We start from the raw sequence: 56,159 nt of genomic DNA, 5'->3' as shown, positions 1-56,159 counted from the left end.
ACACGATGACTGCTACAGCCATCAGTGCATTTCCGGTAAAAGGATCTGCCGGAAAGTGCGTGATCTTCAACCAGGCACCTACCAGAGCCAGTACCAATGAGATAATGCCGGCAGGCAGCAGGACTCTGCGGGGAATGAGTAAAGGTTTGGGGTTCATTTTGAAGCGTTTTTACCAAAGATACATTAAAAAATCCTGCTGAAAAGCAGGAAATTTTGTTATTGTTTGGTGAAAATGAGGTTTTCTACGGTAGGGAGAAACACTTTATCATTATCATATGGAGGTGGGCAAGATTCTGAATTTATTGTTGCAGGCTGCACCCGATAATTCCATTGAAACTGATTCGTATTTATTTTTTTGAAATACACTGTCCCTAAGCCTACCGAGCATCTGCCGCCATTTTGCATTAAAATAACTTCATTGTTTGCGGGCTTGGTAAATAAACTTAAAAATTCATAATCTTTATTGAGAGTAAAGTTATTATTCAGGGTTGAGTGAACAATTAAACCGCCAGCTATCACTTGATAACGAACCCTTAACATATCTCTATAAAAAACTTTGTCAATATCTTGAAACTGCTTTTGTAATTCTTTAGTAATAATTAAAGTAATAGTATTATTGTTTGCATAATTCGCCGTCCACGTTCCGACAAATTGATCTAATTCATTATTGATATCTTTAAAATAAGTACCTGTAGAAGATGTATACCATCCTGTATTAAGAGGGACAATCTGTTGAGATCTACACGATATTATTCCAGTAAAAATAAATATAAATGGAATGATTTTTATTAAAATGTTTTTCATAAGATTATTTTTATGGGCATGGAACCGCTGTTGTTACTCCATCCGGATTTTGTTTAATTGGTGATACACTCTCATTTTGGTCAACTTCCTGCAAAGTAATAATATTATTGGAAAGCCCCATTCTGTTTATGGTATCGTAAAATAAGCTTAAAAATACTTATATATGAGCATAGGAGCGAAAGTAAGACGATTTAGAGAAGGAAAAAAATGGCCACAGGAAGATCTGGCCATACGTCTGGACACTACTCAAACTACAATTTCTAATATAGAATCTGACAAAAACATTCCGAACTCGGTACTGTTAAATAAAATTGCAAAGGAACTGGATGTAGATATCAATCAGTACTTGATGATAAATTTTCCAATTACAATCAGATAGACCAAAATGATGGAGTTGTAAATTTTGGCAATGGTACAATCAACATGCATTCTCCAGAGTTAATTCAAAACATCATGAATAATCAGCAAGCCATTACAAATCTCATAGAGTCTCAAAATAAACTAATTGCTACACTACTTCAAAAAAACGAATAACTTGAGATTACGCAAAAACAAAGTCCGCAGGTTTTCCCAACCTGCGGACTTTAATTTTGTCTGTTCTGTTATTACTTCGCATCTGCACTTTGTGGCTGTGCCTGCACGGTATCCTTCGGTGCCAGCAGATCGTTCTGCAAGGTAGCCTGAGGCTGAACTTCAGGAGCTGTAAGTCCGGAAAGCTGATCCAGAAGGAGCACCAGTTCGGGCTCTCCCAGGTTATAAAAATTAGGTCCGGCCACTTTACCTTCCTTGTCCAGTACCAGGAAACTCGGGCTCAGTTTGAAACCATAGATTCCGTATTTTTTGGCAAAATCAGAATTCAGACCGCCTTCTGCATGTACATTGGTTCCCGGAAGTCCCTTCAGTAACGCAGCGCTGGTTTTTTTAAACTGATCCTGCGTGTCGTCAAAATTCACATACGTGAAGTTAAATTCATTTTTATAGAAATCAATCACCTGCTTCAGAACCGGAACCGTAGATTCTGAAATATACGGTGTCCATGATGCATAGAACATCACCAGAGTGGGTTTCCCTTTAGACTCACTGATTTTGTATGGTTTACCATCCTGCGTTACCAGTGCGGCGTCCGGAGTCAGCTCACCTCTTTTCAGACCTGCAAGTACAAACTGTATGTGCTTCAGGTCTTTTTTCACCTGAGCATCCTTTATAACAGTTTCAATCAGTTTATCCAGTTTCACAAGGGTTTCTGGTGTAGCAGAAGGGTTGATGTCTGACTGAGCCATTACAAATGCAAGCAGATAATCCTTGGTTACCTGTGACAAATCATTACGTTGTTTCAGATAGCTGCTGAAGACTTCCGAAGTAATTTGATCGCTGTCTTTACGTTCCTCTGCCATCGCATATTTATTGAATGCTTCGCTCATTTTGCCCAGCAGGTAGTTGCGGTACATGGGATGTTCTTTTACCATTTTATCCTTGTCCTCCTGAAGGCTCTCTTCATAATCGGTCATGGCTTTTGTGAACGCAAAAGACGGATTGCCACCCATTTGCTTCTGGAACATCTGGTACTGCGGAATAACGGAAAGAATCCCGGTGCGTACATCGTTTTTCTTCCAGCCCACTACTTCCTGGTCTGCTTTGGTTTTTTCTGCCACCGCATCAATATTCTTTTCAAGATCGGCCTGAATTTTCTTCAGCTCAGTGATAAATCCGGCCTCATCCTTTTCCAGATAAGACTGCATATCTACCTTCTGGGTATATTCCTGCATAAACTTCTGGGTTTGCTGCAGGAAATCGTTATTGGCCTTGGCGTCACCGGTTATGGTGTATTCCATGGGGAAAGTGGCAGCATTTCCTGAGATATTGAAATTCTGACCCCCTTTCAGATACAACAGATTCTGACGGCCTGCATAGGAGATGACGTACATCCCGTTCCGGGGTGCCTCAAAAGAGCCTTTGAAATTTCCGTCTTTATCTACTCCTATATTGATCACAGGGAGTGTAGCCACACCGGCAGCTTCGGTAAATTCAATTCGTTCCAGCGGAGACCCGTCTTTTACGGTACCGGTAACTTCCACTTTCTTGGAACAGGACATTGCCACAAGAGCAATCAGCATGCATAAAAAATAATTCTTCATTGTTTATTTTAATATAATGGGCAAAAATAGGATTTTAAAATAAACCAAGCAGAATTTTTGAACTTATATCTATAAAAGATTAATAATATTAAACTAATTAGTACTAAATATGAAGTGTTGTGTGCTTCATTGGACTATGAGTGACATCACGGAGCATTTACGAACTACTTCTCTATAACCCTGATGTCGTGTACTCCCACGATAACATTTAATATCTCCAACTTTTTCTTTTCTTTTCTGTCTCACCACATCATAACCCAGAGAAATGTATCCCAGATAAATATTTTGGAAATTTTCATCAATAAATAAATTTTTGTGACTTAATTCGACTTCCATATATTTTTCACCTTCTATATAATTCACTTCCATTTCAGGAATTAATTTTCTGGGATTTTGGCTATCTACAGACTCACAAGTATATAAAAGTGGCAGAATGGTAGTATTTTGCCTGGCTATCTTAAATTTATATGCTGGATGTTTGCCACCGACAAAGCTATATCTCAATTTTACATTTTTTTCCTTCGTCTAAAATTGTCTTCGGAATCTCAATGACAGAAATAATATCAGGCATTGTATAAAGCTTAGCAGTAGCTCCTTTGTGTGGAATTCCTAATTCTATACTATTCTTATTTGAAGAAATAACGACTTCTTCAATAAGTTTTCCTGAAGTAAAATAAAGAACAGAATCTTTTATTTTCAGTTCATCGTTATACAATCGATAAGTGAATTGCTTATCTAAATCAACAATAATAATATTCTTTGCCCCTAGAAAATCTTCATTAAAAATATTAACAAAACCATTATTGGACAAAAATAAGCTGCTCTTTCCTTGTTTGTCAATTTCAATTTGATAATTTTTTAGATAATCAGAATCTATTTTTAATTGAAATTGCTGAGCAAAAAGAAAGTTACTACAAAACAATAAGCCTACATAAATGAACTTTAGTAGGCTTAGTCTCTTGAGTATTGTTCCTTTTATTGAGAACATGGTTGTACGGAAGTAAATTCTTGTATTATTACCGAAAAGCTGAACATAGCTATCGTGCAACATACTCCCAGACAAAGAAAATTCTTATCCTCTGTCCAGATTGGCAGACATAAACTCGCGGTTCATGCGGGCAATCACTTCCAGGGAAATTCCCTTAGGACATTCTACCTCACATGCACCGGTATTGGAGCAGTTTCCAAAGCCTTCCTCATCCATGGCCTGAACCATATTCAGCACCCTTCTCTTGGCTTCTACTCTACCCTGCGGCAGCAATGCATACTGAGAAACTTTCGCTCCTACAAACAGCATGGCAGATCCGTTCTTACAGGTGGCCACACAAGCGCCACAACCAATACATGCTGCAGCATCCATGGCTTTGTCTGCGTCTTCTTTCGGAACCGGAATAGCATTGGCATCCAAAGTATTTCCGGAAGTATTCACAGAAACAAATCCGCCGGCAGCCATCACTCTGTCAAATGCAGAACGGTCTACCACCAGGTCTTTGATGACCGGGAAAGCAGCACTTCTCCAGGGTTCTATGTGAATGGTTTCGCCATCTTTAAACATTCTCATGTGCAGTTGGCAGGTCGTAATCCCGGTATCCGGACCGTGTGCCCGGCCGTTGATGTACAGGGAGCACATCCCACAAATACCCTCGCGGCAGTCGTGATCAAAAGCTACAGGTTCTTTGCCTTCGTTAATCAGATTTTCATTGAGCATGTCCAGCATCTCCAGGAACGAAGAATCTGTAGAAACATCTGAAATCTTGTACGTTTCGAACTGCCCTTTTGATTTATTATTTTTCTGTCTCCAAATTTTCAGAGTCAGGTTTAATCCTTTTTTAGCACTCATTTCATTAATATTTTTTGGAGATTATTTATAACTTCTTTGTTTCACTTCGATGTTTTCGTATGCCAACTCTTCTTTGTACATAACCTCCTTGTTAATATCAAGACCCTGATATTCCCAACAAGCGGCATACTTAAAGTTTTCATCATCACGCTGTGCCTCGCCGTCTGGTGTGGCATGATCCCACCTAAAGTGACCTCCGCAGGATTCTTCACGCTTCAGCGCATCCATAGCCATCAGCTGACCCAGCTCCAGGAAATCTGCCACACGGAATGCTTTTTCCAGCTCCAGGTTCATTTCATTGGCATCTCCCGGCACTTTCACATCCTGCCAGAATTCTTTTCTCACCTCTTCTATTTCTTTAATGGCTTCTGCCAGACCTTCAGGTGTTCTGCCCATCCCGACTTTGTTCCACATGATGTGGCCCAGCTTTTTATGGAAATAATCTACAGAATGTTTTCCATTATTGTTCATAAAGAAACTGATTTTGTCTTTCAGGTCTTTTTCTGCAGCTTCAAACTCGGCAGAATCTGTAGGGATGGCTCCGGTTCTGATATCTGCAGACAAATAATCTGCGATGGTATAAGGCAGTACAAAGTAACCGTCTGCCAAGCCCTGCATCAATGCAGAGGCTCCCAGCCTGTTGGCTCCGTGGTCAGAGAAATTGGCCTCTCCGATTACGAAACATCCCGGGATGGTGGACTGCAGGTTGTAATCTACCCACACACCGCCCATGGTATAGTGTACAGCGGGATAAATCTTCATAGGCGTCACATACGGATCATCTGCGGTAATTTTTTCATACATCACAAAAAGGTTTCCGTATTTTTCTTCTACCCAGGCTTTCCCCAGGTCATAAATCTGCTGCTGTGAAGGATTGTGAATATTCTTTTCTAATGCGGCTTCCTTACCTTTCTTCATGATTTCTGTAGAGAAATCCAGGAATACCCCTTCTTTGGTATCGTTATTCTCTATTCCGTAACCGGCATCACATCTTTCCTTGGCTGCCCGCGATGCTACGTCACGAGGTACCAGGTTTCCGAAAGCAGGATATCTTCTTTCCAGATAGTAATCTCTGTCTTCTTCTTTAATATTTTCAGGCTTCAGTTTCCCCTCACGGATGGCTACGGAATCTTCTATATTTTTCGGCACCCAGATTCTTCCGGAGTTTCTTAAAGACTCAGACATCAGCGTCAGTTTAGACTGCTGCGTGCCGTGCACCGGAATACAGGTCGGGTGAATCTGAACAAAACAAGGATTGGCAAAGTAAGCGCCTTTCTTGTGAATTTTCCATGCGGCAGATGCGTTGGATCCCATGGCGTTGGTAGACAGGAAATACACATTTCCATAACCTCCGGATGCAATGACCACTGCGTGTGCAGAATGTCTTTCTATCTCGCCGGTTACCAGGTTTCTGGCGATGATTCCTCTGGCTTTGCCATCTACAATCACCAGATCCATCATTTCATGACGGTTGTACATTTTGATGCGGCCTTTACCAATCTGGCGGCTCATGGCAGAATATGCCCCAAGCAATAACTGCTGACCGGTTTGCCCTTTGGCATAAAAAGTTCTTTTCACCTGCACCCCACCGAATGAACGGTTGTCCAGCTGGCCTCCATATTCGCGTCCGAAAGGAACACCTTGCGCCACACACTGGTCTATAATATTGGCAGAAACCTCAGCAAGACGGTACACATTGGCCTCTCTGGCACGGTAGTCACCTCCTTTGATGGTATCGTAAAATAATCTGTAGGTAGAGTCACCGTCTCCCTGATAGTTCTTCGCAGCATTAATCCCGCCCTGAGCGGCAATAGAGTGTGCTCTTCTGGGAGAATCCTGATAGCAGAATGCTTTCACATTATACCCCTGCTCTGCCAGTGTAGCAGCAGCAGAACCGCCAGCCAATCCGGTACCCACCACAATAATATCAATCTTATCACGGTTGTTTGGCGCTACCAGGTTCATATGATCTTTATGATTTTTCCATTTGTCCTGTAGCGGACCTGCCGGAATTTTTGAATCTAATTTGCTCATTGTCGTAAGATATTATTGAGTTATATAATGAAACACCGCGATAAAAATAAAACCTGCCGGAATCAGGATGGAATACCAGTTACCAAAGGCTTTGATTACGGGAGTATACTGAGGATGTCTGGCTCCTACAGACTGGAAAGAGGACTGGAAGCCATGTGCCAGGTGCATTCCCAGCAGCACGAAAGCTACCACATAAAAAATAACCCGCCATAAATCCGCAAATTTTGCGTGAAGTTCGCCCCAGAAACGGGTCAGATCATTGGGATCTCCCTCTCCCGGTGCATACTTATAGGTCATTTCGTGCACCCAGAAATCGTACATATGCAGACCCAGAAATGCCAAAATCACCAATCCGGAAATAATCATATTTCTGGAGAACCAGGATGAATTTGCAGAACCTTTATTCACCGCATATTTTACAGGCCTTGCCCTGTTGTTTTTAGCTTCCAGAATGAAACCCATAATGAAGTGAAAAAACACCGCAAAAATAAGAATAGGCTGCATCAGAAACTGAACTGCGGGATTGTAACCCATGAAATAAGATGCACTGTTGAATGCGTCTTTACTGAAAACCGACAAGAGGTTTACAGATAGGTGCATCAACAAGAAAATCAGCAAAAACATTGCAGACAATGCCATTGCATACTTTCTACCAATAGTAGAACTCGTTAAACCTGCCATAATGATTGTTTAATTTTGAATTTTTACAAAGTTAAATAAATGTTAAACTATAACACAGTGAGAAATATCAGAAAAGTTCAGTTTGTAATGTTTCTAAATAAGAAAACTACTGTAAATCATCAATTTAAAAAAAAACCCGGCAAGCACCCGGGATTAAATTACACACAGATTCCAAACATGTATCTGATTATTCCCTGCATTTTTTCTTGATTATTGTAATGACCGGAAACTTACTAATGGTCACCATCCAGTTTCAGGAAAAGCTCCTGAAGCTGCTCATTTGCAATGGCGCTTGGTGCATCAATCATGACATCGCGTCCTGAATTATTCTTCGGGAACGCGATATAATCCCGAATTACCTCATTGCCATCCAGAATTGCCACCAGCCTGTCAAACCCAAATGCCAGTCCGGCATGTGGCGGTGCACCGTATTTAAAGGCATTCATCAGAAATCCGAACTGTGCTTCTGCTTCTTCTTTGGTGAAGCCCAGCAAATCAAACATGCGGGACTGCAACTCTTTATCAAATATCCGAACCGATCCGCCACCAATTTCGTTGCCATTCAGAACCAGGTCATAGGCATTGGCGCGCGCTTTGCCGGGATCTGTTTGCAGAAGATGAATATCTTCCGGTTTTGGTGAGGTAAACGGATGGTGCATGGCATGGTACCTTCCGGTTTCATCATCCCACTCCAGCAATGGAAAATCTACTACCCAAAGCGGCGCAAACTCATCTCCTTTGCGCAGACCCAGGCGGTTTCCGAGTTCCATGCGGAGGGCCGAAAGTTGTGTCCGCACCTGGAAAGCATCTCCGCTCAAAACCAGCATCAGATCTCCCGGTTTTGCGTTAAATTTTTCTGCAATTTGTTTCAACGAAGCTTCGTCATAAAATTTATTGACCGATGAAGTAAGCACGCCATCATCCTGATATTTCACCCACACCATTCCGGTAGCGCCTATTTGCGGGCGTTTCACCCAATCAATCAGGGCATCAATCTGCTTTCTGGTGTATGCTGCACACCCTTCCGTATTGATTCCTACAACCAGTTCGGCATCATCAAATATTTTAAAATCTTTGCCTTTTACCAGATCGTTTAGTTCCGTAAATTCCATACCGAAGCGGATGTCCGGCTTGTCATTACCATATCTGGTCATGGCCTCATCATAAGTCATCCGGGGAAATTTTCCGGTGTCTTTGCCGGTAATGTCTTTCAGCAGCGTTGCGGTCATTCCTTCAAATATTTCCAGTACATCTTCCTGCTCCACAAATGCCATTTCACAGTCTATCTGCGTAAATTCCGGCTGGCGGTCTGCCCGCAAATCTTCATCACGGAAGCATTTCACAATCTGAAAATAACGGTCTATACCGCCCACCATCAGCAGTTGTTTAAAGGTCTGCGGTGACTGTGGCAGTGCGTAAAACTGTCCGGGGTTCATCCGGCTGGGTACCACGAAATCCCGTGCGCCTTCTGGTGTGGACTTTATCAGCACAGGTGTTTCCACTTCTATGAAATCCTGTTGAGAGAGATAGTTTCTCACTTTCTGAGCCATCTTATGGCGGAAGATCAATTTATCTTTCACCGGATTTCGGCGAATGTCCAGATATCTGTATTTCATGCGGATCTCCTCGCCTCCGTCTGTTTCATCTTCGATGGTGAACGGCGGAAGCTGGGATTCGTTCAGAACCTTAAGGTTTTCCACCAGAATTTCAATATCTCCGGTTGGGATTTTTGGATTTTTGGACGTCCTTTCGATGACTTTCCCTTCTACCTGAATTACAAATTCGCGCCCCAGTTTTTTAGCTTCCTCCATCAATTGTACAGAAGAGCGGTCCTGATCAAACACCAATTGGGTGATTCCGTAGCGGTCTCGGAGGTCTATCCAGATCATAAATCCTTTATCGCGGATGGTCTGCACCCAGCCTGCCAGGGTCACATTTTCGTTTAGATTTTCCAGAGTCAGGTCTCCGTTGGTGTGTGTTCTGAACATATTTTATACTTGAAAATTTTCATCAGCAAAGATAAGGCGATTTTTAATTTTCACCATAACCCCAAAACCGGGAATCACGAATTATCTGTTCAAAATGAAAAATAAAATCAGAAAAATGCTCAGTATTCTGCATCCGGAACAGACTCAGTGGGCAGATACTCCAGCAAATCTCCGGGCTGGCAATCCAGCACTTTGCAGATGGCCTCCAGTGTAGAAAGCTTGATCGCTTTAGCCTTTCCGGTTTTCAGAACAGAAAGGTTGGCCTGTGTAATTCCAATTTTCTCTGCCAGTACCCGGGACTGCATTTTCCGTCTGGCAAGCATGATGTCGATATTGATGATGATGGGCATTTGCTAAATGGTTAAATCCGTTTCAGACTGCAGTTCGGTTCCTCTTCTGAAAATCAGACTGATGATGTACAAAATAGCTGCTATGACAAAGAAGTTCAGGTTTCCGAAACTGATATCCACCCGAAATTCACCGTGAAAAATTGCGGAAAACAGGGCTGCCGACAAGAAATCCAGAATCCCAAGTTGAAGTGCAACAGTTCCCATTTTGGAAATCAGTGCTGAAATTTCTGCTTTGAAGGGATTTTCAAAGTCCACTTTATTCAGGATTTTCAATGCAAAAGCAATAAGGCGGATAAACAGAAGAAGGTAAGCAGTTATTGTGACCGCAAAAAGCAAAAACTTTACCGTTCCGGCTTCACGCAAATCTTCAGCAGTCAAATTCTGATGACCAATTGTGATATTCAGATTGGATAAAAATTGAAAATCAGCGTTCAGCAGCAAGGCAAACCCATGGACTAAAACAGCAGCAAAAGCAAGAACGGAGGAGATCAGAGCAGCCCACAGGACAAGCCTCAGAAATAACAAAACAGAATCAGTATTGCTTTTCACCATTTATAAATTTACCGCAAAGTTATAATTTTTTACCGTAAAACAATAATCTTAACAAAACCATAAAGCAATATGAAATTCCTTAGCTTTGAGCCGATGAAAAAAGTTGTTGCATTCTTGTTCCTTTTTGTATGTTCACTGGCCATTGCTCAGATCTATACTGCCAAAGTCATCGGCGTAAAAGATGGTGATACGGTAGTCATCCTTCACCAGGGCAAACCTCAAACTATAAGGCTGGCCCACGTGGATTGTCCTGAAAAGAATCAGCCTTTCGGAAACCGGGCAAAGCAGTTTGTATCAGATTTCTGTTTTGGCAAAGAAATTCAGGTGGTCATTGCCGGCAAACCGGACCGGAACGGCCGCTGGATTGCCGAAATTTTTCATCAGAATCAGAATTTGGGAAAACAGCTGGTACGCCATGGCCTGGCTTGGCATTTCAAACGGTATTCCAACAATACAAACTATGCGGCACTGGAAACTGAAGCCCGCAAAAAGAAAACCGGATTGTGGCGCGATGCACGGCCGGTAGCGCCCTGGGACTGGCGGAAACTGCCAAAAGCCGAGAAGCAGCGGCTTCGGAGTAAGACGGCTGTTCATTAATAATCTTTTTCCTAAATTTGTGTCACCAATCAACTAAATACATCACATTATGGGAAAAGGAGACAAAAAAACCACCCGGGGCAAGCGTATTGCAGGAAGCTACGGCAAAACAAGACCCAGAAAGAAAGTAAAGAGTACAACCGCGGCTTCGGAATCCGACACGGACACCAAACCGAAAGCGAAAAAGACTACAAAAAAGAAAACCGAGGAATAATCTTCGGTTTTTTTGTGGTCCGGCGGCGGCTTCGCCGCCGCCGGAACTTGATTCTTTATAAAAAAAAAGCATTATCTGCCACCCAGAATGGAACCCAGCAATCCGCCCAGGCCACCTTGCTGTTGCTGTTGCTGCTGTTGCTGACCTCCACCCAGAACACTTCCCAAGATATCATTCAGCGGGTTCGAAGATTGCTGACCACCTCCCAGGACACTGCCTAAAATATCATTCAGCGGGTTAGACTGTTGCGCCTGAGCCTGCGACTGTGCGCCTCCCAGAATCCCTCCGAGCAAATCTCCAAGTCCCCCGCCGGAAGTCACGTTACCGGACTGTTTTTCTTTGCCAATATACCCCATAATCACAGGAGCCAGCATGGAAAGAATCGGTCCAATTTTATCCATAGAAATACCGGTGTTCTGAGAAAGTTGGTTTTCTACCGTGGCTTTCTGGCCACCAAAAATATGATCCAGGATGGAATTTCCTTCCTGCTGTCTGGCTTCTGCCTGCGCAGGATTATCCAGAATGCTGCCGTCGTGATCCTTATCCAGCGCCCGGTTCAGGGCATCTGCTTCGGCAGGATTATCCTGAGATTTTTTTCTGAGATAAGATATAATCAGTGGTGCAGCCACTGCCATAAGAGCAATGACCTGATTTTTTTGTATTCCGAATTTGTTTTCTGCTTGCGATGCAACATGGTTACCGGCATTCCCGGTAATAAGATCTAATAAGTTCATAATCTATTTTTTTGATTGAGAATATCAAAGTTATCGAAAATTATACCGAAAACTCCGGATAAACGTATAATATTTTATTAACCGGTATTAATTCTTAAAAATGGGCACACTGGAACAAGCCTCACCAAACATCAGCGACTTTACTACAGGCTTCAACTGCTCTACCAGTTCTATATAAGCATTTTCCGGAATATGCTGATCGCTGCAGCCCTTTACCAGCACTCTTTTATCTTTCAGCAGATTAAAATCATAATTTTTTAAAGCATCGTGCATCAGTAAAAGTTCCAGATCACTCCGGTTTCCGTACACAATTTTTCCGGCCATACCGGTTAAACGCGAGGCGAGCAGAAAATAGGCCCATAGCGGAACTATGGAATCTGCTGAGTTGTAGATATATACAAACGCATCCCGGTATGGCTCAACATCCAGGGCGTTTACTTTTTCTCTGAAATCTTTTTCCTTTAAAATCATCTCCATATAAAGAAAATCCTTCAGGTCAATTCCCTTTCTCTGGCCCTTTGGAATCAGTTCAGCCAGATCAAAATTCACCAGACCACTCTCTGCTATTTTATTTTTAATTTCAAATTCTGCGGACATTTTTTTATTTTTATCTTTACACAAATTTACGTTAAATAATTGATTTTGTTTCCGGGTGATGATCCCGGTAGGAAAATCTGAAACCAGAATCTCAACCCTTGAAATACTATATCATAGCCGGCGAAGCCTCTGGAGACCTGCACGCTTCGAATCTAATGAAATCTCTTTTAAAAAAAGACCCCACTGCTGATTTTCGGTTTTGGGGTGGTGATCTGATGGCTGCCGCAGCCCAAAATTCTCCGGTGAAGCATTATAAAGAACTGGCATTCATGGGATTTCTGGAGGTAGCGAAAAACCTGAATACGATTCTGAGAAATATCCGGTTTTGTAAAGAAGACATTAAAAAATACCGGCCGGATGTGCTCATTCTGGTAGATTATCCCGGATTTAATTTGAGAATTGCAGAATTTGCCAAAAATCTTGGCATTCGTGTGGTGTACTACATTTCACCCCAGCTATGGGCATGGAAAGAAGGCCGCGTAGAAACGGTGAAAAAGCATGTGGATGATATGCTGGTGATTCTCCCTTTTGAAAAAGAATTTTATGCCAGACATGAGGTAGATGCTCATTTTGTAGGCCACCCGCTGCTGGATGCCATCTCGGGACTACCGGAGCCGGACGGCAACAAATTCAGAGAAGAACATGATCTGAACGACAAAGAAATCATCGCATTGCTGCCCGGATCCCGGGAACAGGAGGTTTCCAAAATGCTGAATCTGATGCTGTCCGTACGCCCTGACTTCCCGGATTACCAGTTGGTGATTGCCGGCGCACCGGGACTGTCTGAAAGTTTTTATGAACAATTTACCGATAAAGATGTTCATTTTGTATCCAATAAAACCTATGATTTACTGAGATGCTCTGCCGCTGCACTCGTCACATCCGGTACGGCTACTCTGGAAACGGCGCTGCTCAATGTTCCGGAGGTGGTGTGCTACCGGGGCAGCAGAATTTCATATGAAATCGGTAAAAGGCTGATTAAAAACATCAAATATATTTCGCTTGTCAATCTGATTATGGACCGGGAAGTAGTGACCGAACTGATTCAGAATGAACTGAATACAGAAAATATGACTCGTGAACTTAGCGCGATTCTGAGCGGACCGAGACGCGCGAATATGCTTAAAGATTACAGCTTGCTTCGTGAAAAACTGGGCGGAAGCGGGGCCAGCGATTGTGCAGCATCCATCATTGTGAAATAACTTTGGTTTCCTGCGTGCAGGATTGCCCATTATTTTATTATCTTTAAAGTCATGCAAATTGACTGTCTTTGGCAAAGCAACCCCTTCTGATATTATGCTGTTGTTTCATTTCGGGAATCATCCTCCGGGAGCACCTTTTCACAGGCCAGAAATTAAGCCTGTTTTTACTTTGCCTTTCTGCCTTCACGTTGTTGTCCTGGTTTTCGCGCAACATCGGGATTATTAAACTCAGGAAATATTTCACGGCCATATTCTGTGTCCTGCTTGGGATTGTACTCCATGGCTACAACCTTTCGCAACCTGCTCTTCCCCACATTGCACCCCAGGGAACCTACCTCTTCAAACTCACTGAAAAACTGAACTCTAACGAAAAGAACAGGCGTTTCGAGGTCATCATTTATACAGACCAAAGCAGTTTCGGCAGTGTGCTTTCTGTTCCCCGAAGTCTTCCGGAACTGAGTTATGGTCATTATTACCAGGCCAGGCTCTACATAAACCGGGTGGAGGAGCCGGAGCATAATTATCAGTTTAATTATGCCAGGTATCTCAGCCGGAAGGACATTTATTATCAAAGTTATCTGCCACAGGACTACCGGGTCGCGAAGCGCAAAGATTTAAGTTTCGCCGAAACCATTAAACAGAAAAGACTGGATGTTCTTCAGCAAATAGACTCCACAAGAATGTCGCCCAGAAGCCGGGAATTTCTGAAAGGCATTATTCTGGCAGACCGCACCGAAATGGACCGGCAGACCGTCAGTGATTTCACAAAAACCGGACTGGTTCATATTCTGGCCATTTCCGGCTCCCACATTGTCATCATTTTCGGTCTTGTATATCTGCTGCTGATGAATATTTCACCTCCTGGTTACCGAAGAACTGCTATTACGGCCAGTTTGCTTTTTATCTGGGCATTTGCCATTTTTATAGATTATGGAAACTCGGTCGTCCGGTCCTGCATTATGATCAGCGTCTATTATATTTATGTTCTGCTGCAGCGCAAAACAGACTTGCTGCATTCTATGGCACTGGCCGCATGGATCATCCTGTTTACCGATACACATCAGTTATTTGATGTAGGATTTCAACTGAGTTTTGTAGCGGTATTCGGAATCTTCTGGCTGAATCAGCCCATTCTTAAGTATCTTCCCCGACAGGATACTTTTATGAAACGAATTCTGGCCAATACATTTTCCATTACCATGGCCGCACAGATTGCGACATTACCATTGGTCCTTTATTATTTTCACCAGTTTTCAGCTATTTCTGTGATAGCCAATCTTATAGTAGTTCCCCTTTCCAATATTCTGATTATCTTCAGTCTGGGAATGACCGTACTCATTGGCCTCACGATCGTGCCGGATTTCATTTTGTATTTCTATGACCGTTTCATTCTTCTGGTGCTGGATCTGATTCACCTTCTGTCTGAGCTGGACGGCGCCATGATGTACAATGTGCCCGTAAGCCTCCCCGAAATAGTACTGATGTGCGCCGGCATATACTTCCTGCGCTTCCTGATCAAAAAGCCTGTGCTCAAAAATTTTGTAAGAATCGGGCTGATTGCAATCGTATTCACTGCAGTTCATGAAACGCTGGATTTTCTTTACCGGCGAAAAAGCGAAGCACTGGTGCACACTTTTTTCCGTGAGCAATATTTTTCGGTGAAAGAAAAAGACCGTATCACCTTCTGGATCCACGAAAACAGTGACCGGGACAGGGTTCAGAAATACATCATAGATCCCTATCTTACTTCACGCCGTGCCATAAGCTATGAAGTGAAAATTTTACCTATGAATGCTGCGTCCATAGAATACGGCGGGAAAATCTACCGGCTCAAAACCGGGAATTAATTTCATCAACCAAAAAAACACCCGCAGGGGGTGTTTTTATACTTATACTTCATCATCTGAATCTATGGTAAAAGATTTGGATTTAAAGTCTTTGTCGTGTCGTTCTGAAATGACATCCTGACCTTTTTCATTGATGATGAAATCTGTACTTTCATTAAACATTTCATGAAAAGCAGTAAAATCTTCTTTGTAAAGGTAAATTTTATGTTTCTCAAAAGTTGCTTCTCCGTTCTCGCCGAAGTTTTTTTTGCTTTCAGTAATCGTAAGATAATAATCTCCCGCTTTCGTCTCGCGCACATCAAAGAAATATGTTCTTCTTCCTGCTTTCAACACCTTTGTGAAAATTTCGTTTTCGTGGCGTTCCTTGTAATCACTCATTGTACGATAATTTTTTGAAATCTTATGGAAACAAATATAATAGATTTCAGCGAACTGCAAAATACTTTTTTTCAATAATTGCTAAGCAATCTGGGTTATTTATGAAAGATTAACAAAACTCAGACGGTTTCTTCATCAACTACCGTGGTGAGATTCAGGATTTTATCTGCACGTTTCGCACTGGATTCCCGGTGGGTAATAATAATCATGGTGCGATCTGCAGACTGGCTTTCTATATTCCGGAGCACGTTTTCTTCCGTTTCGGTATCCAGTGCCGAGAGTGCATCATCAAAAATAAGAATATTGGGCTCCTTGATTAATGCTCTTGCAATACAGATCCGCTGCTTCTGCCCGCCGGACAGCATCACTCCCCGCTCGCCTACCATGGTTTTGTATTGTTCCTTGAATCCGATGATGTTCTTATGTACGTCGGCTTTTTTGGCATATTCAGTAACTTTCTCCAGTGAGGGCTCATCCAGTGCAAAGCCAATGTTATTTTCTATGGTATCAGAGAACAGGTAGCTCTCCTGCGGAATGTACCCCAGATGTTTGCGGTAATGCTCTAGTTGATATTCTTTCAGGTTAATACCATCTACCAGAATTTCTCCTTCCGTAGGGTCAATAAGACGGGTAAGCAGCAGCGCCAGGGTAGTCTTTCCACTGCCGGTTTTTCCCATGACGGCCAGTGATTTTCCGGCTTCTATTCGAAAACTCAGATTTTTCAAAGCTTGAATACCGGTGTTGGGATAGGTATAGGAAACATTCCTGAATTCTATAGTTCCGCGTATGGGAACCACCAGTGTTCCCTCATCCTTCACCTCTGATTTCATATCCAGAAATTCATTAATCCTGGTCATAGAAGCCGCTGCACGCTGATTGACGGAAGTCACCCAACCCACCATAGAAAACGGCCAGATCAGGATATTGATGTACATGAAAAAATCTGCAATTTTCCCCACAGAAAGTTCATTGTTCAGGTACTTTTGTCCGCCTATTAACAAAACAGCCACATTGAGCAGACCGATTACAAACAGGATAATGGTAAAGAAATACGCTTCTGTTTTCGCCAGATCCAGAGCTTTCTCCTCATAATCCTTCACCTTGATTCCGTAATTTTTTTCAATATATTTTTCCTTGGCAAAAAACTTTACCACCCGGATTCCGGAGAAACTGTCCTGTACAAAAGTGGAAATTGCCGACTGGCTTTTCTGCATGATTTTGGACTTTTTATTGATCACCGAACTTACTTTGTAAATCACAAAAGAGAGTAACGGAAGCGGAACAAGCGTCCAAAGCGTCATGGAAACATCAGTGCGGATCATGTAGATGCTGGTAATAATCAGCAATACCAGTAAATTCACCACATACATCACGCCGGGTCCCAGGTACATGCGCACCGCCACCACATCTTCGCTCAGGCGGTTCATTAAATCACCGGTAGTTGTTTTCTTAAAATCAGTAAGTGACAATTCCTGATAATGGTTGTAGATTTTGTTTTTCAGTTCATACTCTATACGGCGGGAAGACACAATAATGGTCTGCCTCATCATAAAGGTGAAAAAACCGGTAAGAAGTGACGAAAAGATGATGATTCCTACATAAATAAGAACCTGCCGGTTAAAACCCAGATGCATATTCTGAGCAATCTCATCTACAGACTTCCCTACAAACTGAACTTTGTAGATGTTGAAAAAGTTACTGGCTATTATAAAAAGAAACCCATAAAAAAGAAGCATCCGGTGCTTCCAGAAATACGGATTGAGGGTTTTAAGTGCATTCATACCATTGGGATGGCAGTGCTGCATGGTGGCACCGCAAATCTTTGCAAAAGTAAGAAATTGTAATTTGATTCTCTGAAAAAGCCGGTTGCGCACCTGCCAAAGAGTGCGAAGCTTTTCGTAAAAAAAACATTATCTTTGCACCCATAAATAAGCTCTTTGAAATGTTAGGAAGAAGACAGATCCGTGAAAAAGTGGTAGAGGCCCTGTACTCATACCATCAAAACCCTATCAAATACGATGTACTGGAGAAAAACATGCTCAGTGACATCGAAAAAATTTATCACCTTTACATTTACCAGCTCAATTTTCTGGTGGCCCTGAAGGCAGTTGCAGAAAATCAGATCGAAATCGGAAAAAACAAATTTCTGAAAACAGATGCCGAACTGAACCCAAACCGGCGGTTCATAGAAAATCCCATTTTAATTAAAATTGAAGATAATGAAGAGCGCATTGCTTTTTCTGCCAAACATAAGGAGCTGACCTGGGAGTTGCATGATGATTTGCTGGTAAGAACATTTCAGCGCATCAAAGCCGGAAAAAGATATCAGGATTTCATGGCCATGGAAACTTCAACCTTTGAGGAAGACCAGAAATTCATCGGAAAGCTTTTCCTTCGTTATCTTGCAGAAAATGAAGATTTCCACGAGCATGTGGAGGAAAAAGAAATGAGCTGGGCAGATGATTTTCACATCTCCAATTCCATGATTCAGAAAACCATTGGATTTTTCCGCGAAGATCAGCCTTCTCATACCCTGATTCGGGTCATCAAAGATGAAGAAGATGAAGAATTTGCAAAAAAACTATTGCGCGCAAGCCTTAATCACTGGGAAGAGAGCGAGCATAAGCTGAAAGAAAAACTGGAAAACTGGGAACTGGAACGTGTGGCTTTAATGGACCGTGTGATTCTGATAGCCGCCATTACAGAACTGGATCGCTTTCCCCTGACACCCTCCAGAGTCATCATCAATGAATATATTGAGATTTCCAAGGTTTTTGCCACGGAAAAGTCCAATATATTTGTAAACGGAATATTAGACAAGTATACAAAAGAATTAAACAGAATATAATTAATAGAAAAATGAAAAAGTCACTTATTGTTTTAGGATTATTTGTAGGCGCGCTGGGAGTTACCTCATGCGACAAAAAAGAAAACACCGAAGTTCAGACAGAAGAAACGCTGGAACTGAGCCCTGAAAATGAAATTGCTGCGGAAGCTGCTGCGGCACCTGTAAACCCACAGGATGAACTGATTAAAAAAGCACAGTCACACCCTATGACCTCTCTGGCATTATCTGAAAACCACCATAATTTCGGAGATGTAAAAAAAGGAGGGAAAGTTTCTCATGTTTATGAAGTTACCAATACCGGAGACAATCCACTGATTATTTCTCAGGTAAAACCGGCTTGCGGATGTACAGCACCTCAGTATACCAACACCCCTATTTTACCGGGCCAGAAAGGAAGCGTAACCCTGGAATTTGATTCTTCCAGCTTTGACGGACTGCAGAACAAACAAGCTGAAGTGTATGCCAATGTAGAGCAGGCGCCCATCGTACTTACGTTCTCTGCAAACGTTGTTAACTAATATAAAAATTAATTGATGATAAGCATATTTTTACAGGCACAGCCTGAAGGCGGCGGAATGACCATGCTGATGATGATGGGTCTGATGTTTGTGGGATTCTATTTCCTGATGATCCGTCCGCAGATGAGAAAGCAAAAGCAGGAAAAAAACTTCCAGGAATCCCTGAAAGTGGGTCAGCGAGTGGTCACAACTTCGGGAATGCACGGCAGAATCGCTCAGATTGCAGAAGACGGAATCGTTATAGAAACCCTTTCCGGAAAGCTGAAATTTGAGAAATCAGCAATTTCCAGAGATTACACACAGGCAAGATTCCCGGATAACGCACCGGCTGCCGATGACAAAAAATAACCAATTCGGTTTGAAACAATAAAAAACGCACTGAAATTCAGTGCGTTTTATTTTTTGGGTGAATGAGGGGTCTCGAACCCCCGACCTTCGGAACCACAATCCGACGCTCTAACCAACTGAGCTACAATCACCGTTTTGTGGGTGCAAATATAAGGTTTTTGTATCAATTACAAAATTAAACCATCAAAATTTTTAATTGCAATCATTTTTTCTGAAGTGAAGCCTTCTGCATAGTCCACTCCGGAGAGTCTGCCCAAATCCTGAGCACGGTACGTGAGGCTCTCGAGAAAGTCTTTGGTTGCAATAGGCGTCATCGGCTCCCGGGAATCCGGATCGTAAAACTGTGTTTTGTACGCCAGACATGCTTTTATCTTCTGGTCCATAAAGGCTGAGATATCTACCACGAAATGCGGGTCTACAGGCTTCCACTGGATATAGTGAAAAATCTGTTTCGGGCGCCAGGCCTGCTGCTTTTCTCCCTCATATTCGGTTTCAATTTTAATCAGGCCGGAAAGGAAACAGGCATCTGACACCAGCTTTGCCGCTTTGGCGTGATCCGGGTGCCGGTCATCTATGGCATTGGCAAAAACAATTTCAGGCCTATATTTCCGGATTATTTTGATGATCTGCATCTGATGGTCTTCATTATTCAGCAGAAAACCGTCTTTCATTTTCAGATTCTCACGGGCATGAATTCCCAGAATTTCTGATGCTTCCGCAGATTCCTGCGCACGGGTTACATTGGTTCCACGCGTGCCCAGCTCGCCTTGTGTAAGGTCTACAATAGCTACTTTCTTCCCTTCAGAAATCAATTTGGCTATGGTTCCACCGCATCCCAGTTCCACATCATCAGGATGTGCGCCGATGGCTAAAATATCTACTTTCATCCTTCAAAGATAAAACAAAAAATTCCCGACTGCAAAGAGCCGGGAATGATGATGTACAGATTCAGATTAAACTTTCCTGTTTAATTCTGCTGCAGATTAAGGTTATTATTCAGATTTACCGCATCCTCATACGTGGGGTTTAGCTGAACCGCTTTTGCTGCGTAATCTTTCGCTTTAGCGATATCTTTGGTCTGATTGAAATACGCCACCAGATAGTAGGCATAAGACAAGGTTTCCTTCTGCGGCATCTGCTCCTCCGGAGTCTGTGCTAAAACCGTATCTATAAACTTCTGATAAGAAGCTTCTGCCATGGCTTCATTGCCCAACTGCTGATAGGCTGCTCCTTTCGCATAATATGAGTAAGCCCATGCAGGTGAGAGTGCAATCATCTTATCCCAGGTAAGGATGGCGCCATTCCAGTTTTGTACTTCCTGATAGGCTGAACCCAGTTTCACCAGGGCATCTACATCATTTGGATTGGCAGCAATCTGCTTCTTCAGCGCTTCAATAGCAGGGCTGGTAGGACCTGCGTTTGCAGCAGCTGAACTGGCTCCTCCACCACCTTTAATCATGGCCAATTCCTGATCCCAGTCCATGGTCTGGTCTTTTGCATTTTTGGCAATGGCAATTTTCTGCTGAGACTCAAGCAATAAAGCAGACTTTTTGCTTTCATCGGTCTCCTTTTGTGCCAGACCCGCCAGAATTAATCCTTCCATACCGCGGTCACCGGGTACAATTCTGGATTTATCGGTCACACTGTTCATAAAAGTAGTAAGACCAGTTTTTGCCTGTTCATAGTTTCCATCTGCATAATCCAGGTATGCTCTGAGTTTATGTTTGATAGGATCCTGAACCGTATTGAAAATTTTATCAAGGGAAGATTTGGCATTCGCATAATCTTCATTTAGGAAATACATTTTTACAATGTCCAGTTGCGTATTAGGATCTTCGTCTGCATACTTGGCATAGTTAATGAGAGCTCTGGTGGCGTTCTGAGGTTGCTCGAAACGCATCTCATAAGTAGCCAGCGCTCTATAGGCAGGTGCATATGTAGCATCTGTTGCAATAGCCTGATCTATTTTCTCTTTGGCCTTTTGCCATTGCTGAGCCTGCATCCATAACGTACCGATTCTGGTATATACGGACGCTTTATTCTTGGCTACCGGCAATGCCTTATCATAGGCAGTCATAGCAGCACCGGCAATCTGAGGGCTTGTGCTCAGTTTCAGACGGTACGCATCGCCCAAAGTATAATAATAGGGAGCAGGAACCCCGCCTTTTGAGGCACGTTCTACCGCTTTGTCCAGATATTGAACAGCCAGATCAGGATTATTGGTATTTTCGAACATGGTAAGGGCTTCACCAGCTCTGAAAAGCACTTCTGCATCCTTCTCCTTTGAATCTTTTACAACATTCTGAATATCGGTAATTCCGGACTTATCTCCTCTTCCCAATTTCACTGCTGCCATTCCGATTTTATTCAGATAGCTTTTGCTGTCTGCAGCCAGTCCTTTCTTAAAATTCTGTTCTGCCTGAACAAAATCAGGCTCACTCTGGCTCAGATATGTATTACCCAAATAGAAATAGTTTTCAGCATTGGGTGATTTTGCGATCATACTCTCAAAATTCTGTTTCGCTTTTGCATACTTATGGCTGTCTATGCTGGCAATACCATCCTGTAAAGTCTGACCGAACGCAAAATTCGCAAAAAACACTGCCGCCGCAGTAAAAGCAATCTTTTTAGATAAATTCATTTTATTTCTCATTTTTTTAAAAGTTCAAATTTTATAATTTGTATTTAAATTTACAATATCCGTTCCATTTTTACAAAAGCAGTGCTGAAGCGGAAAAAGCACCTGTGAATCAATACATTTTCACTTCTCTCGGATAGAGGAAATAGGGTTGCAACCCTTCTTTTTGCACAATCATCTGTCCCTTCTGACCACTGGCAAAACGAGTGAGTCCTCCCGCAATATTAAAGGTTTGTTCATTCACCAGAAAATAAAGGATTCTGGTAAAAGGATATTTATCCGGGGTCAGATTTTCCCCGGCCGGGAGGTAACTGACACCCCGGTCCACTACCGGAAGGATTTTCACCATCTCACGCAATTCTTCGGCTCTCCGGGAATAAGGCCTGCTGATGGTGTTCATCCCGATTACGCCAATTTTATCCTGGAAAGCGGCCAGTTCCTTCACGATCGTTTCATTTCCGTTCAGAATAGAAAACTGAAGTTCTGAGGGCTTCTTTCCGAACTTTTGTGCTACAAAATTAAGGTTACTGGAGTTGGTTCCATCGAAAATAAGTGTTTTATCCGCAGACTGCAGTGCCGATTCAATTTCCTGTACAGAAATATGCTCTCTGGGCGAGTCTTTGGGTACCACAAACACGACTGCATCTGCAGCAAATGGGGCAGGCAGAAACTCGGCGTGGGTCATGCGCTCATATTCCGCAACTTCATCTTCATTCAGTTCTCTGGACATGACTATTGCCCTGGCATTGCCCTTCAGGAGTTCTAGGAACGCGAGATCTTCCTTCATAGCCTCCGCTTTCACGGAAGTTTCGGGGTAGCTGATCATATAACCATCAGCCAGTGCTTCCGTAACACTCAAAAAAGACGGATCCGTAAGTACGGTTAGGTTTCCCTGATGATAAGTACCACTTTTCACCTTTTCTTTCTTCTGACAGCCGGCCAGGAAAAACAAGGCGATGAGGACAAGAATATTATGATTCATTTTTCTTCTGTTTCATTCTGTTCACAGCTCTGTAAATTCTGAATAATCCGTATATGATGAGCACCGCTCCCAATGCATAGGCAATATTGGGCTCCAGGGGCACAAAAAACCAGAACTTCAGCACCACAAAGATTCCTAAAATGATGTATAAAACTCCAGCGAAGAAAGATAACCAATTGAATATCATATTTACAAAAATACTAAAAATAAAAAAAAGAGAAACCAGCGTTTCTCTTTTTTATCATAAAGTTAATATGGATTACTGGAAGTTCATTTTCAGTGGCATTCTGAAACGGTAGCGTACAGACTGACCGTTGATCTTTGCCGGTGTCCATTTGTTTCTGATGGACTTAATGGTTCTTTCAGCTTCCTGATTAAAGTTTCTGTTGGGTCCGGTCGCTTTTACATCAGTAATACTTCCGTCCCGTTCTACCACGAAGGTAATTTCTGTACTTACAGAACCTTCACCTTCCATAGATTCCACATCAAAGTTACTGCCCACTTTGTTACGGAATGCATTGATTCCGCCAGGGAATTCTGCAAGCTGCTCTACATCATCATAAACCTTTTTCTGGTCTACGACCGGTTTTGGCGCTTCAATAGTAGCGGCTTTGGTACCGGTGGATGGTGGCGGCGGCGGTGGCGTATAGGTAGGGGTCTTCACCCCTTCCTGCGCTACAAGCCCTGTTTGCGTTTCCAGCTGTTTAGAGATTGGTGGCGGTGGTGTTTCCACTACCGGTGCTTTCTTTGGTTCCGGCACCACGTTCTGAATCACTTCAATCTGTTCCTCTTCTACCGGTGGCGGAGGTGGTGGAGGTGGTTCTTCCTCTATAGGCTGTTCTATAATTACATCCTCTTCAATAATCTCTATCAGATTTGCATCTACTTCCTGCTTTTGAGCCTGATTCATTTCCTTAAGTTTAAGGATAACAAAAGGAGTTAAGGCCGCCACAAGAAACAGAATGGTCCCCAGGATGAAAGAGCGGGTAAGCACTTTCGGGTAGAGGGTACGCAGCTGATAGGCTCCGTACTGCTTATTTCTGTTTTCAAATACGATCTCGTCTAATGTAGGCGTAGCACCGTAATTGTTATCATCTGCCATTTCTTAATCTATTTATTCGGTTAATTTGTTGCCGGTGCGGCAACTCCTGCCACTTTGGCGTTATACGCGGCCTGCTCTGCGGGCTTCAAGTCTGTAACCCCGTAGCGCTCACTTTCGGTGATGGCCATTTCGTCTAACATGTCAACAAAATTCTTATATACCGCATCATCCGTGGGCTTAATGATCACTGTAAAAATACTTTGATCTTCGGCTCTGGATTTTGCCTGCTGAATAACCTCTCTGATTCCTTCTCTGTCGAAAGTGGTTTCATTTAAATTATCGGCGTTCAATGTGCTTGTTTCCTGCTGATGCCAGAACAAACGATTATCTTTTCCGATTAATACAGAAATGGAATTAGACAGTTTAATATCTGTTGGTGGCGGTTTTTGCGTTTCATCCTTTGGTTTTGCCGGTAATCCCAGGTCCATTACATTCGGTTTATTGAAGGTTGTTACCAACATAAAGAATGTAATCAAAAGGAACGCCAAATCCACCATTGGGGTAAGGTCCACGTGTGGCGGCTGCTTTTGCGAGCGCACCTTTCCACCTTTCCCGCTGCTATCTTTTACTTGTACGTCTGCCATTTTTCAATTAATTTGTTGCAACCTCCTGGCTGGTAATTAACCAGAATTTCAGGAAGTCTATATCTCTTAATCCTTCAAACAAAGCTTTCACTTTCGGATATTTGGTTTCGGTATCTCCTTTGATTGCCAGTTTGTAATCAGGATTTACTGCCAAACTTTGCTGAACCCAGTCCACCAGTTGTTTATTGGTACTGTCCATGGGAATACCCGGGGCATTTTTAAATGCTTTACGGTCATCTTCAGACAGGTTCAGATATCCCTTCAGTTGATTCATCGGAACTCCGACTGACTGTACATTAGCAAAAGTAGCCTTTTCAGCATTCGTGAACTGCATACCATACTTCTGTCCCATATTATCCAGCAGTGCCATTCTTTCAGTACCGTTTTCAACCGGGGTAAAATAGAATCTTCCGTCGGTGGTACTCAGAATCGTCATCAAACTGCCATCCGGAAGTAGTTTCTCTGATATAGAAGATGGCGTGGTAATATTCTCCACGTCCGGTTTTGCAAACTGGGCGGTGAGGATAAAGAACGTTAGGAGCAGGAATGATACATCGGTCATCGCCGTCATGTCTACCCTAATATTATGTCTTTTTGGTTTGACTCTCGCCATTATATTATTTTTTAATTTTATTAAACTTCTTGTGATTGGACTTTTCTTTTAACCGGAAGTTAAAAGCTGAAGTCCGCAGATTTTAGCGGTTTCTTAGTGAAACTCAGCGAAAGACTGCTGGATAGACATTGCGATTTCATCAATCTTGAATGTTAATCCGTCAATTTTAGAAGTAAAATAATTATAAAGGATGATGGCTACTGCAGAAGTACCAATACCCAGAGCGGTATTTACAAGAGCTTCAGAAATACCGATGGACAGGGCTGCAGAATCCGGTGTACCTCCACCAGAACCCAGGGCGCTAAACGCCTTGATCATCCCGATTACCGTACCCAAAAGTGCTACAAGCGTTGCTACTGTACCCAGCGTGGAAAGAATCATCATGTTTTTCTCCAGCATTGGCATTTCCAGTGTGGTGGCCTCTTCAATAGACTTGTTCAGCGCTACCATCTTCTGTTCCTTATTCAGAGAGGTATCGTGGGAAAGCGCTTTGTACGTTACCAGTCCTTCTCTTACTACATTTCCTACAGATCCTTCCTGTCTGTCACATTCTTCGATTGCTTCATCTACTTTATTCTGATTCAGCAACTGTCTGATGCTCAGTACAAAATTATCTACATTTCCTTTCCCTGCTGCTTTTCTAAGCACTAAAGCCCGCTCTATAGCAAATACGATTACGATAATCATAAAGGCAATCAGAATGGGTACAATAGGACCTCCCATGAAAATAATCCCCATGAAACCATCCGGATGCAATTCTACTGTATCCACACCGGAGAACCAGCCTGATACAGAAGGAACTCCTTCTAATCTTGGGTCTGCTTTAAAATTGCTTGGATTACCTAAAATAAATAAATAAATGGCTACCCCTATCAATATCAGAATTGGGATAATTAACGCAGGATTAAGACCTCCTACCTTTTTAGCAACTACTTGCTCCTCGCTGTTTGAAACATTCATTTCCATTGTAAACTAAATTATAATTGTTATTTTTTATCTAAATTTTTCGAGCGGTAAAATAAATGCAAATAAATCTTTCCCGCAAATATTTACCCGCGATTTGGCTAAAATTGATTATTCTTAATACAAAATTAACATTGCTGAATCAGCAATTTTTCCAATCATTTCTGCTGATTATTTTCACATTAAAAGCTATGATTGAAAATTTAAAAAAATCATTCTTTATTTTTATAAATTCCCTAATGCCAAGCCTTAGAAGTTAACAAATCAGAGAACAATATTAATAATTTTATTTGGAACAATAATCACTTTTTTTGGTGAATTTCCATCCAATTGCGCAATTGTACGTTCATCTCCGAGTGCTGCTGCCTCTATTTGTTCCATGCTCAGATTAGTAGCCAGTCTCAGCTTAAAGCGCATTTTCCCGTTGAAACTTACCGGATATTCATACGCATCTTCTTCCAGATAGGCTTCATTGAGTTCCGGGAACGGCACTTGCTCTATGGACTCCTCATTTCCGGCTACACGCCATAGTTCTTCGCAGATGTGAGGCGCATACGGTGAAATCAGTACCGCCAATGGTTCCAGAATCTGCCGCTTATTACATTTCAGCTTCTGGAGTTCATTCACTGTAATCATAAACTGTGAAACGGAAGTATTGAATGAAAAATTGTCCAGATCACTGATAACTTTTTTAATTAAAGTATGCAATACCTTGTATTCCTGTTTGGTGGGCTCCTCTTCAGAGATGGACACGGTGTCCCCGTCATAGTAGAGATTGTAGAACTTCTTCAGAAATCCATATACTCCGGAAAGTCCCTGCGTATTCCATGGCTTGGACTGCTCCAGCGGACCCAGGAACATCTCGTAGAGACGCAGACAATCTGCACCGTATTCGTCACAGATATCATCCGGATTGACGACATTGAACTTAGATTTGGACATTTTCTCCACCTCACGTTCGGTGATGTATTTGCCGTCTTCCAGTATAAATTCTGCATCTGCAAACTCCGGTCTCCACTGCCTGAACTTTTCCAGATCCAGTTCATCCGTTGCACCGGCCAACAGCGATACATCCACATGAATTTTCTGTGTCTTATAATCCCTCGCCAGATTTTTGGACACATACTGATGAGTTCCGTCTACTCTGAATACAAATGCACTCATACCCAAAATCATGCCCTGATTGATCAGTTTCCGGAAAGGTTCGTCATTTTTTATAAATTCTCTGTCCTTCAGGAACATATTCCAAAACCGTGAATACAGCAAATGGCCGGTGGCATGTTCACTTCCGCCAATGTATAAATCTACCTGTCCCCAATAGTCGGTTAATTCTTTATTTGCAAAAACCTCATCATTCCCCGGATCCATATACCTCAGGAAATACCAGGAACTGCCCGCCCAACCCGGCATGGTGGATAATTCTAAAGGGAAAATTGTTTCTTCATCAATCAAATGAGTGTCTACAACCTTTTGGTTGGCTTCGTCCCAGGCAAAAGTTTTTGCATTGCCTAATGGCGGGTCTCCGTCTTCTGTAGGCAGATACTTCTCTACCTCCGGCAATTCCAGCGGCAATACGGCAACGGGAAGTGTATAGGGCATCCCTTCCTTAAAATACACCGGAACCGGCTCTCCCCAATATCTCTGTCTGGAGAAAATAGCGTCGCGCTGTCTGTAATTCGTGGTGCCGTGACCCATGCCGCGGCTTTCAATCTCTGAGATTATTTTTACTTTGGCATCCTCATAATTCAATCCATCCAGAAAATCGGAGTTGACACACACCGAGTCTTTAGAATCAAATGATTCTTCCTGTATGTCCCCATCATTTTTAATGACATTCACAATTTCCAGACCGAATTTCTTTGCAAAACGGTGATCTCTCTCATCATGCGCCGGAACAGCCATTACGGCACCGGTGCCATAGCCCATCAACACATAATCTGATATATAGACCGGCATTTCCCTTCCGCTAAAGGGATTGTGAGCATACGCCCCCGTGAAAGCGCCTGTAACATTCTTCACGTCTGCCATACGGTCACGTTCCGTCTTTTTGGAAGTTTCTTCTATATAATGATCCACTTCTGTCTGCTGTCCTTTTGTAGTGAGCTTCTGCACCAAAGGATGTTCAGGTGCCAGAACCATAAAAGTGGCTCCGAAAATGGTATCAGGGCGTGTTGTAAACACCTCGACTTGCTCTGTCTGCCCATCTTCTGCCGGAAGCACTTCAAACTTCAACTGCGCACCCTGAGATTTACCAATCCAGTATTCCTGTGCATCTTTCAGCGGTTGCGGCCAGTCCAGAGACTGGAGCCCCTGAAGCAGTCTTTCGCTGTATGCCGTAATCCGCATGCTCCACTGCATCATTTTTTTCTGAAATACAGGATAGCCGCCACGTTCGGATTTGCCGTCCTTCACCTCATCATTTGCCAGAACCGTTCCCAGCGCGGGACACCAGTTCACAGTAGTTTCTGCACGGTAGGCCAGTCTGTAGTTCAGTAGAATATCCTGCTGATCAATACTCGGAGCGTTTTTCCATTCCTCTGCGGTGAAATGAAGCGCATCACTCTGACAGGCATCCAGTCCGGCGGAGCCTTTTTCTTCAAAATGCTGAATCAGCGTACTGATGGGTTCTGCACGGTCTGCAGCTTTATTATACCACGAATGGAACAGTTCAATGAAAATCCACTGTGTCCATTTATAATAGGAAGGGTCCGAGGTACGCAGCTCGCGGCTCCAGTCGAAGGAAAATCCAATTCTCTTCAGCTGTTCTTCATAACGGTTGATATTTTTTTCTGTAGTCACAGCGGGATGTTGCCCGGTCTGAATAGCGTACTGCTCTGCCGGCAAACCAAAAGAATCATATCCTACAGGATGCAGGACATTAAATCCCTGATGGCGCTTATATCTGGCGTAGATATCTGAGGCAATATAGCCCAGCGGGTGACCTACGTGCAAACCTGCACCGGATGGATAGGGAAACATATCCAACACATAAAATTTGGGTTTACCGGTATCATCCGGTGTTTTGTAGGTCTGATTTTCTTCCCAGAATTTCTGCCACTTACTTTCGATCTGCTGATGGTTGTAGAACATTTTAATTGTAAATTTCTTTATGTGAATGAAACTTTTAAATTCTTAATCCGCAAATTTATAAAAAACATATGGCTTTTCATTCCATATAAAAATACCCTTACAGATTTCTGCAAGGGCATGGACATTTTCACGATGAAGCGTTTTTATTTCAGGGAAAACAGATTCCTCAGCGGGAAGATGCAATCAGTTAGTCTTGACCAGCGTATAGGTTTCTGAAATATATACATCATTCACCAGATCTACATTCTCAATTTTCAGGTTCATGGTAGAATCTGTAAGATCCAGTACCACTCCCTGATCCTGAAAGGTGATATAGGTAAGGGTAATTTCCCCGGTCTTATCATTGTACTCATAGTTGAGATTGCTCTGAAACTTGACATGACAACTGGTGTAGGTATCATCCTGCTCCAGTACGCTTCCTGTATTGTCTTTATTGAACACCCAGCGGGACAATTGCTGGCAGTCAGAATAGTAAAAGGTTTCAGACTGGGAACCGGTACTGTCTACCACCGTTTCCACCATCTTTACAGGCTTCCATGTTCCGGCTATTGACTGACCCACCACAGGATCATCATCACAATTGACCAACAGACCGATACTGAAAACAGCAGTAAGAAATAAAAGTATTTTTTTCATGAATAAATTTTATGGGGTTAAAATTAGCAATTATTTTAAAATCACAAAGCTAATATTACAAATAAGGTTATAAAAGTATTGTTTTTTAACAAAAATACAAACTTCCCATAGCAGGAAACTAAATCTTATATTTGCAGAAACGAATTTCATGGCCGAAGTTTCCATCATCACCCCGGTTTATAATTCAGCTGCCTTTCTGCAGCAAACCATAGATGCTGTCCAGCGGCAGACCTTTACAGACTGGGAATGGCTTATTACAGATGACTGCTCTACGGATGCCTCCCGGGAAATCCTACGAAATCTGAATGATAAACGCATTAAAGTTTACCACACCAAAAAAAACAGCGGTGCCGGATATGCGCGGAATCTTTCCCTGGAAAACGCAACAGGCAGATACATCACTTTTCTGGATGCCGATGATTACTGGAATCCCGAATTTCTGGAAGAAATGCTGAACTTCATGAAAAAAGAAAATGCAGAGCTGGCCTATTCCAACTACGCACGATGCGATGAAGAGCTGAACCCCGTGCTGGGTGACTTTAAAGCCGATAAAACTGTAACTTACCATAATCTGCTAAAGACCTGCCGCCTGTCTCTCCTCAGTTCCATGTATGACAGCAAAAGAGCGGGCAAAGAATTTTTTCCGGACGGGAGCAAGCGGGAAGATCACGTCATGTGGCTGAATCTGCTGAAGAGAATCCCCGAAGGAAAACCGCTGCCCAAAACCATGGCAAAATATCGCATGCACGCCAGCAGCATTTCGCGTAAAAAAACTAATATCATGAAAGACCAGTATCTCGTTTACCGGAAATTCATGAAATTTTCATTGCTGAAATCCTGGTATTACACCGCCAACTGGGCACTGAACGGCTTTATGAAATATTCCCGGCTGTTTAATTAGATTTACGATCCTCCAGAATCCTGGCCACTACTACTGCCGACGCATTGGGCTGTTCCGTGATGAAGGTTGCGGCATGCGCGCCCATCTCAGTCATTAAATCCCCGTCATTCAGCAGATCTGTAATAAATGATGCAGCGGCTATTTCATCTTTAAAGGATTTGCCTCCGTGGCGGGCAATCAATTCATCTGCTTCAGGATTTTTTTGATAATGATTTCCGAAAATTACAGGAACCCCAAATACTGCCGCCTCCAGAATATTGTGAAGTCCTCTGGTATGGAATCCACCGCCTACCACCGCCACATCTGCATACGCATATAACCGTGAAAGCAGACCGATACTGTCAATAATCAATATTTGCTGTTGATTTGCCGTAGCATGACCTGCTTCCATTTCTGATTGCAGCAATGCCCCCGGAAATATAGCTTTCAGATCATCTACCCGTTTCAGATCATGCGGGGCAATGATGATTTTCACGTCTTTGTTTCTGGCCGCAATCACTTGTGCCATGCGTTCCTCTGCTTCCCAGGAACTTCCGACAACCAACAGTTTGTGATTCCCGCGAAAACCGTCGATGCCCGGAATAAAATGATCCCGTTCACGCAGCTGCTTCACACGGTCAAACCGGGTATCGACGGAAATGGAAGACTGAGCCAGCCGCAGAGTCCGGGCCAATGCATAAGAATCCGGAGTCTGATGAAAAAACCAGTTCACATGCTTGCGAATCTGACCGGTGAACCATGACCCATAAGGCTTGAAAAACAACTGCTTCTCATAAAAAAAGGCAGATACCACATAAATTACCGTGCCTTTGTCATGCAGTATACGCAGCAAATTGTACCAGTATTCATATTTAACCGTGAAAAAAATATCCGTTTTAAAATGTCCAGTAAATTCCGCAACCTGAGATTCTGTATCCAACGGCAAGTAGCAAACCGCATCGGCAAGATGATTTTTCCGAACCACGTGGTCATAGCCGGAAGGTGAAAAAAAAGTAATCAGCACTTTATGCTCCGGAAAATGCTTCTTAAGTTTTTCCAGCACGGGCAATCCCTGTTCGTATTCTCCCAGGCTGGCTGCATGCATCCAGATGATGCGGTCAGAAGGCGAAAAACTTTGTTTCACAATGGCATTGCTCTGCCGCCGGCCGGCAAGCCCCTTCTTCAGTTTATAATTAAATAATGCACCGGCTTTCATCCCGAAAACCATGAGTGCCACAAATATATTATAGAGTAATCTCACGAAATCAGTTTTGGATATCTTTCCGGTTTGGGGATTCATTTGCCTTTCCGAGATAAATCAGCAACCCGATGATGCTTACAAACATCAACCCGATAACCATTCCCGGAGCTAAAGTAATTTGAGCCCCGCGCCCCAGCGCAGTTTCTATGGTAGTATATCCTATCCATGCAAAAATAAGCATCACCAGAGTGCAAAACAAGGCAATGAACCGCCTTACCGCTTCAGGACTTTTTTTGAAATCTTCCGGTAGATTAATTCTGGACGGTTGTGCATACATCCAACAGCAAATTCCGAAAAGAACTGTGGCCATGTCCGCCTCCAGCCAAATCAGGCTTTTACTGCCAAAACCATCGGGAGTTCCGTCCCCGCGGAAGTGAGAAGGAATTATTTCCGGAAGCTCTGCATAATGAACGGCAGGATATCCCCAAATAAATCCGAGCAGGATCACATTCAGCACTACCATTATTCTTATCAACATGACTTTGATTTAGGATATTCTCTTTATAAATCTGAGCTTATGGGTATGCTTATTCAGTTCCATATTAAAAATTCCGGAGGAATCCAGTAAATCAATCCGGACCTTTCCGTATGCATGGATGATTTTCTGATTGTCAAGCATCATTCCGACATGGATTATTCTACCCTCTTCATCTTCGAAAAATGCAAGATCACCCGGCTCACTTTCCTCCACAAAATCGAGCACCACCCCTTTTTCCGCCTGCTGCCAGGCGTCCCGTGGCAACACGGTGCCGTGCGCTTTATATACCAATTGTGTGAGTCCGCTGCAATCGATTCCGAAAAAACTGCGGCCACTCCAAAGGTAAGGCACATTGACGAAAAGCATAGCGATATCTGCAGGAGACTGTCTCTGCGAATGCTCTGCGACTTCGGGGTCCGTATCTAACTCGCTTCCCATGGATAATAATACCGGCCCGCCAGATACATCAGTAACCTGGAAAACGCTGCTCAATACGGTTGTTTTCCTCGTAGATATCACCTCATCTGTAACTGTTGAAATCTGCTGATGAGAGATCCAACCTTCATACCCGTCAAAATGCATCCGGATTTTACTGAATTTGTGACCTGCTTCCAGGATGTCTGCACTTTCGCCAAACAGCATCTGTGAAACCATTTCGGCGGTATGTGCAGGCCCGGCACGAAGCGGTGCCACAGAAACCGTGCAAATTGCTTTATTCATTCTACAAAACTTTATAATTCACCGGCGTGCACCGGAATTTCAGGTACTCATTATTTTTTTCTGAGCAGATTGATCCCGTCCCGCAAAGGTAAAATAAGATTTTCAAAATCTTCATCCCGTGCGGCCAGACCATTCAGTTCTTTAATTTTTTGTGTGGATTTCTGTTTGGGCTGCTCTTCCAAAACTTTGCCGTACCAGAGCACATTATCAAACATGACTACCGAACCGGATTTCAACCGGGGTTTGATGAGTTTGAAATATTCCACATAATTTTCTTTATCAGCATCAATAAAAACAAGATCGAAAACAGCATCGGTATTCTGCAAAAACGTTGCGGCATCCTGCAACCGGAAATCAATCTGCTCTGAAAATTCACTTTCGGCAAAATATTTCTGCGGCAACCAGGCCAGTCCTTCGTTGATATCGAGTGTAGTAATTCTGCCGTTTTCCTGTAAACCTTCGGCCAGACAAAATGTAGCGTAGCCGGTAAATGTTCCGATTTCCAGAACCTGCTCCGGGCGTATCATTTTGGAAATAATGGCAAGCAGCCTGCCCTGTTGGTATCCGGAAATCATATGCGGCTGAGTAGTTTTCTGAAAGGTTTCCTTTCGCAGCCTTCTCAGTATTTCAGGCTCGGCTGAAGCATGATTTTCCAGATAACGGTCCATTTCCGGACTTAATTCTTCAAAAAAACTCATTAAAAAAGGGTTTAATGCACTTCAAATGTAAAGATTTTAAAACAAAAAACCTCACAGACATAAGATCTGCGAGGTATTTTTGAGGAAATGAATGTTTAGTTTTTCACAGGAGCCACATCCATCAGTTTCATGAATTCATCAAGCTTAGGCATAATGATGATTTCAGTTCTTCTGTTTTCTGCTCTTCCGGAAACGGATGCATTGGTGGTCTTAGGATTATACTCACTACGTCCGCCGGCAGTAATTCTGGACGGATCTACCCCAAACTGAATCTGCAGGATTTTAGCCATAGAGGTTGCACGCAGTGCAGAAAGATCCCAGTTGTCTTTCGGCAGATTGTTGGAATTTAACGGAACATTATCTGTATTTCCTTCAATCAAAACAGAATAGGTGTCATAATCATTGATAACCTGAGCAACTTTTCCTAATACTTCTGCCGCGGCTGGCAGTACGTTGTAATCCCCTGTTTTATACAGCATTTTGTCTGATAATGAAATCATGACCACGCCTTTCAGCACCTTCACATCCACATCTGCATCTGCCACATTATCCAGTGAACGTTTCAGTTTGTTGGACAATGCCAGATTCAAGCTGTCATTTTTGGAATTGGTAGAAATCAGTTGTTTGATGTATTTATTGGAAGCATTAATCTCGCCGATGAGTTTATCAATATTGGCAGAACCCTGTCCGGTATTGGTCAGACAAGCATCCAGTGAAGATTTCAAGGCATCATTTTGACCTTTCAGCAAGGCGTTTTCGCTGCTCAGTCCGGCATTGGAAGATTTCAGACTTTGAATCTCACTCTGTCTCTCGCCCAGGGTGGCAATGCTCTGTTTGTAATTTTCATTAAGCGCGTCATACTGCTTCTGGCTCACGCAGGAGGTCATGGTGACCGCCACTGCGCCAATGGCCATTAATTTAAATACTTTCATATCATAAAATTTATATGGTCAAAATTACTGATTTCAATTTAAAGAATAGAATTATATTTGCTAAATATTCCTTAAAATAAGCCATAATAGCATGCTTAGCACAGTGACTTTCAGAGAAAAAATCCAAAATCTCTGTCCTGATTTTCAAAAGCAAAAATTCCTGCTGGCGGTGAGCGGTGGTCCGGATTCTATGGTTCTGGCCGATTTATTTTTGAAGTGCGGACTTCATTTTCAGGCAGCACACATCAACTACCGTATGCGGGATGATGATTCTGAGGCAGACCGGCAACTTACAGAAGATTTTTGCAGCCTAAATCAGATCCCGTTTCACCTGTACACCGTATCTGATGAGGAAAAACCAGCCGGAAAGTCCATACAGCTATGGGCACGCCATCTCCGGTATGATTTTTTCCGGAAGATTATGGCAGCAGAAGGGATTGATTTTCTGGTGACTGCGCATCACCTGAATGATGAACTGGAAACATTTTTGATCAATCTTTCCAGAGGCTCGGGTATTGCGGGACTCAGCGGCATCCCGGCGCAGGACAACCATATTCTGAGACCGCTGCTTTCTTCTTCAAAGAAAGAAATTTATGCTTATGCGGAAACGGAAAACATCCAGTTTCGCGAAGATCTGAGTAATCAGAAAAACGACTATCTGCGCAATGCATTCCGGAATAAAGCCGTTCCTGTACTGCAGGAAATTGTGCCGGATTTCCTGGTGCAGTTCTCCCACTCTATCCGGAATCTGCATGAAGCCGATGACTTTATTCAAAGAAATGTGCGTGCACTGTACGGGGAAATCCTGAAAGAAAATCTGGGTGAAAAATTCATCCTTGACAAACAAAGACTGCTGGCATCAGATCCGTTCCTGATTCGTGAAATAATACGCAGCCTGGGATTTACCGGCCAGGAAACTGAAAAAGTGATCCACGCTGAAAATGGTAAATTTTTCAGGAGCAAGAGTCATGAAATTCAAATCACGAAGAAAGATATTATCTGTCAGAAGAAACTTGGTAAGTAAATCTTAATCCTTATTTTAGCAGATTGAAAATTGACAAAAAATTTAAAGCCGGCTCATGAAAAAATCCGGTTTTGCAATATGATCAGAATGAAGTTTAGAAATTATTTAGTCCTCATATTACTGTTCCTTTTTCAGGGACTGTCTGCACAAATTAAAAATCCCGTAAAACTCACTTATGAAGTTTTACCTGTGGGTGAAAACCAGTATGAAGCTGTAATCACAGCCAAAATGGAAAGCGGCTGGCACATTTACTCCAAAGACCTGCCGCCCGACAGCGGGATTCCCACCGAGCTCATCATCACTTCAAAAGAAGGCATAGAACTGATTGGCGGTACAGTGGAGGTTGGAAAGAAACATGATGAATTTTCTGAAGCATTTGGTGCTCAGATTGTATATTATTCCAATTCCGCCAAATTCAAACAAAAATTCCGGCTGAAAACTCCCGCAAGACCTGCCACCATTATGGCAGAATTTACATACCAGACTTGTGACGACAGGGTTTGTCTGGCACCGAATACCATTGAATTTGAAAAAACCATTCCCGGAGATCCGGCCGCTGCGGCCACCACAGCTACTGTGGATGAACCGGAACAGACCGCTGAAAACACGATTGTGGCTGATTCTGAAACCCCGGAAGCAGCAGCAAATACAAAAGACCCTGTATCTGCTACCGCACTGGACCCAAAGGAACTGAAAATCAGCAGCCTGGATTATCAGAATCCGCTGACCGACTGTGGCGAAACCAAGCAACAGAATGATGAAAACTACCTCACCTATCTCATTCTGGGATTTCTGGGGGGAATGATTGCATTACTTACCCCATGCGTGTTCCCTATGATTCCGCTCACCGTTTCATTCTTTACCAAAGGGAATAAAAACAAATCCCGGGGAATCCGTGATGCCATGACCTACGGGTTTTTCATCTTTGCGATTTTTACCGCACTGAGCATTCCATTTCATCTGATAGACGGTATTGCGGGAAACATCTTCAATCAGATTTCCACGTCGGTGGGACTGAATCTCTTTTTCTTTGCCGTATTTATGATTTTTGCATTCAGTTTCTTCGGATATTTTGATATTACTCTGCCCAGTTCCATTGCCAACAGATCATCCAAGGCAGAGGAAGCCGGGGGACTGATCGGGATATTTTTCATGGCACTGACGCTGGTCATCGTATCATTTTCCTGTACTGGACCTATATTGGGCTCCTTACTGGGAAGTGCGGTGACCGGTTCTGCAAATGTACCTATGCTGCTCACCTTCGCCCTGGCCGGATTTGGTCTGGCATGGGCTATCGTATTCGGAATTCTGGCATTATTCCCTCAGGCGCTGCAAAGTTTGCCAAAATCCGGAGGATGGATGAATACCGTAAAAGTATTTCTGGGGTTTGTAGAATTGGGACTGGCGTTAAAATTCCTGTCCAAAGCAGATCTGGTATCCAAAACCTTCCTGCTGAAGCGCGAATTATTCATTGTGTTGTGGATCATCATCACCATCGGGATTATTCTCTATTTATTTGGTCTCATCCGCTTTCCGCATGACGATAAAAAAGCTAAAATTTCTACCGGCAGAAAAGCAGTAGGCCTCCTGAGCATCGGTTTTCTGGTGTATCTGGTTCAGGGACTGATTCCGGGAGAGCGGCCAAAATTACAGATGCTTTCCGGGATTCTGCCCCCGCTGAATGTGAGTTATTTTCATGATGTGGAAGACGGCATTCTGGGCATGAAACCGGAGCACGACTATTTTGAAGCTGTACAAACGGCACAGCGGGAAAACAAACCGATTCTGATAGACTTTACCGGTTATGGCTGTGAAAACTGCCGGAAAATGGAAGAATTTGTTTGGAGCGAGCCGGACATTCTCCCTATTTTACAAAATGATGTGATTCTGACTTCCCTGTATGTGGATGATAAGGAAGAACTGCCGGAGGAGCAGCAAACCCGTATTGATATGGGTAACGGGCAAATGAAGAGAATTAAAACCATCGGCGACCGCTGGAGTCTTTTTCAGCAGGTGAATTTTAATGACAATACCCAGCCCGTTTATGTTTTGGTAACGCCAGACGGCAAAGTAATTAACCATCCATTTAAAGGATACAACAGTGACAAGGAAGTCTTCAAAAAATTCCTGCAATGCGGCATTAATTATTATAAAAATTCCTATTAAAAATTCAGAGCTCCGGCAGTCTGTAGATTACCGGAGTTCTTTTTCAATATTTTCGGTATTGACTCCATTGGTCACATTACTGATCCCGTTTTCTTCCAGAATCTGCTTTGCCTCGCCTGCCCGGATTCCGCTGCGGCAAAAAACGATGACCGAAGGCTTATCCTGAAATTCAGCAATGCGGGACTCAATTTCCGAAAGCGGAATATTCACAGCTCCATTTACAGAGCCCTCCTCAAACTCTTCCGGTGTGCGCACATCTACCAGAAAAGCGCCATTTTCCAACTGTTCTTTTACGGTGGAGACCTTTCCTGCAGTTGTTACCGTACAGGACTGCAGCCCGAGCAGCGCACCTGTAATAATGATGAATACTATTCTTTTCATGTTTAAGATTGAAGGGTTAAAGATACAATCTTTGGCACAATCCGGGATATCACTTCACTGAATCCACTCCCCATCCTTTCATTAAATTTTGCCTGCGGACCTCGTTTTTAAGCATTAAACTCAGTAAAATTCATACATTTGGAAAAATACTCTTTCATGAAGAAAATTCCACTGATCATAGCAGTTCTGGCTCTGGCCTCGTGTAATAAAAATGCAGAAAAATACGAAACTCAGCGCTTGCAGGACACCCTGCGCATTATTGATTCCATTAATGCATCCCGCATGGCCTATAACGACAGCATCCGCGCGCTGAACAATAAAAATATCTACCGAAATCTCAGTGGCTCTCATAAAATTACACATAGTGAAATCAGCGGATCGGGAACGGTGAATTTCGTAAAGACAGGACGGGATGAATATGAAGTTTCCGGCAGCATCAGCAGTGGAAAAAACAAACTTCAGATTAACGGAAATATCGAACTGGTGACCGAGAAGTATCTGAATTTTGAAGGTAAAATCAAGCAGACCATTAACGGAAAATCTTTTAACCGCACCAAAAAAACCTCTTTTAAAGACGAAAAAACCGGACCGTACTGGAGACTGCAGAATAAAATAGGCGCTGACGGGTTCGTGGAATATATTGACATTCATTTTTAAAAACACACGGTGGCAACCTATGGTTTGCACAATATTTGTTGACCATAACACACCAAAACCGACCCAAATGAAGCTACTGCTCCTTTTATCTTCTGCACTGATGATCTGTTCCTGTAATCCAAAGGAAACCGGAATTACAGAAATCGCTCAGGAAAAACACGCCGACTCCGTAGGATTATCACAAACAGTGGACTCCACCAACCTGCAAACAGCAGAACCACAACCCGTAGCAGAAGAGCAACTTTACACAGCGCCCGGCAGCACCCTGAAAGACCTGAGCGGAACACACGGTCTTACGCTGCAATGGATAGACTGGGAAAAATGGGGCAGCATAAACTTCATTAAAACAGAAGGAAACCGCTACAAAGTTTCCGGCAAACAAATTAAAGGTACCGACTACCTGAAAGTTGAAGGCGAAATCACCCAGGTTTCTGATATTCAACTGGACTTTGAAGGAACTATAGAACATAAAGCGATGGGTGAAGAACCATGCATCCGTACCGGCGTGCAGACCTTTCTTGCTACCGGGAAAAGACAGTACTGGCGGCTTCAGAATATGGAACATTGTGACGGACTTACGGATTATATTGACATTTATTTTTAACATCAACCAAAAAACGAAAAGATGCTGAACTACGAAATATCCGGGAAAGGAAAAGAACCACTGGTATTGCTGCACGGCTTTATGGAAAACAACACCATCTGGAGTGACATGGAAAAGTACCTGGCAGACAATTTCTCCCTCATTAAAATTGATTTGCCCGGCCACGGAAAATCCGGAATGTATGGCGAAATTCACACCATGGAGCTGATGGCTGGGGAAGTACAAAAAGTGACCACACATTTAAATTTACCCCAGTTTCACTTGCTGGGCCACTCTATGGGCGGCTATACCTCACTGGCTTTCGCCGGTCAGTTTGCCGATTCCCTGAAATCATTAACCCTCTTTTTCTCCAGTTTCCTGCCGGATGATGAAGAAAAAAAAGAACAGCGCCGCAAGAGTTTCAGAATCATAAAGGAGGCCTATCCCAATTATGTAAAGGCAGGAATTCCCAATCTGTTTAATGCCAATGAAAAAGACATTCTGGAAGGCAAAATAGAACTGGCCAAAGAAATTGCACTTTCTACGGATACCGACGGTGTACTGGCCGCAGTGAAGGGCATGACAGAGAGAACCGGAAAGGAATCCGTGATGCAAAACTTTGAAGGAAAAATTCTGGTGATTGCCGGAAAGCATGATAACGCTGTGAAAACAGATCTGATGCTGAAACAGCTTCCGGATCGCACCAATATCAAAAGCTATCTGCTGGACTGCGGACACAACGGGCAGTGGGAAAAACCGGAAATCTGCGCTGCCATTGTGAATACCGAGCTGCTCCACAACCTGCCGAAGCATCTCATATTTTAGACTGAATCCTGTTTAATAATTTAAAACATTGACGTTGAGATACATCACAATTGTACTCTGCATAGCCACGCTCACCGCTTGCAAAAAACCTGCTGAACAGGTCGCTGATATTGCCGTGGAAGAAGTGTATGGCAAAGAGCATCACTATGACACTTTGCTGCCCGATTCCACTTCTCAACAAACAGCCGCAACAAGTCTGCAAATCTTCAGTTATACAGATGAGCTGTGCCAATACAAAGGCTATTACCATCCCGAAAACATATCCCTGCAAGAAATAGAGGGCGCTTTTACCCTTTGGCGCGATCATTCAGGAAGTATAGAGTCGCCGGGCGTATTTCATCTTCGCAATCTTCATCAAATCCGGGAGGAAAAAGACAATTATCTGAACAGAATCAGCAAACAGTACCAGGAAGCCCGCAAAAAGCTGACCGGTCTTACACTTCCAAAGGATCCTTACTGGCACACTATTCACAAAACCGACCTGCAGGAACTGGAAGACTACTATGAATTGGTATCTACAGAAGCAAAGGCCTTTACCCGGCCTGAAATTCTGAAAACTTCCCGCTTCAATACACAATGTGCAGAGTATGCAGATGCGCTTACCGGTGGCAAAGAACATCTGCTGAAAGTGTGGGAAACCCACGTGCAGTCTCAAGGTCTGAATAATGCAGACCCGGAACGCCTGATGCAGAATTTCAGAGCGGAGAGCCAGAGCACAGCATATCTGGATTACGCTTACATTAACCTCATCACTTTTGGGTGGGGCAACTGCGCCAATGACCAAATAAAGCGAGCAAGCCGGGATGAAGCGATGAACCGTAAGTTTGAAGCACTTTTTACCCGCGTGGAAACTGTGGAATGCGATGAACCTTAAAAATCTTCGGCCTCAATTTTTTCTTTAAAATCTTCGATGGTTTCCTCAATGGATTTGTAGTACTTTCCGCCTGCTGCATTGATGTGTCCACCGCCATGAAAGTATTTCCGCGAGAATTGGTTCACATCTACCTGATCTTTTGACCGGAAAGAAATTTTAATGAAATCTTCATACAAATCCTCCATGAAAAACGCCGAAACCTGCGTTCCCATGATGCTGAGACCGTAATTTACAAAACCTTCGGTATCCCCTTTCTGGAATCCGAATTCCTGCAATTCCTTACGTTTCAGCCAGAGAATGGCCACTTTGCCGTCTTTCACTACTTCTATTCTACCCAGAATCAGAGACAGAAGATACAATCTGGAGACGGTATTGGTATCCCAGGTATTAGAGGTGATGGTGGCGGGGTCTGCACCTTTTTCTATAAGATTTGCTACAATTCTGTGTGTGGCAGCACTGGTAGAGCGGAAACGGAAACCGCCGGTATCGGTCATGATGCCGGTGTAAAGGCATTGTGCCACATCTGTATTCACCAGATGCTCCTCCTGCAAAGTCTCAATAAAATGATACACCATCTGGCAGGTGGCCGGCACGGTAACATCTGAATACACGAAATCAAAATCATCCGGCTGCTGATGATGGTCAATGAGGATTTTCACCGCTTTGGCTTTTTCAATCCAGGGACCTACCAGATTTCCGGCACGGTGAGACGCATTGAAATCCAGCACAAAAATGACATCGGCATGGTAAATGGCTTCGCCCGCCTGTTTTCTTTTATAATCTGCAATGATGATTTGCTTTGCCTCCGGCATCCACTTCAGGAATTTCGGGAAATCGTTCGGTACAATCACCTCTGCCTCCACGCCTTTTTGCTTCAGAAAATGTTTGAGTCCCAGACTGGAACCTATGGCATCTCCATCCGGATTATAATGGGTGATGATCACAATTTTTTTCCCGGGCACCACAAGATTTTGAATTTCTGAAATTTCAGCAGGAGTAAACATAGAATTTTAGATTTTTGCAAAGATAAGATTTTAGGCGGTAGGAATTTTGCCATTTACAGAGAGAAAAAAATGATCTCGCACAAGAAAATCTGCGAACGGACGTTCATCATGAAACAAAATCACAAAAATGACATCCCGATGAAAAAAATATTTTTGCTGATCCTCTTTGGCAGCATGATGCTGCACGCGCAGGAAGAACCACTGCGTACGGCTGATATAGAAACTGTAGAAATCAACGAAAAGGACTATGAAAAAGTGAGTTTTTCGTACGGGCTGAAGCAGGAAATGAATAGTCGATTCATAACGCTGCCACATACTGAAATGGGATTAAGATTCAGAAATCATCATCATGAAACAGGAAGAGTATCATCTGTAAAACTATTTTTTCACAAAACTGAAAAAGAACACCATCTCACTACTTTGGAAATTAACTTTTACGAAATTGATTCTTTGACCCGTATGCCCGCCCAAAAACTGAATAACACAAGCATTACCTATACGCCCCGAAACAAAGCAAGAGGCATGGTTTCATTAGACATGCAAAAACATGCAATCCCTTTTCCCAAAGGAGGGATTCTCGTAGCGGTAAAATGGCTGCCCACGTCAAATCAATCTAAACATGCAGGCCCGGCTCTAAGACAAACTCATTATAAGGAAAGAATCACGTACACCAGAATAAGGACGGAAAATGGTCTGTACACGGGCGCCAAGCTGAAAAAAGAGGATTATATGTAAATGCAATGATGAGCCTGGAGGTCTATTTCCGTAAAAAGAAGGGAAATCTTATGTAAACAGAGCTGAACTTTAAACTTTTAAAAATTAATTTGCAGAGAATAAAAAGTTTCATATCTTTGCAATCTGAAAAAACAAGACTGTATTTACTAAAAATATTGAGCAATGAGCAAAAGAACATTCCAGCCATCAGAAAGAAAGAGAAGAAACAAACACGGTTTCAGAGAAAGAATGTCTACGCCAAACGGTAGAAGAGTATTGGCTGCAAGAAGAGCAAAAGGCAGAAAGAGTTTAACTGTAAGTGCTGCACGCGCGAAGAGATAACCCTCTGTTTCCGAATACACCTATGCTTGAAAAAGAAATTTTTCAGGCATTTTTTGTTGTTAAACTATCCTAAAACTTAGGTTTAATCTGTAAGTTTTTATACTTTTGAAAACTTATATTTCAACACAAAAACTCATATCCAAAGATGCCGCACAGACACGAAACCGGAGATAACATCATCAACCTGAGCCATGCCACCATTTCCCAAAAAAATGTAGTGGTACTCAGCAATGTAGACCTTCACATACAGAAAGGAAAATTCTGCTACCTCATCGGGAAAACAGGCTCGGGGAAAAGCTCCCTGCTGAAAACCCTCTACGGACACATCCCACTGGGTGGCGGACAGGGAAATGTAGCGGGTTTTGATCTTGCGAACCTGAAGACCAGCCAGGTGCCGGATTTGCGGCGCAAACTGGGAATTGTTTTCCAGGACTTCCAGCTGTTGCCGGACCGTACGGTAGAGAAAAACCTGAAATTCGTGCTGGAAGCGACCGGCTGGACAGATAAAGTGAAAACAGATGACCGCATTAATGAAGTGCTGGCCAGCGTAGGCATGAAGACCAAGAAACACAAAATGCCCCACCAGCTTTCCGGCGGTGAGCAACAGCGTGTAGCCATAGCGCGTGCTCTGCTGAATCATCCCGAGCTGATTCTGGCCGATGAACCTACCGGAAACCTGGACCCCGAAACGTCCAACGAAATCATGACCCTGCTGAAACAGGTAGCCATAGAGAACCACGCCGCCGTACTGATGGCCACGCATGACTACCACATGATCCAAAATTTCCCCGGTGAAGCCATCCGCTGCGAAGACGGTAAAGTATCTGTACTTTCTACCGCCGAATTATTTGAATAAAAAGATTATTTTTTTCCAAAGACATGAAAATCTTTGGTCACCTCAAGATATTGGTCCGAGTAATTTCTCGGACTTTTTTCAATGACGAAATCTTCGGTTACCATTTCGCCGGAGGTTTTTGAAAATTCAAGAACATTTCTTTTCAGCACTCCGTTTCTGATGCCAAAAACATTAACCTTACGCAGCAGAAACAACCCCAACCCTGCAGCATATTGCTCCATTTCCGGAGCAGTTTCTGAGGGAATAATGACAGAAATCCTACCGCAGTCTTCCAACAGCGGAAAGGAAGCATCCAGCAACACCCGCCAGTCCAGCTCCAGCGTCTGCCGGGCCAGGACGTCTTTATCTGAATCATTGACCTCAAAATACGGCGGATTGCACACAATGAGATGAAAGCACTCTGCAGATTCAAAGCTTTTAAAATCCTGATGCAACACCCGCATTCTTTCTGAAAAAGGCGACTGATTAAAATTCAGTGCAGCCAGTTCTGCTGCCTTGGGGTTTACATCCAGAGCCGTGAAACACGCCTCAGGATTTCGCTGTGCCAGCATGAGGGAAATCACACCGGTTCCCGCTCCCACTTCCAGCACCCTGGATGCATTTTTTACTTCACATAGCACACCCAGCAACACCCCGTCTGTGCCTACCCGGAACACTTCGTCATCCTGCAGAATCTGAAATTGCTGAAAAACGAAAGGTTTCATTACAGATTATTCGGTAAAGAAATAATGAACTTGGCGCCCTTACCCACCTCAGATTTTACCGTAATTTCGCCGCCGTAGTCTTCCACCATTTTGCGGACCATCGTCAGTCCCAGGCCCATCCCTGAGGATTTGGAGGTAAAACTGGGCTCAAAAATACGTTCCTGCATATGCTCCGGGATGCCCACGCCATTATCTTCCACAAAAATCACCACTCTTTTATTGATCTGCTCCACATCCACATTAATAATGGGTTGCTTATGATCTTCCACCGCCTGTTTGGCATTGGTAATCAGGTTGGTCAGAATCCGGTTCAGATAAATCCGGTCCATATTGACCATAATATCTTCTTTATTGGCATGCACAAAAATACGGTCATTATTGAAGATGCGCAGTATGGATTCAATTTCTTTATTCAGGTTAAAGGTTTCATTTTGCTTTTCGGGCAATTGCGCAAATTGTGAAAAAGCGGTAGCCACGGTAGCCACCAGATCAATCTGATGCACCACCGAATCGGTCATTTCTCTTAGTCTTTCTCTAATATCGGGAGCATCGGGATCAAATCTTCGGGCAAAATTCTGTATGGTCAGTTTCATGGGTGTAAGCGGGTTTTTCACCTCATGGGCAACCTGCTTTGCCATTTCTCGCCAGGCTTTTTCCTTTTCACTGAATGCCAGGCGATCCTTATGATCCTGAATCTGCAAGATCATCTTATTATAGGCTTTCACCAAAGCGCCCAGTTCATCATTCTGATAGTATTTAATCGGCGCCATATCCTTGTCAAAGAGCGTAATACGGGTAATAATATCCGAAAAGTTAGAAATTGCCTTGGTCAGATTCTTAGAAATAAACCAGCTAAGCAAAATACTCAGGGCAATAATGCCGATATTCACCAAAGCAATAAGTTTCATATACTTATTGAGGAGCTCTACATGTGCACTGTCACTGTGATAATACGGAAAATATACCACCCCTATCGGCTCCATGGCATTATTCTGAAAGGTGATGTAGGATGATGTTTTGTTGGATCCCACTGCCTGGTCATACTCTTTGACATCTACCCTTCTGTTATAGGTAATCACTTCATGGAGAACGCTTTCCGGCATTTCCTTCTGGGATACCTGACTGCGCTGGCGGTTAGACAATAAATATTGACCGTTCAGATCATAAATAATGATATCCTGTTTGGTAATATCTGAGATTTCCAGGATTTTACTGCCCAGCACCTCCGGAATCTGTTCTGTACTGATGGGTTCCAGGCTCACCGCATAATCCAGCGCTGCCATCAGCTGGTTGGTACGGTTCTGCATATCTGTTCTGCTCTGTTCCTCGGCATTGCGCTTCAGGAGCAAATAAGATATGTACGCGGCACTGGCCATACTGAGTACACAGATGATGATAAACCCGCTGAACACACGGGTACGCAGGCTGTATCTTTTATAATTTGATGTGGGCATTGGTGGAAATCAGTTTTGCAATATATTTGCCAATGATGTCAAACTCCAGGTTCACCAGATCTCCCGGCTTCAGAAACTGAAGATTTGTAAATTCCCAGGTATAGGGAATTATGGCTACAGAGAAGTCATCGGCTCCGCTTCTGGCCACGGTAAGGCTGATTCCGTTTACCGTAACAGACCCCTGAGGAACCGTGACGAAGGCTCCCTCATGGTTATCATACTGAAAAGTAATGAAATAACTGCCGTCTTTATTTTCAATGGAAATAACTTTACCGGTTTTATCTACATGCCCCTGAACAATATGACCATCCAGCCGGCCGTTCATCTGTACACACCGCTCCAGATTGACCACGGTGCCGGTTTCCCAGCTTCCCAGATTTGTTTTTTCCAGCGTTTCTGCAATAGCGGTCACGGTGTAGCGGTCATCTTTGATGGCCACTACCGTGAGGCAACAACCATTATGTGCCACACTCTGATCTATTTTTAATTCACCGGTAAAAGGGCAACTCAGCGTAAAGTGAATATTCGCTCCGCTGTGTTCTATGTGCTCCACCACTCCGGTAGATTCTATAATGCCTGTAAACATAAATTTCTTCGGTTATAAAAGAAAGAACAATCCAAAATCTATAAGTTCGTCTTAAATTTATAAATTTGTAAAATTCTAAATAAATTCAAAGATAGTAATATGAGTTCAAAACAACATAAAGTTCGGGTAGGAATTTCCATTGGTGATTTCAATGGCATTGGTCCGGAAATCATTATGAAATCATTGCAGGACAAAAGCATCACAGATTTGTTCACACCCGTTATCTTTGGTTCCGGAAAACTTTTCACCTATCAGAAGAATATATTCAAGCTTCAGCATAATTTCAATTACATAACAGAGGCATCCCAGGCCCAGCCACAGAAAATTAATATGGTAAATCTGTGGAAAGACAATGTGAATGTAGACCTGGGAACCCCCTCCGAAGAATCTACCAAAATGGCCATAGAGTCTCTGGAAGCGGCTACCACAGCACTCCTGAACAACGAAATAGACGTACTGGTCACCGCGCCCATCAATAAGGATGAGATGATAAAACAAGGCTTTGCGCATGCCGGGCACACAGGTTATCTGGAAGAAAAAGCCGGTAAGAAAGGGCTGATGTTTCTGGTAACAGACGATCTGAAGGTGGCGGTATCTACACACCACATTCCGCTGGCAGAAGTGGCACAAAACATCTCTAAAGAGAAAATTAAAAAACAGATCAAACTCCTGAACCAATGCCTCATTGAAGATTTCCAGATCCGCAAACCCAAAATTGCAGTTTTGGGTCTGAATCCGCACGCCGGCGACGGAGGCCAAATCGGGCGCGAAGAAATTGAAATCATACAACCGGCCATTCAGGAGATGTTTGACCATGGGATGATGGCCTTCGGACCGTTCCCGGCAGACAGTTTCTTTCAGCCGGAAAAATATAAAAACTACGACGCCGTTCTGGCCATGTATCATGACCAGGGTCTGGCACCTTTTAAAACCCTGGCGTATGCAGAGGGAGTGAATTATACGGCGGGACTGCCCTTTATCCGTACTTCCCCGGATCATGGAGTAGCGTATGACATAGCAGGAAAAAACATGGCGGATGAACAAAGTTTCAGCGAGGCAATTTTTACAGCGATCAAAATTTTCCGCAGCAGAACAGAGTATAATTTACTGATGCAGGACCGGCTGAAACCCAGAAGATCCGGACACGACAACTGTGTAGACGAAGACCTGCCGGCAGAAAAGGATAAATAAGTGAAAGGTAATAACTTTACAGAAAATCCGGAAAAACAAAATATTAGCGACAATTAATTTGTCAATATGAAAAAAATGCATATTTTTGCACACTCATTTTATGGACAAGCTTAGAAAATATGATATCGTATTTTCCGGTCTGAAAGACGGAAAGCATTCGTTTCAATTTGAGGCAGATCAGGAGTTCTTTAAGCAGTTTGATACCGAACAGGAGTTCACCAATCCGCGGATTATTGCTGATGTTTTGATGGAAAAACACAGCACCTTTCTGGAATTCTGGATCAGGACCTCCGGCACGGTAAATCTGGTTTGCGATATCAGTAATGAAAATTTTGATTACCCGATAGACCATACCATCAAGGTTCTGGTGAAATTTGGTGAAGAATATGATGACAGTGAAGAAGATGTAATTACCATCCCTCAGCACGACCACGCATTCAATGCAGCACAGCTGATTTACGAAGATGTAATGCTCTCTGTTCCCATGAAAAAGATTTCGCCCGATATTCCGGAAGAAACCCTGCAGGAACTGGAAAAGTATTCCGCACAGGAAGAAAAAACAGAAGAACCCGAAAACGACCCCAGATGGGACGCTTTAAAGAAATTAAGAGATAAAAATTAACATACAATAATTAATAAAATTATTAACAATGGCACATCCAAAGAGAAGACAGTCGTCTACAAGAAGAGATAAAAGAAGAACGCACTACAAAGCTGTAGTTCCTCAACTTGCTAAAGATGCTGCATCTGGTGAACTTCACCTGTATCACAGAGCACACTGGCATGAAGGAAAATTGTACTACAGAGGTAAAGTAGTGATGGAAAAAACAGAAGAAACTACAGAAGAGAACTAAGAGTCTACTTTTAGAAAAACTTCTATTTCATATAAAAACCACTCGATTTTTTATAATTTCGGGTGGTTTTTTATTGTTTTTTACGTTTTTTTGGTATCTTTGAGCCCTTAATACAATAACAAAATTATGGATATCAGAGAAATACAAAACCTCATCAAATTTGTTTCCAAATCTGAGGTTTCTGAGGTAAAGTACAAAACAAAAGATTTTGAAATTACCATCAAAACTCCACTGGGTGGCAATGAGAATATCAGCTATGTAGCGCAACCTGCCATGTACCCCGCTCCCGCAGCAGCACCGGCTCCTGCAGCAGCACCACAGGCAGCTCCCGCAGCAGACACCCCGAAAGATGCTGCAGCAGATGACAGCAAGTATATTGCCATCAAATCTCCGATGATTGGTACATTCTACAGAAAACCTGCTCCGGACAAAGACGTATTTGTAAATGTGGGCGATGAGGTTACACCCGGTAAAGTAGTATGTGTTATTGAGGCCATGAAACTCTTTAACCAGATTGAATCCGAAATCTCAGGAAAAATTGTAAAAATCCTGGTAGACGATGCTACTCCGGTAGAATACGATCAGCCATTATTTTTAGTAGATCCATCTTAAGGAATTTTAAGATCTAGGGAAAAGATAAATTTCATGCGAAACCCCTCGTTTGAAATTGATTTAAAATTCAAAATCTATAATTTAAAATTTCGAACAGATGTTCAAAAAAATATTAATTGCCAACCGTGGTGAAATCGCGATGCGCATTCTGCGTACCTGCAAGGAAATGGGCATCAAAACGGTGGCCGTGTACTCTACCGCAGACAAAGACAGCCTGCATGTACGTTTTGCCGACGAGGCGGTGTGCATAGGTCCTGCCATGAGTAAGGATTCCTACCTTAAAATATCCAACATTATTGCCGCTGCAGAAATCACCAATGCAGACGCCATACACCCGGGTTACGGATTCTTGTCAGAAAACTCCAATTTCTCCAGAATTTGTCAGAAAAACAACATCAAATTCATTGGTGCCACTCCAGAGCAGATAGACCGAATGGGAGACAAGGCCAATGCCAAAGCGACCATGAAAGAAGCAGGCGTACCATGCGTACCGGGTTCTGAAGGGCTGATAGACGGCTATGAAACCGCCGCAAAACTGGCCGAAGAAATTGGTTATCCGGTCATGATTAAAGCTACCGCCGGTGGTGGCGGCAAAGGCATGCGCGCCGTATGGAAAGCAGAAGACCTGCAAGACCACTGGGATTCTGCCGTACAGGAAGCTACCGCAGCTTTCGGTAACGGTGGCATGTATATGGAAAAACTGATTGTAGAGCCCCGTCATATAGAAATTCAGATTGCCGGCGACCAGTACGGAAAAGCCTGTCACCTGTCTGAAAGAGACTGTTCTGTACAAAGAAGAAATCAGAAACTAACTGAAGAAACGCCTTCACCATTTATGACCGATGAACTTCGCGAAAAAATGGGTGAGGCCGCAGTAAAAGCTGCAGAATACATAGGCTACGAAGGTGTGGGCACTATAGAATTCCTGGTAGACAAAGACCGTAATTTTTATTTTATGGAAATGAACACCAGAATCCAGGTAGAACACCCCATTACCGAGCAGGTCATAGATTATGACCTGATCCGTGAGCAGATTCTGCTGGCTGCCGGAACACCGATTTCCGGAATCAACTACTTCCCGAAACTGCACTCTATAGAATGCCGTATCAATGCAGAAGATCCGTATGCTGACTTCAGACCATCTCCGGGAAAAATTACCGGACTGAATATTCCGGGAGGACACGGAATCCGGGTAGACACCCACGTGTATTCCGGGTACACCATCCCGTCCAACTACGACTCCATGATTGCCAAACTCATTACCACTGCGCAAACCCGTGAAGAAGCGATAGCCAAAATGAAGCGTGCACTGGAGGAATTCTATGTGGAAGGTGTAAAAACGACCATTCCGTTTCATCGCCAACTGATGGAAAACGAAGATTACCTGGCCGGAAACTATACCACCAAGTTTATGGAAGACTTCGTGATGGATAAAAAGTACGAACATTAACCAGTCTGATAAAACAACTGAATTGCTCCCCTGCCGGGAGCAATTTTTTTATGCACTGCACTTCACAATAAAAATAGTATTTTTGTAAAAAATCACTTCAGAAATTATGTCAGATACATCACAAACCAAAAACTCACAATATTATATAGAGCTGGAAGACAGACACGGCGCCCACAACTACCACCCGCTGCCGGTGGTTATTGATAAAGGCGAAGGCGTTTATGTGTGGGACGTGGAAGGCAAAAAATACTACGACTTCCTTTCAGCCTACTCTGCTGTAAACCAAGGCCATTCTCATCCTAAAATTGTAAAAGCCATGACCGATCAGGCGCAGAAACTGGCGCTGACCTCCCGTGCGTTTTATAACTCCAGCCTGGGTGAATTTGAGAAAAAAATCACGACCCTTTTTGGTTTTGACAAAGTATTGCCCATGAATTCGGGGGCAGAAGCAGTGGAAACCGCTGTAAAACTGGCCAGAAAATGGAGCTATGAAGTGAAAGGCATTGCAGAAGACGCTGCCAAAATCGTAGTATGCGAAAACAATTTTCACGGCAGAACCACCACCATTGTTTCATTTTCCAATGACCCGGATGCCAACCAGAATTACGGACCATTTACCCCCGGATTTGTAAAAATCCCCTATAACGATCTGCAGGCTCTGGAAGAAACACTGGCGAAAGATGCCGCCAATATTGCAGCCTTCCTGGCAGAACCCATACAAGGTGAAGCGGGTGTCTATGTACCGGATGAAGGATACCTGAAAGGTGCGGCAGAACTGTGCAAAAAATACAATGTATTATTTATTGCTGATGAAGTGCAAACCGGCATTGCAAGAACCGGAAAACTCATTGCCTGCCATCATGAAGGAGTGCAACCCGATATTCTGATTCTGGGCAAAGCACTGTCCGGCGGAATGTATCCTGTATCTGCAGTGCTGGCAGATGATGCCATTATGAATGTCATTAAACCCGGACAGCATGGATCCACCTTTGGAGGGAATCCACTGGCTTGCGTCATTGCCACGGCAGCACTGGATGTGGTAGAAGAAGAAAAACTTTCTGAATGCGCAGAAGAACTCGGGAAACTCTTCCGCGCTGAAATGGAGAAGCTGATCTCCAAAACAGATCTCATTACAAAAGTACGCGGCAAGGGCTTGCTGAACGCAATTCTGATTAATGATACGCCGGATAGCGCCACAGCCTGGAATATCTGTCTGAAACTTCGGGACAACGGCCTTCTGGCGAAGCCCACCCACGGCAACATCATTCGTCTGGCTCCCCCACTGGTCATCACAGAAGAGCAACTGCTGGAATGCGTAAGGATTATTGAGGAAACGGTAGTAGCGTATCAAAAGTAATGAAACTCTCGGCGGTTGTCATCACGTTCAATGAGGAGAAAAATATTGAACGCTTTCTGAAATCTGTAAATGATCTTGCAGATGAAATTGTGGTGGTTGACAGTTTTTCTACGGACCGCACCCGGGAACTTGCAGAAACTTTTGAAAAAGTACGCTTTATCACGCATGAATTTTCCGGCTATGGAACACAGAAAAATTATGCCCTGGCTCAGTGCAAGGGCGAGTGGGTGCTTTTCCCGGATGCCGACGAAATTCTGGATGAGGAAGCCAGAAATTCCATCAGAAAAATAATCAATACCGGTGACCAGACTGCAGAAGTCTACAATGTGGAATTCAACAATATATTACTTGGAAAACATCTCAAATACGGTGGCTGGGGTTCTATTTTCCGGGAGCGCTTCTTCAGAAGGTGCGCCGGCAGATTCAGCGATGATAAAGTTCATGAAAAATTTATTTTTAGTGGAAAAAAAGAAGTTTTACCCGGAAAAATAAATCATTATACCTACAGCAGTGTCTTTCAGTACGTCGATAAAATAAACCGGTATTCTGAAATGATGGCGCAGAAGTATGCTGAAGCCGGTAAAAAAGTGAGCATCTGGAAAATACTCTTCAGTCCGTGGTTTACTTTTTTCAGGAACTATTTTTTCAAACTGGGCTTTCTGGACGGTCTCATCGGCTTTTACGCAGCAATAACCAGCAGTTATTATTCGTTATTGAAATACCTAAAACTTTACCTTATCAAAAAGGCAGCCTAGTTTCTTCCAAACAGAATCAAACCGGCGGTTTAAAGGATGGGTTTTTGGGGATTAATGCTCTATAAACCGGATAATTTATTTACTTTGCACTATGAATATTTGCGTCATCAGTTTCGATTTCTGGCAATACGACGGGCATATCGTAGAAGTGCTGCGCAGCAAGGGCATCACGGCACACCATATCAATCTGGGCGCTTACCGCCATAAGAATCTGCAGGCCAGAGTAAAAAACACCATCTCCAAAGTTTTTCTGGGTAAAAATCTCAAAAAACATTATCGCCAGGAACTTATTCTGGATACTCTGAAGAAACTGGGTCCGCAAGATCAGATCCTTGTGATTAATCCCGAGCAGATAGAGCGCAAATATCACGAAATCATCAAAAAATACACAGACCGCTACGTCGCGTATTTGTATGACAGTCTCAGCAGGAATCCTGCAGAACACGTACTGGATTTGTTTGACAAGATATTTTCCTTTGACAAAAATGATTCTGCCCGGCATGGCTTTCAGTTGATTACCAATTACAATTACCTCCCGGAACAGCAAATCAGTGCGGAAGCCGATTATGATTTGGTTTACCTGTCTTCTTTTGACAACAGACTGGCACTTCTTTATAAGATTACTGCCCGGCTGAAAGATCTGGGCCGCAATTATTACTATGTAATTGTGGGCAAAAAAACCTGGATCAAAAACCTGCAACTGCAGGGTACCACGCATAGCATTTACACCCGAAAAAGAATAAAGCACGAAGAATTACCGGGATATTACAAGAAAGGGCGGGTGATTCTGGACCTCATTCGTGACCATCAGGACGGTTTAAGTTTCCGGATTTTTGAAGCAATGGCGCTAAAGAAAAAGGTGATTACCAACAATAAGACCATTAAGGATTATGATTTATATGATGCAAATAATATTCTGATTCTGGAAGATGATCTCAGCAATCTTACCACTGATTTTTTCGAAAGCGAGTACCGCGAACTCCCCCGCGAAATTTATAAAAAATACACCCTGAATCACTGGGTTGATGTAGTGTTTGAACTTAAATAAAATGAAAACATCTGTAGCACTCTGTACCTATAATGGTGAAGACTTTATACGGGAACAACTGGACTCGATACTTCAGCAGACCGTTCCTGTAGATGAAATTGTGATTTGTGATGACGGATCATCAGATTCTACACTAAGCATTCTGAATCAATATGACATTAATAATCCCGGTATTTTCCAGATTTTTCGTAATGACAAAAACCTGCGCAGTGTAAAAAACTTTGAAAAAGCAATTACACTTTGCAAAAATGACATTATTTTCCTGAGCGACCAGGACGATTTCTGGGTCCCGCAAAAAGTAGAAACAATGCTGGCAAGTTTCCGGAAGAACCCGCATATTTCTGTACTGTGCAGCAATGGCTACGGAATAAACCAAAAAGGTGAAGCGCTGGATGTAATTACAATATGGGATGTTCCGCAGTTTCTGAAAGAGTCCGGAATCCCGGTAGATTACTTTAAAATCATAAGCTATGTAGGAAATATTGCGACAGGTGCAACTATGGCCATTCGTAAGGATTTCACCTCAGAAATCCTGCCTTTTCCGCAAAAGAAAGGCTTTCATCACGACGAATGGATTGCCTTGGTTGCATCTTACCATAATCAATTTGACCTGCTGAATGAAAGACTCATCAAATACAGAACGCACGATAACCAGCAAGTAGGGGGCGTTTTTTACCCGAACAACCAGTCTACACGGAAGCAACTGATTCGGTTTTTTAATCTTTTCGGAGAGCACAAGAATTTTGCAGCGTACAAAAAACTATTGAAAAGACTTACTGAAGCAAATGAGAAAATTCGCGGATTCCGGGAAAATGGCATAGAACATCCTCTGCTCAATCATCAGGAAAAAGACCTGAGACAGGTGTATTCAGATATTAAAGCAAAATTCCGTACAGAATATCCCGTGCGCTATCTGCTCCTCTTCTGTATGGATAAGGTAACCGGAAAAAGACAGATGCAGTCATGAAAACGTTAGATTTTTCAATTATCGTCCCGTGTTATAATCAAGAGAACTTTCTGGCTGAAACACTTCAGTCTGTACAGAATCAAACGCTTAAAAACTGGGAATGCATTATTGTCAATGATGGCTCTACAGATTCATCAGAACAGATCATTAACGAATTTTGCGCTCAGGATTCCCGGTTCATCAAAATCAATCAGGCCAATAAAGGTCTAGCCGCTACCAGAAATAATGGAATTATGGCTGCTTCCGGTACCTACATCCTTCCGCTGGATGGCGATGATAAGATTGGCGCAGACTATCTGGAGCTTGCTCTGCACGAGTTTCAAAAAAATCCACAACTTAAATTGGTATACGCCCAGGCTGAATTTTTCGGAACCAAGAATGAATACTGGCCACTGCCGGAATACACTTACCGGAGGATTCTGTTTGTAAACTGTATTTATTGCAGCGCCATTTTTAGAAAAAGTGATTATCTGAAAACAGAGGGTTACGATGTCAATATGCGACATGGTTA

The 56,159-nt window shown here is 43.0% G+C and carries 63 protein-coding genes and 1 tRNA gene (2 of these 64 cut by a window edge); 28 read left to right on the top strand and 36 right to left on the bottom strand.

Annotated features, from left to right (window positions below; translation table 11 throughout):
- Positions 1–157: the 5' portion of a hypothetical protein gene (locus tag LKO26_RS02040; protein WP_227586146.1), read on the bottom strand. It extends 152 nt beyond the left edge of the window; only the first 157 of its 309 coding nucleotides appear in the window; its start codon is at positions 155–157; the stop codon falls past the left edge of the window.
- Between the two features lie 59 nt (positions 158–216).
- Positions 217–804: a DUF6705 family protein gene (locus LKO26_RS02035; protein WP_227586144.1), complete on the bottom strand. Its 588-nt coding sequence runs from the start codon at positions 802–804 to the stop codon at positions 217–219.
- 163 nt (positions 805–967) lie between these two features.
- Here LKO26_RS02035 and LKO26_RS02030 point away from each other — a divergent pair, with 163 nt between their 5' ends.
- Positions 968–1,183, top strand: coding sequence for a helix-turn-helix domain-containing protein (locus tag LKO26_RS02030; RefSeq protein WP_227586142.1), 216 nt, complete (start codon positions 968–970; stop codon positions 1,181–1,183).
- Positions 1,184–1,409: 226 nt separating this feature from the next.
- On the opposite strand, the gene LKO26_RS02025 is transcribed toward LKO26_RS02030, so the two are convergent.
- The 9 genes from LKO26_RS02025 to LKO26_RS01985 form a co-directional block, all read right to left on the bottom strand.
- On the bottom strand, positions 1,410–2,939 hold the full coding sequence (locus LKO26_RS02025) for a TlpA family protein disulfide reductase (RefSeq protein WP_227586141.1): 1,530 nt from the start codon (positions 2,937–2,939) through the stop codon (positions 1,410–1,412).
- Positions 2,940–3,065: 126 nt separating this feature from the next.
- A complete protein-coding gene (locus tag LKO26_RS02020; RefSeq protein ID WP_227586140.1) occupies positions 3,066–3,443 on the bottom strand; it encodes a hypothetical protein in 378 nt (125 codons plus the stop codon).
- The gene (locus tag LKO26_RS02015) at positions 3,433–3,927 is read right to left on the bottom strand and encodes a hypothetical protein (RefSeq protein ID WP_227586139.1); all 495 of its coding nucleotides are present in this window, start codon (positions 3,925–3,927) and stop codon (positions 3,433–3,435) included. The genes LKO26_RS02020 and LKO26_RS02015 overlap by 11 nt, the downstream gene beginning before the upstream one ends.
- Before the next feature lie 84 nt (positions 3,928–4,011).
- The gene (locus tag LKO26_RS02010) at positions 4,012–4,779 is read right to left on the bottom strand and encodes a succinate dehydrogenase/fumarate reductase iron-sulfur subunit (protein WP_227586137.1); all 768 of its coding nucleotides are present in this window, start codon (positions 4,777–4,779) and stop codon (positions 4,012–4,014) included.
- Between the two features lie 21 nt (positions 4,780–4,800).
- Positions 4,801–6,813, bottom strand: a complete 2,013-nt coding sequence (locus LKO26_RS02005) for a fumarate reductase/succinate dehydrogenase flavoprotein subunit (RefSeq protein ID WP_227586135.1) — start codon at positions 6,811–6,813, stop codon at positions 4,801–4,803.
- Between the two features lie 12 nt (positions 6,814–6,825).
- Positions 6,826–7,494 carry a succinate dehydrogenase cytochrome b subunit gene (locus LKO26_RS02000; RefSeq protein ID WP_227586134.1) on the bottom strand — a complete coding sequence of 223 codons (669 nt, stop codon included), beginning with the start codon at positions 7,492–7,494 and terminating at the stop codon, positions 6,826–6,828.
- A gap of 233 nt (positions 7,495–7,727) precedes the next feature.
- Positions 7,728–9,482, bottom strand: a complete 1,755-nt coding sequence (gene aspS / locus LKO26_RS01995; protein WP_227586133.1) for an aspartate--tRNA ligase — start codon at positions 9,480–9,482, stop codon at positions 7,728–7,730.
- A gap of 119 nt (positions 9,483–9,601) precedes the next feature.
- Positions 9,602–9,832, bottom strand: a complete 231-nt coding sequence (locus LKO26_RS01990) for a helix-turn-helix domain-containing protein (protein ID WP_227586132.1) — start codon at positions 9,830–9,832, stop codon at positions 9,602–9,604.
- A 3-nt stretch (positions 9,833–9,835) separates the two neighbouring features.
- The gene (locus LKO26_RS01985) at positions 9,836–10,384 is read right to left on the bottom strand and encodes a DUF2975 domain-containing protein (protein WP_227586131.1); all 549 of its coding nucleotides are present in this window, start codon (positions 10,382–10,384) and stop codon (positions 9,836–9,838) included.
- 93 nt (positions 10,385–10,477) lie between these two features.
- Here LKO26_RS01985 and LKO26_RS01980 point away from each other — a divergent pair, with 93 nt between their 5' ends.
- Positions 10,478–10,981, top strand: coding sequence for a thermonuclease family protein (locus tag LKO26_RS01980; protein WP_227586129.1), 504 nt, complete (start codon positions 10,478–10,480; stop codon positions 10,979–10,981).
- 49 nt (positions 10,982–11,030) lie between these two features.
- A complete protein-coding gene (locus LKO26_RS12755; RefSeq protein WP_317206365.1) occupies positions 11,031–11,195 on the top strand; it encodes a 30S ribosomal protein THX in 165 nt (54 codons plus the stop codon).
- 71 nt (positions 11,196–11,266) lie between these two features.
- Here LKO26_RS12755 and LKO26_RS01970 read toward each other — a convergent pair whose 3' ends face one another.
- On the bottom strand, positions 11,267–11,929 hold the full coding sequence (locus LKO26_RS01970) for a DUF937 domain-containing protein (RefSeq protein WP_227586127.1): 663 nt from the start codon (positions 11,927–11,929) through the stop codon (positions 11,267–11,269).
- Between the two features lie 87 nt (positions 11,930–12,016).
- Positions 12,017–12,526 carry a DUF2480 family protein gene (locus LKO26_RS01965; protein ID WP_227586125.1) on the bottom strand — a complete coding sequence of 170 codons (510 nt, stop codon included), beginning with the start codon at positions 12,524–12,526 and terminating at the stop codon, positions 12,017–12,019.
- Between the two features lie 98 nt (positions 12,527–12,624).
- On the opposite strand from LKO26_RS01965, the gene lpxB reads away from it, so the two are divergent.
- Complete coding sequence (gene lpxB / locus LKO26_RS01960; RefSeq protein WP_227586124.1) at positions 12,625–13,728, top strand: lipid-A-disaccharide synthase; 1,104 nt, start codon at positions 12,625–12,627, stop codon at positions 13,726–13,728.
- Positions 13,729–13,796: 68 nt separating this feature from the next.
- On the top strand, positions 13,797–15,575 hold the full coding sequence (locus LKO26_RS01955; RefSeq protein WP_227586123.1) for a ComEC/Rec2 family competence protein: 1,779 nt from the start codon (positions 13,797–13,799) through the stop codon (positions 15,573–15,575).
- 42 nt (positions 15,576–15,617) lie between these two features.
- On the opposite strand, the gene LKO26_RS01950 is transcribed toward LKO26_RS01955, so the two are convergent.
- Both LKO26_RS01950 and LKO26_RS01945 read right to left on the bottom strand, forming a co-directional pair.
- Positions 15,618–15,953, bottom strand: coding sequence for a DUF3276 family protein (locus LKO26_RS01950; RefSeq protein WP_227586122.1), 336 nt, complete (start codon positions 15,951–15,953; stop codon positions 15,618–15,620).
- A gap of 119 nt (positions 15,954–16,072) precedes the next feature.
- Positions 16,073–17,734 (bottom strand): ABC transporter ATP-binding protein, encoded by a 1,662-nt coding sequence (locus LKO26_RS01945; RefSeq protein WP_227586121.1) that lies wholly within the window; start codon positions 17,732–17,734, stop codon positions 16,073–16,075.
- A gap of 161 nt (positions 17,735–17,895) precedes the next feature.
- Here LKO26_RS01945 and nusB point away from each other — a divergent pair, with 161 nt between their 5' ends.
- From nusB to yajC, 3 genes are read left to right on the top strand one after another with little or no spacing between them, the layout of a single operon-like run.
- Positions 17,896–18,801 (top strand): transcription antitermination factor NusB, encoded by a 906-nt coding sequence (nusB, locus tag LKO26_RS01940; RefSeq protein WP_227586120.1) that lies wholly within the window; start codon positions 17,896–17,898, stop codon positions 18,799–18,801.
- A gap of 11 nt (positions 18,802–18,812) precedes the next feature.
- Positions 18,813–19,319, top strand: a complete 507-nt coding sequence (locus LKO26_RS01935; protein WP_227586119.1) for a DUF1573 domain-containing protein — start codon at positions 18,813–18,815, stop codon at positions 19,317–19,319.
- A gap of 15 nt (positions 19,320–19,334) precedes the next feature.
- Positions 19,335–19,667: a preprotein translocase subunit YajC gene (gene yajC, locus LKO26_RS01930; protein WP_227586118.1), complete on the top strand. Its 333-nt coding sequence runs from the start codon at positions 19,335–19,337 to the stop codon at positions 19,665–19,667.
- Between the two features lie 56 nt (positions 19,668–19,723).
- Here yajC and LKO26_RS01925 read toward each other — a convergent pair.
- The 11 genes from LKO26_RS01925 to LKO26_RS01875 form a co-directional block, all read right to left on the bottom strand.
- Positions 19,724–19,799 (bottom strand) — tRNA-His (locus tag LKO26_RS01925).
- A 35-nt stretch (positions 19,800–19,834) separates the two neighbouring features.
- Positions 19,835–20,554 (bottom strand): bacillithiol biosynthesis deacetylase BshB1, encoded by a 720-nt coding sequence (bshB1, locus tag LKO26_RS01920; RefSeq protein WP_227586116.1) that lies wholly within the window; start codon positions 20,552–20,554, stop codon positions 19,835–19,837.
- Positions 20,555–20,634: 80 nt separating this feature from the next.
- Complete coding sequence (locus LKO26_RS01915) at positions 20,635–22,308, bottom strand: tetratricopeptide repeat protein (protein WP_227586115.1); 1,674 nt, start codon at positions 22,306–22,308, stop codon at positions 20,635–20,637.
- Positions 22,309–22,417: 109 nt separating this feature from the next.
- Positions 22,418–23,287: a PstS family phosphate ABC transporter substrate-binding protein gene (locus LKO26_RS01910; protein WP_227586114.1), complete on the bottom strand. Its 870-nt coding sequence runs from the start codon at positions 23,285–23,287 to the stop codon at positions 22,418–22,420.
- A complete protein-coding gene (locus LKO26_RS01905; protein ID WP_227586113.1) occupies positions 23,277–23,474 on the bottom strand; it encodes a DUF308 domain-containing protein in 198 nt (65 codons plus the stop codon). The genes LKO26_RS01910 and LKO26_RS01905 overlap by 11 nt, the downstream gene beginning before the upstream one ends.
- Before the next feature lie 72 nt (positions 23,475–23,546).
- Positions 23,547–24,389, bottom strand: a complete 843-nt coding sequence (locus tag LKO26_RS01900; protein ID WP_227586112.1) for an energy transducer TonB — start codon at positions 24,387–24,389, stop codon at positions 23,547–23,549.
- A gap of 20 nt (positions 24,390–24,409) precedes the next feature.
- On the bottom strand, positions 24,410–24,973 hold the full coding sequence (locus LKO26_RS01895; RefSeq protein WP_227586111.1) for an ExbD/TolR family protein: 564 nt from the start codon (positions 24,971–24,973) through the stop codon (positions 24,410–24,412).
- 7 nt (positions 24,974–24,980) lie between these two features.
- Positions 24,981–25,586: an ExbD/TolR family protein gene (locus tag LKO26_RS01890; protein WP_227586110.1), complete on the bottom strand. Its 606-nt coding sequence runs from the start codon at positions 25,584–25,586 to the stop codon at positions 24,981–24,983.
- 93 nt (positions 25,587–25,679) lie between these two features.
- A complete protein-coding gene (locus LKO26_RS01885) occupies positions 25,680–26,552 on the bottom strand; it encodes a MotA/TolQ/ExbB proton channel family protein (RefSeq protein WP_227586109.1) in 873 nt (290 codons plus the stop codon).
- 261 nt (positions 26,553–26,813) lie between these two features.
- Positions 26,814–29,639, bottom strand: a complete 2,826-nt coding sequence (leuS, locus tag LKO26_RS01880) for a leucine--tRNA ligase (RefSeq protein ID WP_227586107.1) — start codon at positions 29,637–29,639, stop codon at positions 26,814–26,816.
- A gap of 183 nt (positions 29,640–29,822) precedes the next feature.
- Entirely contained in the window at positions 29,823–30,275 is a 453-nt protein-coding gene (locus LKO26_RS01875; RefSeq protein WP_227586106.1) for a lipocalin family protein, read from the bottom strand.
- A gap of 148 nt (positions 30,276–30,423) precedes the next feature.
- Here LKO26_RS01875 and LKO26_RS01870 point away from each other — a divergent pair, with 148 nt between their 5' ends.
- Positions 30,424–31,176 (top strand): glycosyltransferase family 2 protein, encoded by a 753-nt coding sequence (locus LKO26_RS01870; RefSeq protein ID WP_227586105.1) that lies wholly within the window; start codon positions 30,424–30,426, stop codon positions 31,174–31,176.
- On the opposite strand, the gene LKO26_RS01865 is transcribed toward LKO26_RS01870, so the two are convergent.
- From LKO26_RS01865 to LKO26_RS01845, 5 genes are all read right to left on the bottom strand, one after another.
- Positions 31,169–32,416, bottom strand: a complete 1,248-nt coding sequence (locus tag LKO26_RS01865) for a 3-deoxy-D-manno-octulosonic acid transferase (protein WP_227586104.1) — start codon at positions 32,414–32,416, stop codon at positions 31,169–31,171. The genes LKO26_RS01870 and LKO26_RS01865 overlap by 8 nt on opposite strands.
- 4 nt (positions 32,417–32,420) lie before the next feature.
- Positions 32,421–32,894, bottom strand: coding sequence for a DUF1648 domain-containing protein (locus LKO26_RS01860; protein WP_227586103.1), 474 nt, complete (start codon positions 32,892–32,894; stop codon positions 32,421–32,423).
- A gap of 9 nt (positions 32,895–32,903) precedes the next feature.
- Positions 32,904–33,614, bottom strand: coding sequence for a C40 family peptidase (locus tag LKO26_RS01855; RefSeq protein ID WP_227586102.1), 711 nt, complete (start codon positions 33,612–33,614; stop codon positions 32,904–32,906).
- A 50-nt stretch (positions 33,615–33,664) separates the two neighbouring features.
- Positions 33,665–34,312, bottom strand: a complete 648-nt coding sequence (locus LKO26_RS01850; protein WP_227586101.1) for an O-methyltransferase — start codon at positions 34,310–34,312, stop codon at positions 33,665–33,667.
- Positions 34,313–34,407: 95 nt separating this feature from the next.
- Positions 34,408–35,244 carry an OmpA family protein gene (locus LKO26_RS01845; protein WP_227586100.1) on the bottom strand — a complete coding sequence of 279 codons (837 nt, stop codon included), beginning with the start codon at positions 35,242–35,244 and terminating at the stop codon, positions 34,408–34,410.
- A 91-nt stretch (positions 35,245–35,335) separates the two neighbouring features.
- Between LKO26_RS01845 and tilS the strand changes: the two genes are divergently transcribed.
- Positions 35,336–36,268 (top strand): tRNA lysidine(34) synthetase TilS, encoded by a 933-nt coding sequence (gene tilS, locus LKO26_RS01840; protein WP_227586099.1) that lies wholly within the window; start codon positions 35,336–35,338, stop codon positions 36,266–36,268.
- Between the two features lie 87 nt (positions 36,269–36,355).
- The gene (locus LKO26_RS01835) at positions 36,356–38,434 is read left to right on the top strand and encodes a cytochrome c biogenesis protein CcdA (protein WP_227586098.1); all 2,079 of its coding nucleotides are present in this window, start codon (positions 36,356–36,358) and stop codon (positions 38,432–38,434) included.
- Between the two features lie 27 nt (positions 38,435–38,461).
- On the opposite strand, the gene LKO26_RS01830 is transcribed toward LKO26_RS01835, so the two are convergent.
- Entirely contained in the window at positions 38,462–38,815 is a 354-nt protein-coding gene (locus LKO26_RS01830) for a rhodanese-like domain-containing protein (RefSeq protein ID WP_227586097.1), read from the bottom strand.
- 156 nt (positions 38,816–38,971) lie between these two features.
- Between LKO26_RS01830 and LKO26_RS01825 the strand changes: the two genes are divergently transcribed.
- The 4 genes from LKO26_RS01825 (at position 38,972) to LKO26_RS01810 (ending at position 41,754) form a co-directional block, all read left to right on the top strand.
- Positions 38,972–39,472, top strand: a complete 501-nt coding sequence (locus LKO26_RS01825; protein ID WP_227586096.1) for a hypothetical protein — start codon at positions 38,972–38,974, stop codon at positions 39,470–39,472.
- Between the two features lie 67 nt (positions 39,473–39,539).
- On the top strand, positions 39,540–40,076 hold the full coding sequence (locus tag LKO26_RS01820) for a hypothetical protein (RefSeq protein ID WP_227586095.1): 537 nt from the start codon (positions 39,540–39,542) through the stop codon (positions 40,074–40,076).
- A 21-nt stretch (positions 40,077–40,097) separates the two neighbouring features.
- Positions 40,098–40,880 (top strand): alpha/beta fold hydrolase, encoded by a 783-nt coding sequence (locus LKO26_RS01815; RefSeq protein ID WP_227586094.1) that lies wholly within the window; start codon positions 40,098–40,100, stop codon positions 40,878–40,880.
- Positions 40,881–40,914: 34 nt separating this feature from the next.
- Positions 40,915–41,754, top strand: coding sequence for a hypothetical protein (locus tag LKO26_RS01810; protein WP_227586093.1), 840 nt, complete (start codon positions 40,915–40,917; stop codon positions 41,752–41,754).
- Here the strand turns inward: LKO26_RS01810 and LKO26_RS01805 are convergent.
- Positions 41,751–42,758, bottom strand: coding sequence for a DHH family phosphoesterase (locus tag LKO26_RS01805; RefSeq protein WP_227586092.1), 1,008 nt, complete (start codon positions 42,756–42,758; stop codon positions 41,751–41,753). The genes LKO26_RS01810 and LKO26_RS01805 overlap by 4 nt on opposite strands.
- Positions 42,759–42,896: 138 nt before the next feature.
- On the opposite strand from LKO26_RS01805, the gene LKO26_RS01800 reads away from it, so the two are divergent.
- From LKO26_RS01800 to LKO26_RS01790, 3 genes are all read left to right on the top strand, one after another.
- Positions 42,897–43,493 carry a hypothetical protein gene (locus tag LKO26_RS01800; RefSeq protein WP_227586091.1) on the top strand — a complete coding sequence of 199 codons (597 nt, stop codon included), beginning with the start codon at positions 42,897–42,899 and terminating at the stop codon, positions 43,491–43,493.
- A gap of 162 nt (positions 43,494–43,655) precedes the next feature.
- Positions 43,656–43,814, top strand: a complete 159-nt coding sequence (gene rpmH, locus LKO26_RS01795) for a 50S ribosomal protein L34 (RefSeq protein WP_039365072.1) — start codon at positions 43,656–43,658, stop codon at positions 43,812–43,814.
- 145 nt (positions 43,815–43,959) lie between these two features.
- Positions 43,960–44,670 (top strand): cell division ATP-binding protein FtsE, encoded by a 711-nt coding sequence (locus LKO26_RS01790; protein WP_227586090.1) that lies wholly within the window; start codon positions 43,960–43,962, stop codon positions 44,668–44,670.
- Positions 44,671–44,675: 5 nt separating this feature from the next.
- On the opposite strand, the gene LKO26_RS01785 is transcribed toward LKO26_RS01790, so the two are convergent.
- From LKO26_RS01785 to LKO26_RS01775, 3 genes are read right to left on the bottom strand one after another with little or no spacing between them, the layout of a single operon-like run.
- Positions 44,676–45,374, bottom strand: coding sequence for a tRNA1(Val) (adenine(37)-N6)-methyltransferase (locus tag LKO26_RS01785; RefSeq protein ID WP_227586089.1), 699 nt, complete (start codon positions 45,372–45,374; stop codon positions 44,676–44,678).
- Entirely contained in the window at positions 45,374–46,828 is a 1,455-nt protein-coding gene (locus LKO26_RS01780; RefSeq protein ID WP_227586088.1) for a sensor histidine kinase, read from the bottom strand. Before LKO26_RS01780 ends, LKO26_RS01785 begins: the two co-directional genes overlap by 1 nt.
- Positions 46,809–47,414: a riboflavin synthase gene (locus LKO26_RS01775; RefSeq protein WP_227586087.1), complete on the bottom strand. Its 606-nt coding sequence runs from the start codon at positions 47,412–47,414 to the stop codon at positions 46,809–46,811. The genes LKO26_RS01780 and LKO26_RS01775 overlap by 20 nt, the downstream gene beginning before the upstream one ends.
- Positions 47,415–47,513: 99 nt before the next feature.
- Here LKO26_RS01775 and pdxA point away from each other — a divergent pair, with 99 nt between their 5' ends.
- The 10 genes from pdxA to LKO26_RS01725 all read left to right on the top strand — a co-directional run.
- The gene (pdxA, locus tag LKO26_RS01770; RefSeq protein WP_227586086.1) at positions 47,514–48,605 is read left to right on the top strand and encodes a 4-hydroxythreonine-4-phosphate dehydrogenase PdxA; all 1,092 of its coding nucleotides are present in this window, start codon (positions 47,514–47,516) and stop codon (positions 48,603–48,605) included.
- 100 nt (positions 48,606–48,705) lie between these two features.
- Positions 48,706–49,227 (top strand): YceD family protein, encoded by a 522-nt coding sequence (locus tag LKO26_RS01765; protein WP_227586085.1) that lies wholly within the window; start codon positions 48,706–48,708, stop codon positions 49,225–49,227.
- A 28-nt stretch (positions 49,228–49,255) separates the two neighbouring features.
- Positions 49,256–49,459 (top strand): 50S ribosomal protein L32, encoded by a 204-nt coding sequence (gene rpmF, locus LKO26_RS01760; protein ID WP_227586084.1) that lies wholly within the window; start codon positions 49,256–49,258, stop codon positions 49,457–49,459.
- 126 nt (positions 49,460–49,585) lie between these two features.
- Complete coding sequence (accB, locus tag LKO26_RS01755; RefSeq protein WP_227586083.1) at positions 49,586–50,071, top strand: acetyl-CoA carboxylase biotin carboxyl carrier protein; 486 nt, start codon at positions 49,586–49,588, stop codon at positions 50,069–50,071.
- 97 nt (positions 50,072–50,168) lie between these two features.
- Complete coding sequence (gene accC, locus LKO26_RS01750) at positions 50,169–51,521, top strand: acetyl-CoA carboxylase biotin carboxylase subunit (protein WP_227586082.1); 1,353 nt, start codon at positions 50,169–50,171, stop codon at positions 51,519–51,521.
- Positions 51,522–51,627: 106 nt separating this feature from the next.
- Positions 51,628–52,878: an ornithine--oxo-acid transaminase gene (gene rocD / locus LKO26_RS01745; RefSeq protein ID WP_227586081.1), complete on the top strand. Its 1,251-nt coding sequence runs from the start codon at positions 51,628–51,630 to the stop codon at positions 52,876–52,878.
- Positions 52,878–53,633, top strand: a complete 756-nt coding sequence (locus LKO26_RS01740) for a glycosyltransferase family 2 protein (protein ID WP_227586080.1) — start codon at positions 52,878–52,880, stop codon at positions 53,631–53,633. The genes rocD and LKO26_RS01740 overlap by 1 nt, the downstream gene beginning before the upstream one ends.
- Positions 53,634–53,724: 91 nt before the next feature.
- Positions 53,725–54,681 (top strand): hypothetical protein, encoded by a 957-nt coding sequence (locus LKO26_RS01735; RefSeq protein ID WP_227586079.1) that lies wholly within the window; start codon positions 53,725–53,727, stop codon positions 54,679–54,681.
- A gap of 1 nt (position 54,682) precedes the next feature.
- Positions 54,683–55,648: a glycosyltransferase family 2 protein gene (locus LKO26_RS01730; RefSeq protein WP_227586078.1), complete on the top strand. Its 966-nt coding sequence runs from the start codon at positions 54,683–54,685 to the stop codon at positions 55,646–55,648.
- On the top strand, positions 55,645–56,159 hold the 5' portion of the coding sequence (locus LKO26_RS01725) for a glycosyltransferase family A protein (protein ID WP_227586077.1). Its footprint extends 325 nt past the window's final position; 515 of the gene's 840 nt are visible here — the first part of the coding sequence; the start codon lies at positions 55,645–55,647; the stop codon falls past the right edge of the window. The genes LKO26_RS01730 and LKO26_RS01725 overlap by 4 nt, the downstream gene beginning before the upstream one ends.

This window comes from Chryseobacterium sp. MFBS3-17 (assembly GCF_020687745.1).
Classification (GTDB): domain Bacteria; phylum Bacteroidota; class Bacteroidia; order Flavobacteriales; family Weeksellaceae; genus Marnyiella.
Note: the sequence above shows the minus strand (reverse complement) of the source record. Positions and strands in the feature narration are given on the sequence as shown.

What these genes read in the sequence shown, in the direction of transcription:
- LKO26_RS02035 (WP_227586144.1), bottom strand. Translation starts at nt 804, where the DNA reads ATGAAAAACATTTTAATAAAAATCATTCCATTTATATTTATTTTTACT.
- LKO26_RS02030 (WP_227586142.1), top strand. Translation starts at nt 968, where the DNA reads ATGAGCATAGGAGCGAAAGTAAGACGATTTAGAGAAGGAAAAAAATGG.
- LKO26_RS02025 (WP_227586141.1), bottom strand. Translation starts at nt 2,939, where the DNA reads ATGAAGAATTATTTTTTATGCATGCTGATTGCTCTTGTGGCAATGTCC.
- LKO26_RS02015 (WP_227586139.1), bottom strand. Translation starts at nt 3,927, where the DNA reads ATGTTCTCAATAAAAGGAACAATACTCAAGAGACTAAGCCTACTAAAG.
- LKO26_RS02010 (WP_227586137.1), bottom strand. Translation starts at nt 4,779, where the DNA reads ATGAGTGCTAAAAAAGGATTAAACCTGACTCTGAAAATTTGGAGACAG.
- LKO26_RS02005 (WP_227586135.1), bottom strand. Translation starts at nt 6,813, where the DNA reads ATGAGCAAATTAGATTCAAAAATTCCGGCAGGTCCGCTACAGGACAAA.
- LKO26_RS02000 (WP_227586134.1), bottom strand. Translation starts at nt 7,494, where the DNA reads ATGGCAGGTTTAACGAGTTCTACTATTGGTAGAAAGTATGCAATGGCA.
- aspS (WP_227586133.1), bottom strand. Translation starts at nt 9,482, where the DNA reads ATGTTCAGAACACACACCAACGGAGACCTGACTCTGGAAAATCTAAAC.
- LKO26_RS01990 (WP_227586132.1), bottom strand. Translation starts at nt 9,832, where the DNA reads ATGCCCATCATCATCAATATCGACATCATGCTTGCCAGACGGAAAATG.
- LKO26_RS01985 (WP_227586131.1), bottom strand. Translation starts at nt 10,384, where the DNA reads ATGGTGAAAAGCAATACTGATTCTGTTTTGTTATTTCTGAGGCTTGTC.
- LKO26_RS01980 (WP_227586129.1), top strand. Translation starts at nt 10,478, where the DNA reads ATGAAAAAAGTTGTTGCATTCTTGTTCCTTTTTGTATGTTCACTGGCC.
- LKO26_RS12755 (WP_317206365.1), top strand. Translation starts at nt 11,031, where the DNA reads ATGGGAAAAGGAGACAAAAAAACCACCCGGGGCAAGCGTATTGCAGGA.
- LKO26_RS01970 (WP_227586127.1), bottom strand. Translation starts at nt 11,929, where the DNA reads ATGAACTTATTAGATCTTATTACCGGGAATGCCGGTAACCATGTTGCA.
- LKO26_RS01965 (WP_227586125.1), bottom strand. Translation starts at nt 12,526, where the DNA reads ATGTCCGCAGAATTTGAAATTAAAAATAAAATAGCAGAGAGTGGTCTG.
- LKO26_RS01950 (WP_227586122.1), bottom strand. Translation starts at nt 15,953, where the DNA reads ATGAGTGATTACAAGGAACGCCACGAAAACGAAATTTTCACAAAGGTG.
- LKO26_RS01945 (WP_227586121.1), bottom strand. Translation starts at nt 17,734, where the DNA reads ATGAATGCACTTAAAACCCTCAATCCGTATTTCTGGAAGCACCGGATG.
- nusB (WP_227586120.1), top strand. Translation starts at nt 17,896, where the DNA reads ATGTTAGGAAGAAGACAGATCCGTGAAAAAGTGGTAGAGGCCCTGTAC.
- LKO26_RS01935 (WP_227586119.1), top strand. Translation starts at nt 18,813, where the DNA reads ATGAAAAAGTCACTTATTGTTTTAGGATTATTTGTAGGCGCGCTGGGA.
- yajC (WP_227586118.1), top strand. Translation starts at nt 19,335, where the DNA reads ATGATAAGCATATTTTTACAGGCACAGCCTGAAGGCGGCGGAATGACC.
- bshB1 (WP_227586116.1), bottom strand. Translation starts at nt 20,554, where the DNA reads ATGAAAGTAGATATTTTAGCCATCGGCGCACATCCTGATGATGTGGAA.
- LKO26_RS01915 (WP_227586115.1), bottom strand. Translation starts at nt 22,308, where the DNA reads ATGAATTTATCTAAAAAGATTGCTTTTACTGCGGCGGCAGTGTTTTTT.
- LKO26_RS01910 (WP_227586114.1), bottom strand. Translation starts at nt 23,287, where the DNA reads ATGAATCATAATATTCTTGTCCTCATCGCCTTGTTTTTCCTGGCCGGC.
- LKO26_RS01905 (WP_227586113.1), bottom strand. Translation starts at nt 23,474, where the DNA reads ATGATATTCAATTGGTTATCTTTCTTCGCTGGAGTTTTATACATCATT.
- LKO26_RS01900 (WP_227586112.1), bottom strand. Translation starts at nt 24,389, where the DNA reads ATGGCAGATGATAACAATTACGGTGCTACGCCTACATTAGACGAGATC.
- LKO26_RS01895 (WP_227586111.1), bottom strand. Translation starts at nt 24,973, where the DNA reads ATGGCAGACGTACAAGTAAAAGATAGCAGCGGGAAAGGTGGAAAGGTG.
- LKO26_RS01890 (WP_227586110.1), bottom strand. Translation starts at nt 25,586, where the DNA reads ATGGCGAGAGTCAAACCAAAAAGACATAATATTAGGGTAGACATGACG.
- LKO26_RS01885 (WP_227586109.1), bottom strand. Translation starts at nt 26,552, where the DNA reads ATGGAAATGAATGTTTCAAACAGCGAGGAGCAAGTAGTTGCTAAAAAG.
- leuS (WP_227586107.1), bottom strand. Translation starts at nt 29,639, where the DNA reads ATGTTCTACAACCATCAGCAGATCGAAAGTAAGTGGCAGAAATTCTGG.
- LKO26_RS01875 (WP_227586106.1), bottom strand. Translation starts at nt 30,275, where the DNA reads ATGAAAAAAATACTTTTATTTCTTACTGCTGTTTTCAGTATCGGTCTG.
- LKO26_RS01870 (WP_227586105.1), top strand. Translation starts at nt 30,424, where the DNA reads ATGGCCGAAGTTTCCATCATCACCCCGGTTTATAATTCAGCTGCCTTT.
- LKO26_RS01860 (WP_227586103.1), bottom strand. Translation starts at nt 32,894, where the DNA reads ATGTTGATAAGAATAATGGTAGTGCTGAATGTGATCCTGCTCGGATTT.
- LKO26_RS01855 (WP_227586102.1), bottom strand. Translation starts at nt 33,614, where the DNA reads ATGAATAAAGCAATTTGCACGGTTTCTGTGGCACCGCTTCGTGCCGGG.
- LKO26_RS01850 (WP_227586101.1), bottom strand. Translation starts at nt 34,312, where the DNA reads ATGAGTTTTTTTGAAGAATTAAGTCCGGAAATGGACCGTTATCTGGAA.
- LKO26_RS01845 (WP_227586100.1), bottom strand. Translation starts at nt 35,244, where the DNA reads ATGAAAGTATTTAAATTAATGGCCATTGGCGCAGTGGCGGTCACCATG.
- tilS (WP_227586099.1), top strand. Translation starts at nt 35,336, where the DNA reads ATGCTTAGCACAGTGACTTTCAGAGAAAAAATCCAAAATCTCTGTCCT.
- LKO26_RS01835 (WP_227586098.1), top strand. Translation starts at nt 36,356, where the DNA reads ATGAAGTTTAGAAATTATTTAGTCCTCATATTACTGTTCCTTTTTCAG.
- LKO26_RS01830 (WP_227586097.1), bottom strand. Translation starts at nt 38,815, where the DNA reads ATGAAAAGAATAGTATTCATCATTATTACAGGTGCGCTGCTCGGGCTG.
- LKO26_RS01825 (WP_227586096.1), top strand. Translation starts at nt 38,972, where the DNA reads ATGAAGAAAATTCCACTGATCATAGCAGTTCTGGCTCTGGCCTCGTGT.
- LKO26_RS01820 (WP_227586095.1), top strand. Translation starts at nt 39,540, where the DNA reads ATGAAGCTACTGCTCCTTTTATCTTCTGCACTGATGATCTGTTCCTGT.
- LKO26_RS01815 (WP_227586094.1), top strand. Translation starts at nt 40,098, where the DNA reads ATGCTGAACTACGAAATATCCGGGAAAGGAAAAGAACCACTGGTATTG.
- LKO26_RS01805 (WP_227586092.1), bottom strand. Translation starts at nt 42,758, where the DNA reads ATGTTTACTCCTGCTGAAATTTCAGAAATTCAAAATCTTGTGGTGCCC.
- LKO26_RS01800 (WP_227586091.1), top strand. Translation starts at nt 42,897, where the DNA reads ATGAAAAAAATATTTTTGCTGATCCTCTTTGGCAGCATGATGCTGCAC.
- rpmH (WP_039365072.1), top strand. Translation starts at nt 43,656, where the DNA reads ATGAGCAAAAGAACATTCCAGCCATCAGAAAGAAAGAGAAGAAACAAA.
- LKO26_RS01790 (WP_227586090.1), top strand. Translation starts at nt 43,960, where the DNA reads ATGCCGCACAGACACGAAACCGGAGATAACATCATCAACCTGAGCCAT.
- LKO26_RS01785 (WP_227586089.1), bottom strand. Translation starts at nt 45,374, where the DNA reads ATGAAACCTTTCGTTTTTCAGCAATTTCAGATTCTGCAGGATGACGAA.
- LKO26_RS01780 (WP_227586088.1), bottom strand. Translation starts at nt 46,828, where the DNA reads ATGCCCACATCAAATTATAAAAGATACAGCCTGCGTACCCGTGTGTTC.
- LKO26_RS01775 (WP_227586087.1), bottom strand. Translation starts at nt 47,414, where the DNA reads ATGTTTACAGGCATTATAGAATCTACCGGAGTGGTGGAGCACATAGAA.
- pdxA (WP_227586086.1), top strand. Translation starts at nt 47,514, where the DNA reads ATGAGTTCAAAACAACATAAAGTTCGGGTAGGAATTTCCATTGGTGAT.
- LKO26_RS01765 (WP_227586085.1), top strand. Translation starts at nt 48,706, where the DNA reads ATGGACAAGCTTAGAAAATATGATATCGTATTTTCCGGTCTGAAAGAC.
- rpmF (WP_227586084.1), top strand. Translation starts at nt 49,256, where the DNA reads ATGGCACATCCAAAGAGAAGACAGTCGTCTACAAGAAGAGATAAAAGA.
- accB (WP_227586083.1), top strand. Translation starts at nt 49,586, where the DNA reads ATGGATATCAGAGAAATACAAAACCTCATCAAATTTGTTTCCAAATCT.
- accC (WP_227586082.1), top strand. Translation starts at nt 50,169, where the DNA reads ATGTTCAAAAAAATATTAATTGCCAACCGTGGTGAAATCGCGATGCGC.
- rocD (WP_227586081.1), top strand. Translation starts at nt 51,628, where the DNA reads ATGTCAGATACATCACAAACCAAAAACTCACAATATTATATAGAGCTG.
- LKO26_RS01740 (WP_227586080.1), top strand. Translation starts at nt 52,878, where the DNA reads ATGAAACTCTCGGCGGTTGTCATCACGTTCAATGAGGAGAAAAATATT.
- LKO26_RS01735 (WP_227586079.1), top strand. Translation starts at nt 53,725, where the DNA reads ATGAATATTTGCGTCATCAGTTTCGATTTCTGGCAATACGACGGGCAT.
- LKO26_RS01730 (WP_227586078.1), top strand. Translation starts at nt 54,683, where the DNA reads ATGAAAACATCTGTAGCACTCTGTACCTATAATGGTGAAGACTTTATA.